Source organism: Streptococcus sp. 1643 (genome assembly GCF_006228325.1).
GTDB lineage: Bacteria > Bacillota > Bacilli > Lactobacillales > Streptococcaceae > Streptococcus.
In genome coordinates this window covers 1,288,430-1,344,566 of sequence record NZ_CP040231.1, presented here as the reverse complement: position 1 = coordinate 1,344,566, position 56,137 = coordinate 1,288,430, and the positions used below count along the sequence as shown (strand labels likewise).

Genomic DNA, 56,137 nt, shown 5'->3' with positions numbered 1-56,137 from the left:
ATTCCTCGCAGGAGTCCTTGATTCAGGGATTCAGTATGGCAGATATCACTCTCTACATCATCATGAGTTTTGTGACCAATCTGTTGACCAAGTCAGATTCTTCCTTCATGATTGGGGAGGAGGTCAAGGATGGTTCCATTATCATGCGCTTGTTGCGACCAGTGCATTTTGCGACCTCTTATCTCTTCACCGAGCTTGGTTCCAAGTGGTTGATTTTTGTCAGTGTCGGACTTCCTTTCTTGAGTGTTATTGTCTTGATGAAAATCCTTTCTGGGCAAGGCATTGTAGAAGTGCTGGGCTTAACTGTCCTTTATCTCTTTAGCTTAGCCCTAGCCTACCTGATTAACTTTTTCTTTAATATCTGCTTTGGATTTTCAGCCTTTGTCTTTAAAAATCTATGGGGTTCCAATCTACTCAAGACTTCCATAGTAGCCTTTATGTCTGGAAGTTTAATTCCCTTGGCTTTCTTTCCAAAGATTGTTTCTGATATTCTGTCCTTCTTGCCTTTTTCATCTTTAATTTATACTCCAGTTATGATCATTGTTGGGAAATACGATGCCAGTCAGATTCTTCAGGCATTCGCTTTGCAGTTTTTCTGGCTCTTAGTGATGGTGGGCTTGTCTCAGCTGATTTGGAAACGAGTCCAGTCCTTCATCACCATTCAAGGAGGTTAGTATGAAAAAATATCAACGCATGCATTTGATTTTTATCAGACAATACATCAAGCAAATCATGGAATACAAGGTTGATTTTGTGGTTGGTGTTTTAGGTGTCTTTCTGACCCAAGGTTTGAATCTCTTGTTTCTCAATGTCATCTTTCAACACATCCCATCCCTTGAAGGCTGGACCTTTCAAGAAATAGCCTTTATCTATGGTTTTTCCTTGATTCCCAAGGGACTGGACCATCTCTTTTTTGATAATCTCTGGGCATTGGGACAACGCTTGGTGAGAAAAGGTGAGTTTGACAAGTATCTAACTCGTCCTATCAATCCGCTCTTTCACATCCTAGTTGAGACCTTTCAGATTGATGCCTTGGGCGAACTTTTGGTCGGAGGTATTTTGCTAGCGACAACGGTATCTAGTATTGCTTGGACTCTTCCCAAATTCCTGCTTTTCTTAGTCTGTATCCCCTTTGCGACCTTGATTTATACTTCCTTGAAAATCGCGACAGCCAGCATCGCTTTTTGGACCAAGCAGTCAGGTGCTATGATTTACATTTTCTATATGTTCAATGATTTTGCCAAGTATCCGATTTCCATATACAATTCTCTTCTTCGTTGGTTGATTAGCTTTATCATCCCCTTTGCCTTTACAGCCTACTATCCTGCCAGCTATTTCTTGCAGGACAAGGATGTCTTCTTTAATATCGGTGGTTTGATTCTGATTTCCCTTATCTTCTTTGCAATTTCTTTGAAGCTATGGGACAGGGGCTTAGATGCCTACGAAAGTGCGGGTTCGTAAAAGGAAGAATCTCAAAGCCTCGTCTCAGGACAGGCTTTTTCTAATGGAGATGAAAATTTCTTGACATCTATTCTCAGAGTGCTATACTAAAAGGGTAATCGCCGATTTAGCTCAGTTGGTAGAGCAACGCACTCGTAACGCGTAGGTCACAGGTTCAAGCCCTGCAATCGGCAGAATTAAGAAGTCCAAACGGGCTTCTTTTTTTGTAACTATAGGAAAGGTGGAACGTTTGAGATAGGTTCTATTTAACGTCTGTGCCTCCTGCTTATAAATAAAAACTAAAATTTATATTTTGTGGTATAATATATTTTAATAAGCGCTTGTTTTCGTTCCTTTATAGTGGACTATAGGCTGTTAATCATTCTAGAATTTTTTGCATAGATTTTCTAAAAATTATAAAAATCCGTGGATAATAACGAATGAAGTCTCGCAAGCTTGGCTGAATATAAATCAAAAAGGAGAAAATTATGAATAAGAAAGAATGGGTAAAACAATTTGAGGAGGCGAATGGTCGCAAGCCGACTGCATCAGAATTAGCAGAGGCGCAGTCAACGAAAAAGTTTGCGAGAGGAGCTAGAAATATCAAAATCTATATTGGGTTAGTCCTCGCTATTTTGGTTGCAACAATCCTAGTAAGTGTTTTCTCGCATTCTCTGATTGGAAAGAAAGAGTCAAATCAAGCAACGTCTGCTGTTTCAACTACAGAGTCAACAAGTCAAGCGTCTACAAGCCAAGGAAAAACAGATGAGACTGATAAGGATAAACAAGAGGAAATTCAGAAACTCAAGGATCAACTGACTGCTTTAGATACCAAAATTACTGAAGCAGAAGCACTTGTTAGCAAGTTAAAGAAAGAAACTACCGTTCCAAAATTAGATATTGAAGCAATTAAGAACAATGATTTGTCTAGTTTAGAAGGTACTTGGCGTAGTCAATCTGGTAATGAATACATTATTAATGATTCTGGAGAAGTACGTGCGACTTGGTTTACAAATGATCAAAAGTACGAATCTGTAGTTGGATTAAAGGTATCAAAAGGACAAGATAGTCGTAACCCTGAGACAGCGTCTATTAGTGCATGGGTAAAAGATTCTATTGCTGGAGGATTCGTAGTAGTAGCTGTGCCAAGTGGAGTTGTTATGCAACCTGCTGATGACGGAAAGATTACGGATAAAAGCAATCATGCTGAGGAAAGACTACTTTCAGGACAAGATTATGGGTCTATGTTAATGAAACCAGAAAATGTTTATTATCGTGTGAAACCAGATACCAGTAAACTTGAGGAAGCAGAAAAGAACTTAGCTCAACTGCAAGCTGATCGTGAAGCAATCAAATCTTCTCTAGAGTCAAAGGAAAAGAAAAACTAGATGGTATTCGTTCAAAAATACTGTTACAATCGGCAGAATCAAGAAGCCCATTAGGGCTTCTTTTTCTTTTGTTACAAATACTCAACCACTTAGGCAGAGATATTGACCAGATAGGCAAAAGGGCTTGTTCTTGAAAAATTCCTCTGCTATAATGATTCATGTAAGGGACGTGAGGGGTCAGTATCAGACAACTCAAGAACCTAAAAAAGAAAATGGAGACAAAAAAATGAAAAAATTATTAGGACTTGTATTTTTAGTAGCAGCAGCGCTAGTATTGTATTTCGGATCTGTTGGCTGGCCAAGTTTGGATGTCAACCTCTGGTCACTCATTCCGGTAGGATTGTTCCTTTATTTCACGCTAGAAAACTTTTTGAAAAAAGATTACAAGGCTAGTCTGATGTGCTTGATCATTGCCTTTATCATTGCAAATGCTATTTTTGATCTCTTGCCAATTTCAAGTGGTTTGGTGATTGGTGCTGGTGTGCTAGCTTGTGTAGGACTTGGCTACCTCTTTCCTGATAAGGATAAAAAAGAAGATAAATAAAAAAGTCTCGAGATTTCTCGAGACTTTTTTACTGACCAGCGTAATATTTTTGGATCCCTTTCACGATGCCTGAGACCAGTTTATCTTGGTAGCGGCTATCTCTGATTTGTTGGCTTTCAGTGAAATTATCCATATAACCAAGTTCAAGGAGGACGGCTGGTTTTGCTGTTTCACGTAGGACGGCAAAACTTCTTTCTAACTGACCAGCATCCTTAGCCCCTGTTTCGGCTAAGAGAGAGGAGTGGATAGCAGCAGCGAGGCGCTTACTTTCACTAATGCGATCAGGATGGTTGTGCCAGTTTTTATTAATCTTACTTGGATAATCAGGTTCATCGCTATAGGAGTAGGTTTGAATACCGCTCGCTTTTGAATATGCGCTTCCAGTTGCATTGAAGTGGATACTGATAAAAATATCAGAGTTGGTCTTATTAACCATACGAGAACGTTCCGTGATAAAGTCGACATAGACATCACTGTCTCGAGAAGTTAGAACCTTGTAGCCCAGTTCTTCTAGCTTAGCGCGAAGTTTGCGATAGATTTGCATATTGAGATCTTTTTCAGCGACATTGTAGTAAAAGGCACCGGAATCTCGACCACCATGCCCAGGATCTAGGAAGATGGTATTGCTATATTGACCTTTTGTAAAACCAACGTCTTCTGAGATTTCAGAAACCCATTGGCCGTATTTTTGAAACAAATGTTTCTTACCATTTATCTGGTATGTTCCTGAAACATAATGTCCATTATCATCTAGGTAGTAATATGCTTTGTAAGTGTTATCGTAAATCCACTCGCTCTTCGCCATGTAACCACCTGATTTGAGGTAAAAAGCCCCCATCCATTCTCGATTTGCATAACGGCCATCTGCTTTTAGATAGAACCAGCTCTTGTAGGCTTTATCGAAGATCCACTCTTTCTCCGCCATGGCTCCACTGGTTTTGAGGTAGTAGTTTCCTTTCCATTTGTCTGCTAGCATCCCACCATTCTGGTCAAAAGAGTACCATGAACCCTGAATCTTTTGCCAGTTGTCTTGGATATATCTCCCTGACCCGTTTGCATAGAACCAAGTATCCTTGATTTTGACCCAGTTGTTTTCGGCCATAGCTCCACTCTGGTTGAAGAGGTAGCCCTTGAAAGTTGTCGCACTTAGCATTTCACCGTCTTTGTCAAAGTAGTACCAAGAACCGTTGACTTTCTCCCATTTATCCTGCGAGATTTTTCCAGAAGAAGCGACATAGTACCAAATTTGGTTTAATTTAGTCCATCCCTTTTCTGCTATAGCTCCACCTTTTGTGAGCAAGTAGCCATCAACGGTAGTGTTGCTGAGCATGCTTCCAGTTTGGTCAAAATAGTACCAGGAGCCGTTAATTTTTTTCCAGGTGTTCTGAGCAAGTCGTCCAGAGGAATCAGCATAATACCATTGATTATCCACTTTGGTCCAGCTATTTTCTATCATGACACCATCTTGGTTAAAGGCATAGCCTTTGTAGATAGTAGAATGAATACGATTTCCATCTTGATCGAAGTAGTACCATTTGCCTTGGATTTGTTTCCAGTTCAAAGCAGGCTTATCATCTTGGTAAAAGCGCCAGTTTTGATTTTCTTGGTACCACCCTTCTTTTTTTGGACGTTCTTCTTTAATTTTTTCTGTAGTTTTTTCTTTTGGGAATGTTTCTGATTCAGCTTTCTCTTTAACGATAGAATCTTTCTTTGATTCTTTAGTGGTTGATTCCTTGATAGCAGATGTGGATTGAGATGTATTTTCTTCTGCTGATATTGATGCTTGTGCCAATCCTGTGATAGAGAGTGCGATGGCACTTACTAATATTAACTTTTTCAACATTTTTCTCCAATTTTTATTTTCTAAAACATATTATAAAATATGTTTTAGAGTTTTTCAACTATCGAATTGAACTTCTTCTAGTAAGTATTCGATAAAGCGTTCGCCCATCTTAGACAGGCTAGTTTTTTCATGCTGGATATAGACTAGTTCAATCGGGTCGTCAATGTCCAGTGGAATGGAAACGATATTGTCTCCGTTGAGGTTACTGTTCAAAATCCCTGTTGCAATGGTGTAACCATCCAAACCAATCAAAAGATTAAAGAGGGTGGCGCGGTCACTTACAACAATGGATTTCTTATGGTGCTCTTGTGAAAGAATCTCCTCTGAAAAGTAGAAGGAGTTATGCGTCCCCTGGTCGTAGCTGAGGTAAGGGAAGTCTTCCAAATCAGCCAGTTTGACCTTGTCTTTTTTAGCTAGAGGGTTGGTCTTGCTGACAAAGATATGCGGTTGCGCAGTAAAGAGGTGGTGGGCTAAGAGGTGGTTGTCATCTAGCATTTTCGTTAAAACATCGCGGTTGTAGCTGTTTAAAAAGAGGACACCAACTTCGCTACGGAAGTTCTTGACGTCATCGATAATCTCCCAGGTCCGAGTTTCACGAAGGAAGAGTTCGTATTTTTCCATATCACTTTTCTTTAGCAAAGAGACAAAGGCATTAACTACAAAAGCATAGTGCTGAGAGGAAACGCTGAAAAGTTCGCGGTGGGCGATAGGATTTTTATAACGTTCCTCCAGAAGCTGGGTTTGCTCGACAACTTGACGAGCGTAGGAGAGAAACTCCATCCCATCACGGGTTAAGGTAATGCCCTTGGGATTGCGGATAAAGATTTCAATACCCATTTCATTTTCCAAGTCTCGAACAGCATTAGAGAGACTGGGTTGGGTGATAAAGAGCTGCTTGGCTGCCTCATTCATAGAGCCAGTTTCGACAATTTTGATAATATAGTGTAGTTGTTGAATTCTCATGTTTTTATTGTACCACACTTGCGGAAGAATGGGCAATGAAGACGAAGAAAATAGGGGGAAAGAGCTGATCCAGTATTGAAAAAAAGTCTAGAATCTGCTAAAATGGAAGCTATGAAAACATTCTATGATGTGCAGCAATTTCTCAAACAGTTTGGCATTATTGTTTACATGGGGAAGCGCTTGTATGATATTGAACTGATGAAGCTCGAACTCTCTCGGATTTATGATGCAGGTCTGATGGACAAGCTAGACTATCTAGAGGCGGAAGCTGTTCTTCGTAGAGAGCACAAGATAGAATTAGACTACATAGAGAAAAATGGAGATAAGAACTTATGACAATTTGGATTTTGTGGGGAATCGTACTAGCGATGGCGGCATGGATGGGATATAACTACCTTCGTATTCGTCGTGCGGCTAAGATTGTGGATAATGCAGAATTTGAAGCCTTGATTCGGAAAGGGCAATTGATTGATGTCCGTGAACCAGCAGAATTTCACAGAAAGCATATCCTCGGAGCTCGCAATATTCCTTCAAATCAGTTGAAGTCAAGCCTTGCAGCCCTTCGCAAGGATAAACCTGTCCTTCTCTACGAAAACCAACGCGGACAACGAGTGACCAATGCCGCACTTTATCTGAAAAAACAAGGTTTCTCTGAGATTTATATCCTTTCTTATGGATTGGATTCTTGGAACGGGAAGGTCAAGACGAGCTAAGATCAAGGAAAAAGATGATAAAGTCGGTCTCCTATACTAAATTAATAAACATTTTAAGGAATTTTTAGAAAATGCAAGAAAAGAATAAAACCTCACGTAATATAGGTATCCTATCAATCGTAGGTAGTCTTTGGCTTCCATTACCAGGCATTATTTCAGGAACTCTTGCTATAATAGAAGCTAACACACGTCAAAAAGAATCTGGACTTGATTATAAAACAGAAAGAATTATAGCTATTGTAGGTATTGTTCTTTCTGCTCTTAACTGGATTATTGGAATTATCTTACATAAGAGTTAAAGAAGATTAAAAAAGCTTTAAATTTAAAGCTTTTTTATTTTATCGACTCATCTCTAAGTAGTTTTTAATGATTTCCAATTCCTCTGGATTCAAGGGACGGTATTGCCCTTCTGCTAGTTCTGGGTCTAATGTAAAATCACCGAACTGGACTCGTTTTAGGGCAGTCACCTTGACACCAACTGAGAGGAACATTTTTTTAACCTGATGAAATTTTCCTTCTGAGATGGTAATAGAGGCATGGCTCTCTGTTGGGCTTGCGTACAGAATTTCGAGCTGAGCTGGTTTACAAGTGGTCCCATCTAAAAAGACAATCCCATCTTTGAATTTTTGGATATGGTCTGACGTGAGCGTTCCGTTTACTACCACTTGATAAGATTTATCGACATGGTACTGGGGATGAAGGAGTTGAAAACCAAGAGGTCCATTGTCTGTCAAAAGGAGCAGTCCCGTCGTATCGCGGTCTAGTCTGCCGATAGCATAGAGCTGGTCAGACTGGATGTCAGGTGGAAGGAGGTCCATGACGGTTGGAAGTTTCTTATCCTTGCTAGCTGTAACGACTCCGTATGGCTTATGAAGCATGAGGTAGTTGTGCTCGTAGCCTTGGATTTGTCGTCCTTGAAAGACTAATTTCTGCAACCCAGTGTCGACATTTTGAGCGAGTGAGCTGGCTGGACAATCATCTACTAGGATTTCTTTTTTTAATAGAGCCTGTTTCATAGCCTTGCGACTGACCTTTTCTTGGGCTAATAATCTATCTAAACGCATACCACCTTATCTTATCATAAGTCTCTGACTTTGAAAAGAGTTGACTTGACTAGAAAAGCAGAGTGAAAACATTTACACTTAGCTGAACTGTGATTTTTGAATGAGACTGTGGTATAATTGTTCAGTTAGAAATAAAAATTTAATTATTAGAGGAAATCATGACAAAATTAAGAGAAGATATCCGTAACATTGCGATTATCGCCCACGTTGACCACGGTAAAACAACCCTCGTTGACGAATTATTGAAGCAGTCTGAAACTCTTGATGCACGTACTGAATTGGCAGAGCGCGCTATGGACTCAAATGATATCGAGAAAGAGCGTGGAATTACCATCCTTGCGAAAAATACAGCCGTTGCTTACAACGGAACTCGTATCAATATCATGGACACACCAGGACACGCGGACTTCGGTGGAGAAGTTGAGCGTATCATGAAAATGGTTGACGGTGTTGTCTTGGTCGTAGATGCCTACGAAGGAACAATGCCACAGACTCGTTTCGTATTGAAAAAAGCCTTGGAACAAGACCTTGTCCCAATCGTGGTTGTTAATAAAATCGACAAACCATCAGCTCGTCCAGCAGAAGTAGTAGACGAAGTATTGGAGCTCTTCATTGAGCTTGGTGCAGACGATGACCAGCTTGATTTCCCAGTGGTGTATGCTTCAGCTATCAACGGAACTTCTTCATTGTCAGACGATCCAGCTGATCAAGAAAAAACAATGGCACCAATCTTTGATACCATTATCGACCATATCCCTGCTCCAGTGGACAACTCAGATGAGCCTTTGCAGTTCCAAGTCTCACTCTTGGACTACAATGACTTCGTAGGACGTATCGGTATTGGTCGTGTCTTCCGTGGTAGTGTGAAAGTTGGGGACCAAGTTACCCTTTCTAAACTAGATGGTACAACGAAGAACTTCCGTGTTACAAAACTCTTTGGTTTCTTTGGTTTGGAACGTCGTGAAATCCAAGAAGCAAAAGCAGGTGACTTGATTGCCGTTTCAGGTATGGAAGATATCTTTGTTGGTGAAACCATCACACCGACAGATGCAGTTGAACCTCTTCCAATCCTTCACATCGATGAGCCAACTCTTCAAATGACCTTCTTGGTCAACAACTCACCATTTGCTGGTAAAGAAGGTAAATGGGTGACTTCTCGTAAGGTAGAAGAACGCTTGCAAGCAGAATTGCAAACAGACGTTTCCCTTCGTGTTGACCCAACGGATTCACCAGATAAATGGACGGTTTCAGGGCGTGGAGAATTGCACTTGTCAATCCTGATCGAAACCATGCGACGTGAGGGTTATGAACTTCAAGTATCTCGTCCAGAGGTTATCGTAAAAGAAATCGACGGTGTTAAATGTGAGCCATTTGAACGCGTGCAAATCGATACTCCTGAAGAATACCAAGGATCTGTTATCCAAAGCCTTTCTGAACGTAAGGGTGAAATGTTGGATATGATTTCAACTGGTAATGGTCAAACTCGTTTGGTCTTCCTTGTTCCAGCGCGTGGTTTGATCGGATACTCAACTGAGTTCTTGTCAATGACTCGTGGTTACGGTATCATGAACCATACCTTCGACCAATACTTGCCATTGATTCCGGGTGAAATTGGTGGACGTCACCGTGGTGCCCTCGTTTCCATCGATGCTGGTAAGGCAACGACTTACTCAATCATGTCTATCGAAGAACGTGGAACCATCTTTGTCAACCCAGGTACTGAGGTTTACGAAGGAATGATCATTGGTGAAAACTCTCGTGAAAACGACTTGACAGTTAACATCACTAAGGCCAAACAAATGACCAACGTCCGTTCAGCTACTAAGGACCAAACAGCGGTTATCAAGACACCTCGTATCTTGACACTTGAAGAGTCTCTTGAGTTCCTGAACGACGATGAGTACATGGAAGTAACGCCTGAGTCAATCCGTTTGCGTAAACAAATCCTCAACAAGGCAGAGCGCGAGAAAGCCAACAAAAAGAAAAAATCAGCTGAATAAGAGCTAGAAAGAGATAAAGATGGTCTATTTAATCATAGGGATACTCTTATTACTACTCTATGTATTTGCGACACCCCAAAGTATCAAAGGAACAGTCAACATCGTTATCTTGGTCTTTGTAGTTGTTGCACTCTTGATTTTGCTGATGTTGTCCATCTTGCAAATATTCCAATTACCGACAGAATTCTTTGTCACAATAGCCATGCTGGCTCTAGCCTACTTTAGCTTGAGAGACATTACGCTCATGCCAGTAAAAAAGAGCAGAAGAAGATAAATAAAAAGAGAGCTACGGCTCTCTTTTTCAATTTAAAATAAGATTTTTAAGACTTTCCTTAGGTGATTACGGGCGGTAGCGACTTTCTTCGAAATTCCATACCTAAACTTTGAGCCTATAGTCTCAAAGTTTCCGAATGCCTGAAATCTATTGTTTTCAGGCATTTTTATCACAACGGAAAGTCTAAGATTCCGTTTCTTGCAAAAAGGAATAAACCTAAAAATATTTTGTTCAAGTGAGTTTTTTTCCACATTTTAAGAGCTCTATATTGTTATAGAAGTTTAAAAAGTTAGTCCAAAAAAATATAATTATATTTTGCTAAAATCTATTGACAATTTATCATAATGGTGATATATTTGCGATAAATAGAAACCGATTTCATACTCTGAAATCTTACCTCCTGAAATCAATTTTCACCACAAGGAGTCTACTATGAAGAAACTATTTATTTGCTTGTCTACTATTTTTCTCAGTTGCTTCTTCATTTGGATTATTATCTTACGTGCCCCTCAGTATCTCTATACTAGTTATGACTCCGTTACCCTGCTAAGTGTTAAAAAGGGGGCACAAGAGCCGACTCGTGAGGAGTTTGAGCGAGAGTTGGAGAATTTTGTAAACTCAGAGCAGAGTTTGATTGCCAGACGGATAGTAGAGCCGAGTAAGGATGGAAGGACCAACTTCACCTATGCGACTTATGGTCAGGGAGGCTTGCCAAAAGAGTTTCAAGCGGCTAGCCAAGAAAGCCGAGAACGGAGCGATCCTCTCAATAGTTACCTTCTCTTATCTGGTTCATTGACCAAGGAAAAATTAGCTGCAAAATTAGATGATTTAGGTTATAAAGCGATTGCAGACCGCAAAACTCCTCCGTATCGTCTAGCTTTTTGGATTGCTTTAAATCCGTTGTTGTTGATTAGTTTAGCTATATTTGGATTAGCTTTCTTTGCCATGGTGATTATCACTCGGATTAAGGAGATGCGGGCTGCAGGGATCCAGCTCTTTTCAGGACAGACCCTCTTGTCCATCATAGGAAGTGCCTTATACGATGATGTCAAGTGGCTTTGCTTAGCTGGGGCGGGATCCCTTATAGTGGGAGGTGCTGTCCTCCTCGGACAAGGGCTCTTTTATCCCGTTCTTTTAGCAGCCTTTAGTATCGGAGTGGGGCTTTATCTTCTCTTTTTATTGGGAATTTCGCTAGTACTGAGCCTGCTCTACTTGATGAGCTTGAGCTACAAGGCTTTAGTTCCTGTGTTAAAAGGACGTTTGCCCCTCAAACGCTTGATGACCTTGACCTTGTTATGTCAGTTGGTTGCTGTCTTTACAGTAGGTTATGCAGTCAAGACTGGCTTGACTTCTTACCAGCGTTTACAGGAACTCCAACTATCCAAGCAAGCTTGGGAAGACCGAGCAGATTATTATCAAATTTCTTTTGGCTTAGGTGATAGAGTAGAAGATACAGAAAATCAGAGCAAGTGGTATGCCTTTGCCAAGGAAGCAATCGAAGAAGAACAAGCTCTTTATGTAAAGGATAATCTGCTCCATTTTGCCAATCCAAAAGGAAAAAATGAACAGGGAGAGACACTGGATACCTATAGTCCAGATGCTAATACGCTCTATGTTAGTCCTAGTTATTTGGAGAAGGAAAAGGTCGTGGTAGATGCTGAGACCAAACAGAAGTTAGCCCATCTCCAAGAAGGTGAGTTTGTCCTCTTGCTCCCAGAACATTTGCGCTCTCAAGAAGCAGAACTAAAAAAAATCTTTGAAGAAAGCATGAGTTATTATGGAAAATCTGGTGAGGAGGCAAGTGCTCCTTTGGATTATGAGATGAAAGCGCACGTTAGTTATCTTTCAATGGGAGAAAAGCGATTTGTTTATAATAACGGTGAGAACCCCGTATCCACTCAGTATTTGACGGATCCGATTTTAGTGGTATTCACGCCGACTTCTACAGGTGATAGTTTTACATCCTTATCTAGTTGGTCTATCAATGCTGGTAAGAATATCTTTGTCAAAGGATATGAAGATGGGATTAAACTCTTGAAAAATGCAGGAATTTATGATCAAGTATCCTACCTCAAGGAGGGACGAAGTGTTTACCTCGCACGTTACTATGAGGTTCAAACACAAACTCTAACCCTTATTTTAGGAGCTATTATTGGAATCGCGAGTTCTTTGCTTCTCTTTTATTCTGTGAATCTTCTTTATTTTGAACAATTCCGTCGTGAGATTTTGATTAAACGAATTTCTGGTTTGCGATTTTTTGAAACGCACGCTCAGTATATGATTAGTCAATTTGCTAGTTTTGTATTCGGTGCGAGTCTCTTTATTTGGCGTAGTCGAGATGTGGTGATTGGATTGGTAACTTTATCGATCTTCCTCGTTAGTGCTATACTGACTCTATACCGTCAAGCACAGAAAGAATCTCGTGTTTCTATGACCATTATGAAAGGAAAATAGGATGATTGAACTAAAGAATATATCTAAAAAATTTGGAAGCCGTCAGCTATTTTCAGATACTAATCTTCAATTTGAAGGTGGGAAAATTTATGCCTTAATCGGTACAAGTGGCTGTGGTAAGACAACCCTCTTGAATATGATTGGACGATTAGAGCCGTATGACAATGGAGAAATTATCTATGATGGCACTTCTCTTAAGGACATCAAGCCTTCTGTTTTCTTTAGAGATTACTTAGGATACTTATTTCAAGATTTTGGCTTAATTGAAAGTCAAACCGTCAAAGAGAATCTCAATCTGGGTTTAGTTGGTAATAAGTTGAAAGAAAAAGAGAAAATCTCTTTGATGAAACAAGCTCTAAACCGTGTTAACCTCTCTTATTTAGATTTAAAGCAACCTATCTTTGAATTATCAGGAGGAGAAGCACAACGTGTTGCACTAGCGAAGATAATTTTAAAGGATCCACCTTTGATTCTCGCAGATGAGCCAACCGCTTCCTTAGACCCCAAAAACTCTGAGGAATTACTTTCTATCCTAGAATCTTTAAAAAATCCGAAACGAACTATTATTATTGCGACCCACAATCCTCTGATTTGGGAACAAGTGGACCAAGTTATTCGAGTTACCGATTTATCACATAGATGATAAAAGAATATTAAGTTAGAAGAAAGAGCCACAAATACACTTTGTGGCTTTTTTATTTCCATAAAAATGGTAAAATAGTAGGAGTAGAAATGGAGTTTGAGACATGAAAGTAATCGATCAATTTAAAAATAAGAAAGTACTTGTTTTAGGTTTGGCTAAGTCTGGTGAGTCTGCAGCCCGTTTGTTGGACAAACTAGGTGCTATTGTCACTGTTAATGATGGCAAACCTTTTGAGGAAAATCCAGCTGCGCAAAGCTTGCTAGAAGAGGGAATCAAGGTTGTCACTGGTGGGCATCCTTTGGAATTATTGGATGAAGATTTTGCTCTGATGGTGAAAAATCCAGGTATCCCGTATAGAAATCCCATGATTGAAAAGGCATTGGCAAAGGGGATTCCAGTCTTGACTGAGGTGGAATTGGCTTATTTGATCTCAGAAGCGCCAATTATCGGTATTACTGGTTCAAATGGGAAAACAACCACAACGACGATGATTGGGGAAGTTTTGACTGCTGCTGGTCAACGCGGTCTCTTGTCAGGGAACATCGGCTATCCTGCTAGTCAAGTGGCTCAAACTGCAACAGCCAAGGACACGCTCGTCATGGAACTTTCTTCTTTCCAACTGATGGGTGTTCAAGAATTCCATCCTGAGATTGCGGTTATTACCAACCTCATGCCAACTCATATCGACTATCATGGTTCTTTTGAGGAGTATGTGGCAGCTAAGTGGAATATCCAGAACAAGATGACAGCAGCTGATTTCCTTGTCTTGAACTTTAACCAAGACTTGGCAAAAGAATTGGCTACCAAAACACAAGCTACTGTTGTACCATTTTCAACACAGGAAAAGGTTGATGGAGCTTATCTGGAAGATGATCAACTCTACTTCCGTGGAGAAGTGGTCATGGCAGCGAGTGAAATCGGTGTTCCAGGTAGCCACAATGTAGAAAATGCCCTTGCGACTATTGCTGTAGCCAAGCTCCGTGGTGTGGATAACCAAACCATCAAGGAAACTCTTTCAGCCTTTGGTGGTGTCAAACACCGTCTCCAATTTGTGGATGAAATTCAGGGTGTTAAGTTCTATAACGATAGTAAGTCAACCAATATCTTGGCTACTCAAAAAGCCTTGTCAGGATTTGACAACAGTAAGGTTATCTTAATTGCAGGTGGTTTAGACCGAGGCAATGAGTTTGACGAATTGGTGCCAGATATTACAGGGCTCAAGAAGATGGTCATCCTCGGTCAGTCTGCAGAACGTGTCAAACGGGCAGCGGAGAAGGCTGGTGTGGCTTATGTAGATGCGACAGATATTGCTGATGCGACCCGCAAGGCCTATGAGCTTGCGACTCAAGGAGACGTGGTTCTTCTCAGTCCTGCCAATGCTAGCTGGGATATGTATGCTAACTTTGAAGTACGTGGAGATCTTTTCATCGACACAGTAGCGGAGTTAAAGGAATAATATGAAAAAAATAGTTTTTACAGGTGGGGGGACGGTTGGACATGTCACCCTCAACCTCTTATTAATGCCCAAGTTCATCGAAGACGACTGGGAAGTTCACTATATTGGTGACAAGCATGGAATTGAACACCAAGAAATCCTCAAGTCAGGCTTGAATGTGACCTTCCACTCTATTGCGACTGGGAAGTTGCGTCGCTATTTCTCTTGGCAAAATATGCTGGACGTCTTTAAAGTTGGTTGGGGAATTGTTCAATCCCTCTTTATCATGTTACGACTGCGTCCACAGGCTCTTTTTTCTAAGGGAGGATTTGTCTCTGTACCGCCGGTTATAGCTGCGCGTGTGTCAGGAGTGCCTGTCTTTATTCACGAATCGGACCTGTCTATGGGCTTGGCCAATAAAATTGCCTATAAATTTGCGACCAAGATGTATTCAACCTTTGAGCAAGCTGCTGGTCTCGCAAAAGTCGAGCATGTGGGTGCTGTGACCAAGGTTTCAGACCAAAAAACTCCTGAACCAGATGAATTGGTGGATATCCAAACCCACTTTAATCCCAAATTACCAACGGTATTATTTGTTGGTGGTTCTGCAGGAGCTCGTGTCTTTAACCAATTGGTGACAGATCATAAGCAAGAACTGACAGAGCGCTACAATATTATCAATCTCACTGGAGATTCTAGCCTCAATGAGTTGAGTCAAAATCTCTTTCGTGTTGATTATGTGACGGATCTCTATCAACCCTTGATGGAGATGGCAGATGTGGTGGTGACCCGTGGTGGTGCCAATACGATTTTCGAACTCTTGGCCATGGCAAAACTCCATCTCATCGTACCATTGGGTCGTGAAGCAAGTCGAGGAGACCAGATTGAAAATGCAGCCTATTTTGTTAAGAAAGGCTATGCAGAAGAACTTCAAGAAAGTGACTTGACCTTGGAAAGTTTGGAGGAGAAACTCAGTCACTTGCTTAGTCACAAAGATCAATACCAAGCTAGCATGAAGGCTTCGACTGAATTGAAATCTCTTGCAGATTTTTACGATCTATTAAGAAAAGACCTAGCATAAGGAATATCAATGTCAAAGGATAAGAAAAAAGAATCAAACAAGAAGCAAGAATTGTCTGAATGGCAGAAACGAAACCAGGAATACCTGAAGAAGAAGGCTGAGGAAGAAGCTGCCCTAGCTGAAGAGAAGGAAAAGGAAAAACAAGCTCGTAAGGAAGCCAACTCGAAACTACTGGAGGAATCCAAGAAATCATCGAGTGAGTCAGTTGAGGAAGCCTCAAGTCCAAGCAAGGAACCATCCGAAAAAGAAGAAAAATCTCAAAAGGATGCCCCTAAAGTCAAAGAGGAAAAAGAGAAGAAGAAAAAAGAAAAACCCAAAAAACCAGAGAAACCAGCCAAGCCTAAAATTGCGCCTGTTCATATTTGGCGAGCTGTGAGTATCTTGGTACCCAGTGTCCTGGTCCTTCTTCTTTCAGTCTATCTATTGACTCCACTTTCGACCATCAAAAATATCGAGGTTAAGGGAAATAGTAACACGCAGGCGGATGACATCAAACAGGCTTCTGGGATTCAAGATAGCGACTATACTTTAGCTCTATTGTTGGATAAGGAAACATACGCTGAGCGAATCAAGTCCAATCATTGGATAGAATCAGCGAAGATTGACTATCAATTTCCGACTAACTTTACGATTGAGGTCAAGGAATTCGATATTGTCGGTTATTATGTGTCTGGTGAAGAACATTATCCTATTCTGTCTAGTGGTACAGTAGAGTCAACTCCTGTTGATCGCTTAAACTTGCCTGAGACTTATCTGACAGTTACCTTTAACGATGAGCAGCAGGTGAAAAAGCTGATAACAGGATTGTCTACCATCAGTGAGGATATCAAGAGTCAAATCCAGAAAATCGAATTAGCGCCGAGCAAGGCAACAGCAGATCTTTTAAAAATTACCATGCTGGATACAGATGAGATTTTGGTTCCTTTATCAGAATTGAGCAAGAAATTGCCTTATTACAGCAAAATCAAGCCACAATTGTCAGAACCGAGTGTAGTCGATATGGAAGCTGGAGTATACAGCTATACGATAGCGGATAAATTGATAGAAGAGGCTGAGGAAAAAGCCAAACAAGAGGCCAAGGAAGCTGAGAAGAAAAAACAGGAAGAAGAAAAGAAAAAACAAGAAGAACAAGGAAATCAAAGCCAAACGAGCCAGCAATCACAGAGTCGTTAGACTAACTTTTCCTCTTGATTTTGAATGGTATAGAAGTCCAGTTTCGAGTTTTTGCTTGACAAGTCCTACTATAAATAATAGAATAGAAAAAAACCTTTAAAGCAGTCCAGAGAGGCAGCTAAGGTTAGACGGTGAAAGGGTGAACTCTACCCATTTTTCGTGGAACCTTGCTGTTGGCAGGTTCCTTTTTTCATGCTCTCTAGCTTACAAAGGTAAAAGGAGAAAGGTATGCGTGAACATCGTCCAGTTATTGCTCTTGATTTTCCTAGTTTTGAGGCAGTCAAGGAATTTTTATCTCTTTTCCCAGCAGAAGAAAGTCTTTATCTAAAAGTAGGGATGGAGCTTTATTATGCGGAAGGTCCAGAAGTTGTCCGTTATTTGAAGTCACTGGGGCATAGTGTCTTTTTGGATCTCAAGCTACATGACATTCCAAATACAGTAAAATCTGCCATGAAGGTCTTATCTCAGCTTGGTGTAGACATGACCAACGTTCATGCTACAGGTGGTGTGGAGATGATGAAGGCTGCGCGTGAAGGTCTTGGAAAAGAAGCAAAATTGATTGCTGTCACTCAATTGACTTCAACTTCTGAAGAACAAATGAGAGACTTTCAAAATATCCAAACCACTCTGCAAGAGTCTGTGATTCACTATGCCAAGAAGACAGCTGAAGCGGGCTTGGACGGTGTGGTTTGTTCAGCTCAGGAAGTGCAACTCATCAAGCAGGCCACCAATTCAGATTTTATCTGTCTGACACCGGGAATTCGTCCGGCGGGAACTGCCGTAGGAGACCAAAAACGTGTCATGACGCCAGCGGAAGCCTATCAAATCGGTAGTGACTATATCGTAGTGGGACGTCCCATTACCCAAGCTGAGGATCCTGTTGCAGCTTATCATACCATCAAGGATGAATGGAACCAAGACTGAAATGAAAGAAATAGATTATAAAAACAAAAGGAGAATACTATGACACTTGCTAAAGATATCGCTAGCCACCTCTTGAAAATCCAAGCAGTTTACCTCAAACCAGAGGAGCCTTTCACTTGGGCATCTGGTATCAAATCGCCGATTTATACTGACAACCGAGTGACGCTTGCCTATCCAGAAACTCGTAGCTTGATTGAAAATGGTTTTGTGGAAGCTATTAAAGCAGAATTTCCAGAAGTAGAAGTGATTGCAGGAACAGCGACAGCAGGGATTCCGCACGGAGCCATCATCGCTGATAAGATGAATCTGCCTTTTGCCTATATCCGTAGCAAACCAAAAGACCACGGAGCTGGTAATCAAATCGAAGGTCGTGTAGCTCAGGGACAAAAGATGGTTGTTGTTGAAGATCTCATTTCAACGGGTGGGTCTGTTCTTGAAGCCGTAGCAGCTGCTAAACGCGAAGGAGCAGATGTGCTTGGAGTTGTAGCGATTTTCAGTTATCAATTGCCGAAAGCCGATAAGAATTTTGCGGATGCTGATGTGAAATTGGTGACACTTTCTAACTACAGCGAACTCATCCACCTAGCCCAAGAAGAAGGTTACATTACGCCAGAAGGACTCGACCTCCTAAAACGCTTTAAAGAAGACCAAGAAAATTGGCAAAATGCTTAAAACATAGAAAATCAGGTAGTCACAAGGATTACCTGATTTCTGTTTATTTTCGAAGAGTTTTAGTCGACTTTTCCACCTTCAACAACTAGATCATCTGCTTTAGCAGCGTCACCGTAGGTTGGGTGAAGTGTTTTTTCATAAGCTTTGTGGAAGAAGTTTTCTTTACCAAGTTTTTCGATTTCTTGGTTGATGTAGTCAAGAAGTTCTTGATTCCCCTTTTGAACTGCTGGTGCGATGGTATCTGGGTCACCGAGGGAAGAAATTCCGACTTCAAATCCTTTATTCTCAAGAGCCCATGCTAGGACTTCAGTATTGTCAGTAGAGAAGGCATCTCCACGTCCGTCAAGAAGGGCTTGGTAAGCATCACTATATTGGTCGTATTTTTGGAGTTTCACTTCTGGGTGATTTTTCTCAAAATAAGTTTCAGCAGTCGTTCCTTTTGTAACAATCAAGGTTTTGCCTTCTAATTCTTTAACGTCTTTGATGACTTTATCTTTTGGTGACACAACTCCGAGAGAAACTTTCATGTAAGGAAGGGCAAAGTCAACTTGTTTCTTACGTTCGTCAGTTACTGTGAAGTTGGCAAGGGTGATATCAACCTTGTTTGAAATCAAGTATTCAGCACGGTTGGCAGCATCGACAGAGACGTATTTAACCTTTACACCCAAGTCTTGAGCTAATTGGTTACCCAATTCGATATCGTAGCCTTGGTAGGAACCATCGTTGTCAACATAACCAAAAGGTTTTTTGTCTCCAAATACGGCGATTCGTAGCTCACCGCTTTTTTTGATTTCGTCGATAGTGCGGGCTTTGGCGGTTGTTTTTCCTGATGAAGCATCAGAGCTTCCACCTGAGCTACAAGCTGTGACAAAGATAAGCGCAAAGGCTAGAGCAAAAACAGTTAGAATTGGTTTGAGTAGTTTCATAAAAATCTCCTTTATAGATATGAGCCGAACTGGCTAAAGTCAAATACGTTTAAAAATTCTTGTGCTCGTTTGGTTTGTGGATTGGTGAAAAATTCCTGAGCCGTTCCTTCTTCAGCGATTCTCCCTTGGTCGAGAAAGATAATGCGGTCTGCAATAGCTTGGGCAAACTGCATTTCGTGGGTTACCAGAATCATGGTGCGCCCTTCTTGAGCCAAGTCATTGATGAGTTCCAGAACTTCACGTACCATTTCTGGATCCAGTGAGGCCGTCACTTCGTCAAAAAGGATAATTTCTGGATGCATGAGAAGGGCACGGACAATCGCCACTCGTTGTTTCTGTCCACCAGATAATTGGCGAGCAAAACTGTCTTTTTTATCAAGCAAACCCACACGTTCCAGTAGTTGCAAAGCTTCCGCCGTTACTTCTTTCTTGTCTCGTCCTTGTGCTTTGATAGGGCCTAGGATGAGGTTTTGAAGGACATCTAGGTGAGGAAAGAGTTCATAACTTTGAAAGACCATGCCAATCTTTTGACGAACCAGGTGAAAGTTTTTCTGATTGCCAACAATAGACTGGCCATCCAGAAGAATATCCCCACCTTGAATGGTTTCTAAGCCATTAAGGCAGCGTAGAAGGGTACTTTTTCCGCAACCAGATGGCCCTAGAATAACCACAACTTCCCCCTTTTTGATATCTAGAGAAAGGCCTTGGAGGATGGGATTGTCTCCAAAGAATTTTTTTAGGTCCTTGATTTCTAAGATAGTTTCAGACATTTAGTTCCTCCAATGTTTTTCTAAGTGAGTGGATAGTTTGGAAATAGGAAAACAGACTGCGAAATACAGGACCAGAATGGTTCCATAAATCCAAAAGGAAGCGGTTGGGATTGTCAAGCGATTGCTGTCAATGATTTGTTGTCCAACTTTGGTAACTTCCACAACCCCAATCAAGACAACTAAGGAAGTCGTTTTGATCATACGAGTGACAAGATTGATGGCTTGTGGTAGTAGTCTTCTCAAGACCTGTGGAATGATAATGTGATAGTAAAGTTGGAAGTTGGTCAAGCCCAGAGCCTGTCCGCTTTCAAACTGATGTTTAGGGAGAGAAGTGATGGCTCCACGTACCAAGTCCCCCATTTCAGCTGTACCCCAGAGGGTAAAAACAATAATAGCCGAAGTCTCGCCTGAGATATTGATATTAAAGTTTCGAGCTAAGCCGAAATAAACGATGAAAAGTAGTACCAGCTGGGGCATGATACGGATAAATTCCAGATAAAAGCGTGTTAAAAAACGAATAACTCTAGAATGGTAGGTCATGATGATTCCCATGACTGTTCCGAAAATCATTGATAGAAGGACGGAGAGAATGGAAATTCCAATCGTGACACCCAATCCCTGTAGAATACGCAGGAGATTATTTCCCTGAAAGAGTACTTGCATTCCCGAATCCTGCATGGCGGAGCCTCCTTTCTATCCAGCTAAAGACTAGAGAGATGGGTAGAAGCATGATCAGGTAAGCAACTACCAACATGGCTAGTGCAATGTCTGTCTCATAATAGAGTCCAATCAAGTCCTTGGCGACGTACATGAGATCGGCTAAGGCTACCGCAGAGAAGACAGAGGTTTCTTTGATGAGAAAAATGACATTGGCACTAAAGGACGGTAGAGCAACCGCAGTCGCTTGCGGAAGAACCACATAGCGAAAGACCTGTACAGGCGTTAGACCGATGGCTAGACCAATCTCGTGCTGGGTTTGACTAACTGCTTCCAGTCCGCTTCTGAAAGATTCAGCCATGTAGGAGCCACCTAAAAAGATGAGCCCAACTGTTGCACAGACTTCTGAAGAAAGAACAATCCCTATTCGGGGAAGCCCGAAGTAGAGGAAGAAGAGTTGAATCAAAAGGGGCGTGTTTCGTGACAATTCGATGTAGGCTGTTGCTAGCTGTGAAAAGATAGGAACGCGATAATGCCGAATGACACTAACGATTAGACCAACAAGAAAAGAACCCAGAATTCCCCAAACTGCGATATGTAAGGTCAGAAAGAATGCCTTTTGATAGAGCGGTAAATATTGTTCAACAATGGACCAATCCAAAATAGAACCTCCCATCTAGGAATAATATAGCTATTGTAGCACTAAAGGGCATGTTTGGATAATATGAATTTTTTATCACAATGATAGAAAATATTTATCATGTCTGTGATTTGAAATTCCCAGACAAAATTTTTGAAAGGATTCTGAAAAAGAGGTAAGATAGTTTATGTAAGAAAAAGTAAACGCTTACTTAATAAGGAGGACACTTTATGTCATATAAAACAAGTAATGCAGAAGGACCTGTAGATTTTATTAACACTTATGATTTGGAGCCAATGGCGCAACAAGTCATTCCTAAAGCTGCCTTTGGTTATATCGCTAGTGGAGCAGAGGATACTTTCACTCTACGCGAGAACATCCGTGCCTTTAACCACAAACTTATTGTTCCTCATACGCTTTGTGATGTTGAAAATCCAAGTACAGAGATTGAATTTGCAGGTGAAAAATTATCTTCACCAATTATTATGGCGCCTGTTGCGGCTCATAAATTGGCAAATGAGCAGGGGGAAGTGGCGACTGCGCGTGGTGTACATGAGTTCGGTTCTCTCTATACAACTAGTTCCTACTCTACTGTTGATCTTCCGGAAATAACAGAAGCCCTTCAAGGGACGCCTCACTGGTTCCAATTTTACTTTAGTAAGGATGATGGTATCAACCGCCACATCATGGACCGTGTGAAGGCTGAAGGCTACAAAGCGATTGTCTTGACGGCAGATGCAACTGTAGGGGGCAATCGTGAGGTCGACAAGCGCAATGGATTCGTCTTCCCAGTTGGCATGCCGATTGTTGAGGAATACCTGCCAGAAGGTGCTGGTAAATCAATGGACTTTGTTTACAAATCAGCCAAACAACGCTTGTCTCCTCGCGATGTAGAATTTATCGCTGTTTACTCAGGTCTTCCTGTTTATGTCAAGGGGCCACAATGCCGTGAGGACGTTGAACGCTCTCTTGCTGCAGGTGCTTCTGGTATCTGGGTAACCAACCACGGTGGTCGCCAAATCGACGGTGGACCAGCATCATTTGACTCGCTTCAAGAAGTGGCTGAAGCAGTTGCTAAACGTGTGCCAATCGTCTTTGACTCTGGTGTTCGTCGCGGTCAGCACGTCTTTAAAGCCTTGGCTTCAGGAGCAGACTTGGTAGCTATTGGTCGCCCAGTCATCTATGGCTTGGCTCTGGGTGGTAGTGTGGGTGTACGTCAAGTCTTTGAACACTTGAATGCAGAATTAAAGACAGTTATGCAGTTATCTGGAACTCAGACTATTGAAGATGTTAAACGCTTCAAACTGCGTCACAATCCATACAATCCATCCTTCCCAGTTGATTCACGTGATTTGAAGTTGTATTGAGAAAGTAGAAAGTCTCCATTTGATGTGGAGGCTTTTCTTCGTGTATAGAAAGATTAAATCGCTATCAGAAACTATATAAATATATTTTCCAGTCAAATATCTTGCTAGAGCTTTCATTTTTTGCTATACTGGTCCAGTAATAAAATAATAAAGACATTTGGGGTGCTTTAGGCTGAGATGATACCCATTGAACCTGATACAGTTAATACTGGCGAAGGGAAATGTGAAAAGGTTTTTTTCGTATGTCGAAAAGAACTGTCTAATCTTGTAAGCTAAACTCTAATTCTCGTTTGTAATTGGAGTTTTTTTGTTTATCAAAAGAGGATAGGCTTGTTTAGGTAGCTTTCTGCAAATGCCCTCGATGTTCTTTAAAAGTATCAAGTGGAATTACGATTTTGCTTGGTATCTCTTGGTGTTTTATTGATTACTAAGGAGTAAAGAAAGGAAAAATAAATATGGAAACACAAGACTATGCATTTCAGCCAGGTTTGATCGTTGGAGAATTATTAAAAAGCAGTCAGAAGGATTGGCAGGCTGCAATCAATCATCGTTTTATTAAGGAACTTTTTGCGGGGACAATTGAGAATAAGGTCTTAAAAGACTACCTGATTCAAGATTATCATTTCTTTGATGCTTTCTTATCCATGCTGGGTGCTTGTGTAGCTCACGCAGACCAGCTTGAATCCAAACTTCGTTTTGCCAAGCAACTAGGCTTTCTTGAAGCAGATGAAGATGGTTATTTCCAAAAGGCTTTCAAAGAGTTAAATGTAGCAGAGCATGACTATCTAGAAGTGAACTTGCACCCTGTAACAAAAGCGTTTCAGGATTTAATGTATTCTGCTGTGGCTTCATCAGACTATGCTCATCTTTTGGTCATGCTGGTCATTGCAGAAGGTCTCTATTTAGACTGGGGTTCTAAAGATTTGGCTCTACCTGAAGCCTATATTCATTTAGAATGGGTCAATCTCCACAGAGGTCCTTTCTTTACAGAGTGGGTTCAATTTCTAGTTGATGAACTTAATCGTGTCGGGAAAAATCGAGAAGATTTGACAGAGCTTCAGGAACGCTGGAATCAAGCAGTTGCTTTGGAATTAGCTTTTTTTGATATCGGTTATGAATTATAGGACAGATTCAATACTTTTATGTAGATTAAAAGAATGAACAAACAAACTATATAAATATATTTTCCGGTCAAATATCTTGCTAGGGCTTTCAAATTCTGTTATACTGGTCCAGTAATTAAATAATAAAGACATTTGGGGTGCTTTAGGCTGAGATGATACCCATTGAACCTGATACAGTTAATACTGGCGAAGGGAAATGTGAAAAGGTTTTTTTCGTATGTCGAAAAGAACTGTCTAATCTTGTAAGCTAAACTCTAATTCTCGTTTGTAATTGGAGTTTTTTTGTTTATCAAAAGAGGATAGGCTTGACGGCAAGCCTTTTGGTAGCTCTCCTTGAATGCCCCACTTTTCTTTAAAAAAGGAGTTTTTTATGTTGAAAAAATGGCAGTTAAAAGATGTTATCTTGCTTGCTTTCTTGTCTATCTTTTTTGGTGGCGTTTTTGTGGGTTCGGGCTATCTGTTTGATATTCTCACCCTGATCTTGGCCCCTCTTGGTTTGCAGGCCTTTGCCAATGAAATCCTCTTTGGTCTCTGGTGTATGGCTGCGCCCATTGCGGCTATCTTTGTTCCAAGAGTCGGAAGTGCAACGATTGGAGAAGTGCTCGCTGCGCTTGCTGAAGTCCTTTATGGTAGCCAATTCGGTCTAGGCGCTCTTTTGTCTGGCTTGGTTCAAGGTTTGGGAAGTGAACTTGGTTTTATCGTAACCAAGAATCGCTATGAAAGTTGGTTCTCTCTAACTGCTAATAGTATTGGGATTACCCTTTTTAGCTTTGTCTATGAATACATTAAGTTAGGTTACTACGCCTTCTCCCTTCCTTTTGTCCTTTCCTTGCTGGTGGTGCGCTTTATTTCTGTCTTTTTCTTCTGTACCATCTTGGTTCGTGCCATTGTCAAACTTTATCATCAGTTTGCAGCTGGGGGCAAGGCATAGATGGGGCTGGAACTACGAGCGATTCAGTCCCCAATCTTTTCGGAACCGATTGATTTTACTTTTCATGCGCAAGCCTTCACCTTGTTAGTTGGGAGCAGTGGTTCAGGAAAATCCAGCCTCTTTCAAATGATTGCCCAAGTCAGTTCTCTTCCCTATAGTGGTCAAGTCCTGATAGATGGGAGCGAGGTCAGTCAGCTTTCTATCGTCGAACGTGTCCAGACAGTTGACATTCTCTTTCAAAATCCCAATCATCAATTTACCATGGAGAACTTGTTTGAGGAGCTGATTTTTACCTTGGAGAATATCGGCCATCCCGTTCAAGAAATTGATTCTAAAATAGCAGAGGTGGTCCAGCAATTTCGCTGTAAGGCAATTTTGCACCGTCCCATTCATCACTTATCAGGTGGGGAAAAGCAAAAGGCTGCGCTAGCTGTTCTCTTTGCTATGAATCCTAGGGTCTATCTCTTGGATGAGCCCTTTGCTTCCATTGACCGCAAGAGCAGAATCGAGATATTGGAGATTCTAAAAGAGTTGGCTCTTGATGGGAAGACAGTCATCCTGTGTGACCATGATTTATCAGACTATGAAGCCTATATCGATCATATGGTGGAGCTGAGAGACGGCCAGTTAAGGGAGGTGTTTCAAATCCCTACCTCTGAGATGACACAGGTTTCTTCAAAGGAAGTTGCTTCTAGTCCAGAACTATTCCATTTGGACTGTGTGACTTGTGAGCTGGGTAATCGTCCCCTCTTTTCAATTGCGGATTTTACATTCTACCAAGGAATCTCCTGTATCTTGGGTGATAATGGTGTTGGGAAATCAACCCTCTTTCGCTCTATTCTTCAATTTCAAAAGTATAAAGGGCTCATTACTTGGAAGGGGAAAGTCCTAAAAAAGAAAAAGAGTCTGTATCGTGATCTGACGGGTGTTGTTCAGGAAGCTGAGAAGCAATTTATCCGAGTCAGTCTGCGAGAAGAGCTTCAATTAGATGGACATGATTCTGAAAGAAATCAGCGGATTGTCCAAGCTTTACGATATTTTGATCTGGAGCAGGCGCTTGATAAGAGTCCCTATCAATTAAGTGGTGGCCAGCAAAAGATTCTTCAGCTCTTGACCATCTTGACTAGTAAGGCCTCTGTGATCTTGTTAGATGAACCTTTTGCAGGTTTGGATGATAGAGCTTGCCATTATTTTTGTCAGTGGATATTGGAGGAGAGCAATCAGGGAAGAAGTTTTTTGATCATTAGCCATCGTTTAGATCCCTTGATCTCTGTGGTTGATTATTGGATTGAGATGACTAGTCAGGGGCTCAGTCATCTCAAAGACGTGACCATCAGCAAACCTCTCCCATCTCTGAACAATGATACTCTAGGGGAGGTGAGGTAGTATGATCAAAGTAGCAACCCAGACACCGATTATCAGTCTCTTCTTGCTAATTTTATCCTTGGAAACATCCTTCATTCCTTCGATTGCTCTTAATCTTTCGGTAGCTACATTTTGCATACTCTTTATGCTCTATTATCGTCGATTTAAAATGTTGGCTTGGATGCTCTTGCTCGCCATTTTACCATCTTTGGCCAACTACTGGGCAGTTCAGTTACACGGAGATGCTTCGCAGGCAGTGATGCTTGGAACGAGGGCATTTGTGACCGTTTGTATTGGTCTTGTCTTTGTTTCCTCTATTTCCCTAAAAGAGCTTCTCTTGTACTTGGCTCAAAAGGGGTTATCACGGTCTTGGGCCTATGCCTTAATTGTGGTATTCAATGCCTTTCCCCTCATTCAACAAGAAATCAAGTCCCTCAAGGAAGCTTGCTTATTGCGTGGTCAAAAATTGCATGTTTGGTCTCCCCTGATTTACAGTAAGGTTCTGATGACAGTCTTTAGGTGGCGCCATCTTTACCTGAGAGCTCTATCTGCGCATGGATATGACGAGCATGCACAGTTGGAGAATAGTTATCGGACTTTTTATATTTCTCAGAGGACAAAATTGATCTACCTACTTTTCTTTTTATTGCTTCAAACCAGCCTATTTCTATAAAGGAGTTATTATGGAATTTACAGATATTGCGATGGAATTATCCAAGGAAGCTTGGCAGGCTTCCTTTCATCACCCCTTTGTTTTACAGTTACAAGAGGGGAATTTAGAACCTTCTATTTTCCGCTATTACCTGATTCAGGATGCCTACTACCTGAAGTCTTTTTCAGAAGCCTATCACCTCTTGGCTGATAAGACTTCAAACCAAGAGATGAAAAGACTCTTGAAACAAAATGCCCAGAGTCTAGTGGAGGGTGAGTTGTTTATCCGCCAACAATTTTTCATGGAATTAGGAATCAGCGACCAGGAAATGGAGCAACATCCAATCGCTCCAACCTGTTATCATTACATTTCTCATATTTATCGACAATTTGCAGAGCCAAACTTGGGCATTGCTTTTGCTAGTTTGCTCCCATGTCCTTGGTTATACCATGATTTGGGCAAGGCACTTAATCGCAAACCATCCCCGAATCCTCTTTATCAACAGTGGATTGAGACCTATATCACCGATGAGTTAGAACAGCAGATTAAAGAGGAAGAAGCCCTGGTCAATCAGCTCTATCGAGAAAGCAACGAGACGGACAAACAAAAAATGCTAGAGGCCTTCCATCGAAGTGTCCATATGGAAGCCAAGTTTTGGGAGATGGCTTACCAACATCAAACCTGGACAAGTGATTTGCAGTCCTTAGAAACAGAGAAGAAATAGAAAATGAGAAACCACCAACTACAAGTTCACAAATTAACCATTTTATCCATGATGATTGCTCTTGACGTAGTTCTTACACCCATCTTTCGAATTGAAGGAATGGCACCAATGTCCAGTGTAGTCAACATTCTTGCGGGAATCTTGATGGGGCCTGTTTATGCCTTGGTCATGGCAACAGTTACAGCCTTTATCCGTATGTCTACTCAAGGCATTCCGCCCTTGGCCCTCACTGGAGCTACCTTTGGAGCCCTCCTTGCAGGTCTCTTTTATAAGTACGGTCGAAAATTTCACTTCTCTGCCCTAGGAGAAATCTTGGGAACAGGGATTATCGGTTCTATTGTTTCCTATCCTGTCATGGTTCTCTTTACGGGATCTGCTGCCAAGCTCAGCTGGTTTATCTACACTCCTCGATTTTTCGGAGCAACCTTGATCGGTACAGCCATAGCTTTTCTTGCCTTTCGATTTTTAATCAAGCAGGAATTCTTTAAAAAAGTACAAGGATATTTCTTTGGTGAAAGGATAGACTGATGCAGGAATTTACAAATCCCTTTCCTCTAACCTCCAGCTCCTTAATTCACTGCATCACCAATGAGATTTCCTGTGAGATGCTGGCCAATGGGATTTTGGCTCTGGGATCTAAACCGGTCATGGCAGATGATTCCCGTGAGGTCCTTGATTTTACCAAACAAAGCCAAGCTCTCTTCATCAATTTGGGGCATTTGTCAGCTGAGAAGGAGAAAGCAATCCGCATGGCAGCTACTTATGCAGCTCAAGCTTGTCTCCCAATGGTAGTAGATGCAGTTGGCGTTGCGGCTTCCCCCATTCGTAAGGATCTAGTCACAGATCTTTTAGAATACAAGCCCACGGTCCTTAAAGGAAATATGTCTGAAATCCGAAGTCTTGTTGGCTTAAAACACCATGGAGTTGGAGTTGATGCGAGTGCTAAAGATCAAGAAACGGAGGATTTGCTTCAAGTTTTGAAAGACTGGTGTCAGACCTATTCTGGTATGTCATTCTTAGTCACTGGCCCCGAGGACCTCATCGTTTCGGAGAATCAGGTTGCTGTATTGAGGAATGGCTGTGACGAATTAGACTGGATAACAGGGACAGGAGACTTGGTTGGAGCCTTGACAGCCGTTTTTCTTAGCCAAGGAAAGACTGCCTTTGAAGCTTCTTGTCTAGCGGTCTCTTATCTCAATATCTCTGCTGAGAGAATTCTTGTCCAAGGAATGGGATTGGAAGATTTTCGTTACCAAGTTCTCAATCAACTCTCTCTCCTAAAAAGAGACGAAAATTGGCTAGAAGCCATCAAAGGAGACTTTTATGAATAGAGAAGCACTTAAACTGTATCTAGTAACCAATCGCTACCAAGATTCCTTGGAAAACTTTCTTGAAAAAGTCGAAACGGCCTGCCGTTCAGGTGTTACCATCATCCAACTACGAGAAAAAAACCTCACTACCAATCAATACTATCAACTGGCAAAACAAGTCAAGGAAATAACAGATGCCTACCAGGTGCCCTTGATCATTGATGATCGGTTGGATGTCTGTCTTGCAGTCGATGCAGCAGGTCTGCATATCGGCGACGATGAACTACCAGTTTCGGTTGCCCGCAAAGTCTTGGGTCCCGAAAAAATCCTCGGTGTCACTGCTAAAACAGTTAATAGAGCTCTCGAAGCAGAAACATTGGGTGCGGATTACTTGGGAACAGGAGCCATTTTCCCGACTACGACCAAAGAAAATGCACCCATTACCCTGATTTCAACCTTGAAAACAATTTGCCAAACGGTCGCCATTCCAGTAGTTGCTATCGGAGGCTTGACGTCAGAGAATATTGACCAACTTATCGGCACGGGTATAGCTGGAGTAGCTGTCGTACGTGATCTGATGCAGGCAGAAGATATTGAGGCAAAAACGCAAGCCTTTTTAACAAAGCTGGATGACATGATTTCCTAATCAAAAACTCTCTAATTCCCTTAAAGTAGGAACTAGAGAGTTTTTTCTTAATCTTTAAAAGTTGTATGGTTGACTGGGCCAGAACCATGTCCGAGTTGAGGAGCGTCTTGGATGGCTTTTGTGATAAAGGCCTTGGCCTTATCAACTGCCTGGTAAAGACTTCTGCCCTTGGCTAGTTCAGCCGTAATCACAGCAGCAAAGGTACATCCAGTACCATGGGTGTGACAAGTTTGAATTCTTGGACTTTCCCAGACAAATTGTTCATCCTTGGTAAAAAGGAAATCCTTGGCACCACCTTCCAGATGGCCACCTTTGATAACAACGGACTGGGGACCAAATTCTTTTATAATTAGGCGACCAGCACGCTGCATGTCTTCTGGATCATGAATCGAAAAACCAACAATCTCTTCTGCCTCAGGAAGATTCGGAGTGATAATGGTTGCAAGGGGAAGCAGATTTGTCTTTAGGTAGTCTCTGGCACTAGAATCAATCAGGGTGTCCCCACTCGTAGCGACCATAACAGGATCAAGCACATAGGGACAGTCTAGCTTTTTAAGGTAGGGTTGGATGATCTCCATAATCTCAGTAGTTGCCAACATCCCTGTTTTTACAGCCTGAGGCTTGATATCCGAAAAGACGCTCTCCAATTGAGCTTCCAGCATTTGGTTGGAGACGTGCTCGATTAATTGAACGCCTCTGGTATTTTGAGCGACAAGACTGGTCACAACGGCCATTCCATAGACATCTCTAGCTTGGAATGACTTTAAATCAGCCATAATGCCAGCACCGCCACTAGGGTCAGTCCCTGCAATGGTTAGAGCAACGGGTAAATAAGTCATCTAAAACCTCCCAACCAACTGAAGTTTGTATTCTTAAGAACAAGCTAGTCTGTTTGAGGAAAGCAATAGAAGACAAGTAGTCCTCATTATCATTTCCACTTCCATCAGCTAGCATTACCTAGATTGAGTCAAAGGGATCTAACAGTTGTTAATCTCAGCTTTACGCACCCCTAGTGGTTGTTTTCTTTTTTCTTCAGTATAGCATATTTTTATAGTTTATATAGTAAAATTTGACTGCAAATCTCTCGTTACATGATTAAAATTCTATTTTTCGAAAAAATAATAAAAATTATAGTTGACAAATGTAGATTTTCGGAGTATACTAATAACTGTAATCTACAAATGTAGATTTAGGAGGTGTGATTATGCAGATTTCAGATGCAGAATGGCAGGTTATGAAGATTATTTGGATGCAGGGGGAGCAGACCAGTACGGATTTGATCAGGGTTCTGGCAGAGCGGTTTGACTGGTCCAAGTCCACGGTTCAGACCCTTTTGGCTCGTTTGGTTGAGAAAGAGTGTTTGACTAGAAAAAAAGAGGGCAAGTCCTTTGTTTATTCAGCCCTTTTAACTCTAGACCAAAGCCGAGACTTGCTTGTCCAAGATATCAAGGACAAGGTTTGTTCTCGTAGGATTAAGAACTTGTTGGCTGATTTGATTGCTGAATGTGATTTTACTCAGGTTGACTTGGAAGACTTGGAAGCTGTGATTTCTGAGAAGAAATCAAGCGCTGTAACAGAAGTAAAATGTAATTGTATGTAAAGGAGACGTCATGTTAAATAGCATTGTAACCATTATTTGTATTGCCCTTATCGTGTTTATCTTGTTTTGGTTTTTCAAAAAGCCTGAAAAATCTGAACAAAAGGCCCAGCAAAAAAAGGGCTACCAAGAGATTCGAGTGGAAGTCAAAGGGGGCTATACGCCTGAGTTGATTATTCTTAAGAAATCAGTGCCAGCCCGTATCGTCTTTGACCGTAAGGACCCTTCACCCTGCCTAGATCAGATTGTTTTCCCAGATTTTGGGGTGCATGCGGACTTGCCTATGGGTGAAGAGTATGTAGTGGAAATCACACCTGAACAGGCTGGAGAGTATGGTTTCTCTTGTGGCATGAATATGATGCACGGTAAGATGATTGTAGAATAGGAGAATGATATGACTGAAATTGTAAAAGCAAGTCTTGAAAATGGTGTTCAAAAAATCCGTATCACGGCAGACAAAGGCTACCATCCAGCCCACATCCAGCTTCAAAAAGGAATTCCCGCTGAAATTACCTTTCATCGTACAACTCCTTCAAACTGTTATAAGGAAATTCTGTTTGAAGAAGAAGGCATCTTGGAACCAATCGGCGTGGATGAAGAGAAGACAATTCGTTTTACACCCCAAGAGTTGGGGCAACATGAATTTTCATGTGGTATGAAGATGCAAAAGGGAAGCTACACCGTAGTTGAGAAGACTCGAAAATCTCTATCCCTCCTACAGCGTTTTTGGATTACCAGTATCTTTACCCTGCCTCTTGTGATTATCATGATTGGGATGTCGACAGGAGGAATTAGTCACCAAGTCATGCGTTGGGGCACCTTTTTAGCTACAACACCTATCATGCTAGTAGCAGGTGGTCCATATATCCAAAGTGCTTGGGCCAGCTTTAAAAAGCACAATGCCAACATGGATACCTTGGTTGCTCTGGGAACTCTAGTGGCCTATTTCTATAGCTTAGTTGCCCTCTTCGCTGGTCTCCCCGTTTACTTTGAAAGTGCTGCATTTATCTTCTTCTTCGTTCTTTTGGGAGCCGTTTTTGAGGAAAAAATGCGAAAAAATACTTCCCAAGCTGTGGAGAAATTACTTGACTTGCAGGCTAAAACTGCAGAAGTCTTGCGTGATGATAGCTATGTTCAAATCCCCTTGGAGCAAGTCAAGGTAGGTGACCTGATTCGAGTGCGTCCCGGTGAAAAGATTGCGGTTGATGGGGTTGTAGTCGAAGGTGTGTCCAGTATTGATGAGTCTATGGTGACAGGTGAGAGCCTGCCGGTAGACAAAACAGTTGGAGATACCGTCATTGGCTCAACCATCAATAATAGCGGAACGCTTGTTTTTAAAGCAGAAAAAGTTGGTTCAGAGACTGTCTTGGCACAGATTGTGGACTTTGTGAAGAAAGCCCAGACCAGCCGAGCACCAATTCAGGATTTGACGGATAAGGTTTCAGGGATTTTTGTACCAGCGGTTGTCATTTTAGGGATTGTGACCTTTTGGGTTTGGTTCGTCTTGCTCAGGGATAGTGTAGTCGTGCTTGGAGCGAGTTTTGTCTCTTCTCTTCTCTATGGAGTGGCTGTTTTGATTATCGCCTGCCCTTGTGCCTTGGGTCTTGCAACACCGACAGCTCTTATGGTGGGGACAGGTCGCAGTGCCAAGATGGGGGTTCTCCTCAAAAATGGAACGGTTCTACAGGAAATCCAGAAAGTTCAAACTATTGTCTTTGATAAGACCGGGACTTTGACGGAAGGGAAACCTGTGGTAACAGATATCATCGGCGACGAAGTAGAAGTGCTTGGATTGGCAGCCTCCTTGGAAGAAGCTTCCCAACACCCACTGGCTGAGGCCATTGTCAAGCGAGCGAGTGAAGCTGGACTTGAGATTCAAACTGTGGAAAATTTCCAAGCCTTGCACGGAAAAGGTGTCTCAGGGCAAATCAATGGAAAACAAGTTCTGCTTGGAAATGCTAAAATGCTGGATGGCATGAACATTTCTAGCACTTATCAAGAAAAACTAGAAGAACTAGAAAAAGAAGCTAAGACAGTTGTCTACTTGGCTGTTGACAATGAAATTAAAGGCTTGCTTGCCCTGCAAGATATTCCCAAGGAAAATGCCAAGCTAGCCATCAGTCAGCTGAAAAAACGTGGACTTAAAACAGTCATGCTGACAGGGGATAATGCTGGAGTGGCGCGTGCTATTGCAGATCAGATCGGAATCGAAGAGGTCATTGCAGGTGTCTTGCCAGAAGAAAAAGCCCATGAAATCCATAAACTACAATCAGCTGGAAAAGTAGCCTTTGTTGGTGATGGTATCAATGACGCTCCTGCCCTCAGCGTAGCAGATGTGGGGATTGCTATGGGAGCTGGAACAGATATTGCCATCGAGTCAGCAGATTTGGTGTTGACAACTAATAACCTCTTAGGAGTGGTTCGTGCCTTTGACATGAGCAAGAAAACCTTCAATCGAATTCTGCTCAATCTTTTCTGGGCCTTTATCTACAATGTCGCCGGAATTCCGATTGCAGCAGGAGTCTTTTCAGGAATTGGTCTCGTTCTCAATCCAGAACTGGCTGGTCTAGCCATGGCCTTTAGTTCTGTATCTGTATTAACCAGTTCACTCATGCTAAACTTTAGTAAAATAGACTAAAAGCGAGCTTGCTCGCTTTTTATTATAAAACAGTTACATAAAACGTTTTCAAACTGTACTGTAATAGAGAATAAAAACTTCTGAGCACATTCTTAGGAGACCCAAAACAAATGTGGTAAAGTAGTAGAGTAAAAATTTGCTGAAACGTTTCCAATTAGTATATGAAAACGGATTTATCAAGTTTTAAAAATATTTGAAGGAGAGTTATCATTATGACTCAAGGGAAAATTACTGCATCTGCAGCAATGCTCAACGTATTGAAAACATGGGGCGTAGACACAATCTACGGTATCCCATCAGGAACACTCAGCTCATTGATGGATGCTTTGGCTGAAGACAAAGATATCCGCTTCTTGCAAGTTCGCCACGAAGAAACAGGTGCTCTTGCAGCGGTCATGCAAGCTAAATTCGGTGGCTCAATCGGGGTTGCAGTAGGTTCAGGTGGTCCAGGTGCGACTCACTTGATCAACGGTGTTTACGATGCAGCTATGGATAACACTCCATTCCTTGCTATCCTTGGATCACGTCCAGTTAACGAATTGAACATGGATGCCTTCCAAGAATTGAACCAAAACCCAATGTACAACGGTATCGCTGTCTACAACAAACGTGTAGCTTACGCTGAGCAATTGCCAAAAGTAATCGATGAAGCTTGCCGTGCTGCAGTTTCTAAAAAAGGTCCAGCTGTTGTTGAAATCCCAGTAAACTTCGGTTTCCAAGAAATCGACGAAAACTCATACTACGGTTCAGGTTCATACGAACGTTCATTCATCGCTCCTGCCTTGAACGAAGTTGAAATCGACAAAGCTGTTGAAATCTTGAACAATGCTGAACGCCCAGTTATCTACGCTGGTTACGGTGGTGTTAAAGCAGGTGAAGTGATTACTGAATTGTCACGTAAAATCAAAGCACCAATCATCACAACTGGTAAAAACTTTGAAGCCTTTGAATGGAACTACGAAGGTTTGACAGGTTCTGCTTACCGTGTTGGTTGGAAACCAGCCAACGAAGTAGTCTTTGAAGCAGACACAGTTCTTTTCCTTGGTTCAAACTTCCCATTTGCTGAAGTTTACGAAGCCTTCAAGAACACTGAAAAATTCATCCAAGTCGATATCGACCCTTACAAACTTGGTAAACGTCATGCCCTTGACGCTTCTATCCTTGGTGACGCAGGTCAAGCAGCGAAAGCTATCCTTGATAAAGTAAACCCAGTTGAGTCTACTCCATGGTGGCGTGCAAACGTGAAGAACAACCAAAACTGGCGTGATTACATGAACAAACTCGAAGGTAAAACCGAGGGTGAATTGCAATTGTATCAAGTTTACAATGCAATCAACAAACATGCTGACCAAGACGCTATCTACTCAATCGACGTAGGTGACACTACTCAAACATCTACTCGTCACCTTCACATGACACCTAAGAACATGTGGCGTACATCTCCACTCTTTGCGACAATGGGTATTGCCCTTCCTGGTGGTATCGCTGCTAAGAAAGACAATCCAGATCGCCAAGTATGGAACATCATGGGTGACGGTGCATTCAACATGTGCTACCCAGACGTTATCACAAACGTTCAATACGACCTTCCAGTTATCAATGTTGTCTTCTCAAATGGTAAATATGCCTTCATCAAGGACAAATACGAAGACACAAACAAACACTTGTTTGGTTGTGACTTCCCTAATGCTGACTATGCGAAAATCGCTGAAGCGCAAGGTGCTGTAGGATTTACAGTTGATCGTATCGAAGATATCGATGCAGTTGTTGCTGAAGCTGTTAAATTGAACAAAGAAGGTAAAACTGTTGTGATCGATGCTCGCATCTCTCAACATCGTCCACTTCCAGTAGAAGTACTTGAATTGGATCCAAAACAACACTCAGAAGAAGCAATCAAAGCCTTCAAGGAAAAATACGAAGCAGAAGAACTCGTACCATTCCGCCTCTTCTTGGAAGAAGAAGGATTGCAATCACGCGCAATCAAATAATTTCTCTCATCGAAAATCAAATGTAAACTTTGTAGATTTTATTCTTTGATTTTCTAGAGTCGAACTTGAAAAGATCGGAGCAATCCGGTCTTTTTCTGGAGGATAGTAAATGAATTTAAATCAATTAGATATTATTGTTTCAGATGTCCCTCAAGTCTGTGCTGACTTGGAGAGTATTTTGGATAAAAAGGCAGACTATGTTGATGACGGTTTTGCTCAGTTTACGATTGGCAGTCATTGTCTCATGTTGTCTCAAAATCATTTGGTTCCTTTGGAAAACTTTCAGTCAGGAATCATTCTTCATATCGAGGTTGAGGATGTAGACCAGAACTACCAACGGTTGAAAGAGCTTGGTGTCGAGATTTTACACGGACCAGCTGTAACCGATTGGGGAACGGAATCGCTACTAGTTAAAGGCCCTGCTGGTTTAGTGATTGATTTTTATCGTATGAAATAGGGCGCGTAGTCATTTGACGTTAACCTTAGCTATTTTTAAAACAGAAATTGAGAATGCGAATTATTAAAAGATCGGAGCAATCCGGTCTTTTTATAACGGTTTTTAGCACACAAATGATTGACAGCGCTTTCTTGTTGCGCTATAATGAACATAAATATAGGTGGAGTGAGTGCTTTAAATAAATTAGGAAGGAGGAAATAATGCGTTTTTAAAGCATTTATCTTATTAGAGTCTTAATTGGTATTGATTAGTGAGTAGGGAGGGGAGGTGATTTCCCCTCTTTTTTCGTATAAAAGGAGTCATCTATGTATGGTTTATTAAAAAAAATATTAGCATGTTCTTCCTTTATCTTGATAACCCTTGTCGGTCTTCTCTTTGTTTACCACTATAAGAGTGAATTGTTGGGAGGTTATAGTCAGAAAGTTGATGTTGTGAGTTCGACTAGTTCCATTGCTACAGATTTACAGAAAATTGCAGAAGATACTGGAACTGTTCTGGCGAGGAGAATAGTAGATGTTAAAGAAAATGAGAGAGGTGAGGTGGAAAACACTTACATTCCTATTGGAGGAGAACTACCAAAAGATTTACCCTTACAAGAAAACCAAGGACTTATTCAAAATGCTTCATATAATACTCTTTATATTATTGTCAAAGGAAATCTAAGCGCTCAAGATTTGGCAGGCAGATTGATTGAAAAGGGACATCAAGCGAATGCTGTGGAAGCAAATTCTGGACTCACCCTCTTAAAATTTCTCTTAGTCTATCCACAAGCTATCATGATAGCCTTTGTTTTTCTAATTTCTTTTCTTACACTCCTGGTTGCGGACTATATTGTTAATATTCGATCGGTCAGTATCAAGAGAATATCAGGATTAGGTAAGTATCAGATTGCCCTTAGGGGAATTTGGAAAGAGAGTCTTTTTTTAGTAGGGAGTGCTAGCATTGTATTTGTACTAGCTATTCTTATACTTATTTTACAAAGAAATGCTACATTACTTGCTATAGAATTGATTGGATTTCCCTTACTAGCTTGGTTAGTCATTCTACTTTTTCTAAACTTTTTTGCCTCCAATCTGTTTTATCATATCTTACAGAGACAACCGATGAACCTATCCCTTAAGGGGAAAGCTCCCTTGCATTTGATTTTTGTTTTGGTTATTGTAACACAGATTTTTTCACTCCTAACGGTTATGTACAGCATTTATGGGGTGGTGGATATGACTAGAAAAGTGAGAACTTTGGAAGAAGGGAAGCAAGCGTGGACACAATATCCTAGCTATTTTGCGACTCATGGTCTTGATACAGGAGAGGAGAAAGTTGATAAAGAAAGAGTACAGGCATTTTACGGTGACTTAGTCTCAAAAACTGAGCCACTATACATTGGAACTACTTTAGATTATATTGCTATGTCTAGTAATTCTCAGAAAAACTCTGATTATCCAACTTCTGAAAATATTTCAAATCAACTAAAAGTTAATCGAAAGTTCATTAAGCAAAGTGGTCTTCAACTAAACACAGAAGGACAAGCTTTCTTTGAACAAATGGGAGACTTTGATCGTTTGATTTTAATTCCAAAGAGTAAGGAAAATAAGATTGAGGATTTGAAAAAGGTTTGGTCTCGGTTTGTTCAAAAGGGATTTGCACCCGATAATGCACCAATTAGGAAAAATCATCCGGATGAAAGAGTGGAAGTTGCGACTTATGAGGGAGGAGAAAACCTCTTTATCTATCCGATTTTTACTTCTGTACATTACTTAGTTAATCGAGATAGTTTTGTTCACGATCCGATTATTATCGTGTATGGATCTGCTTATGAAAGACAAGAAGTTGCAGGGTTTGATATATCAAACTATGTTTTTGACCATCCTGAGCAAGTCAGGGAAATTATAAAACAGTATAAAATGACAGCACATATCGGAAGCTTTACTAATGGTCTTTATTCTTTTGAGTCAAAAATCCAACAGGTGACAGTGGAAAGATTGTTACTCTTGATTGCGTCGTGCATTAGTCTAGCTACTTCCATCTTGTTGATGATTTTGTTAAATACACTTTATTTTTATCAAGGGCGTAAGACTTATTTTATTGAACGTTTAGCAGGAAAATCTCTTATTGTGATTCATCATTTTTACTTGCTTACCTTGATGTGTGGTTACTTTTTATTAGCAGGTTTGGCTACTTTCTTACATCTCCCAATCTTGGTTACGTTATTTCCTATTTTTATGGCTGTTGGTTTTCTTGCACTCTTTTTCTTTCAATTAAGACAACACCAAACAAGTAGTATCTTGTATCTGAAAGGAGGGTAATATGATTGAGTTAAGAGATATTCAAAAGACATTTGATGGACATGTTGTTCTTCGTGATTATTCTTATCAGTTTTGTGAAGGGAAATCTTATGCCTTGATAGGAGAATCAGGTGCTGGTAAGACAACTTTGTTAAATATCATTGGAAAGCTAGAAACAGCTCAAAATGGTACAGTAGAAATAAATGGCATTGACCTTAGAAAGATAAAGGAAAAAACTTATTTTAAAGATTTTGTTAGCTATCTTTTTCAAAATTATGGATTAATTGAAAACAGGAGTATTAAAGATAATTTGGAGTTGGCTTTTATTGGCAAGAAACTTTCCAGAAAAGATAAAGAGGAACAAATGTGTGAAGCATTAAAAAAGGTTCATCTCCAGCTTGATTTGAATCGGAAAATTTATTCTCTATCTGGTGGGGAAGCCCAACGTGTTGCCATAGCTAAAGTCATGCTAAAGGATTCTCCAATTGTACTTGCGGATGAACCTACGGCTTCGTTGGATGAAAAAAATAGCCGAGAGATTATTGATTTGATTCTTGGGTTACAAAATGAAAAACGTATTATTATCATTGCAACTCATGATAAAAGCGTTTATGAGCGTTTAGATGAAGTGATAGTGGTAAGAAAGGAGCAGAAATGAAAAATCGATTTAGTTTGACGCTTATCTTTTTTCAGGTAATGATAGCGGGCTCCTCTCTTTTTGTTATCCTAACTCAGTTTGGTTTACTTCGTCAACCTGTAAAAATCATCATACAGATGATCTGTCTTTTTAGTTTTTTATCTGTATGTATTACTATCTACAATTATGTTCGTGAAGAAAAGGATTAAAAGATACTGTTTTTATGAATGACTGTATGATAGTTTTAATGTTCAACCTGATTGGGGGACAGAATCCTTGCTTGTAAAAGGTCCAGCTAGTTTAGTGATTGATTTTTATCGTATGAAATAGGGCGCGTAGTCATTTGACGTTAACCTTAGCTATTTTTAAAACAGAAATTGAGAATGTGAATTGTTAAAAGATCGGAGCAATCCGGTCTTTTTCTGTTTTCTCTTTCTTATCACAAGATTGTGATAGTTTACATCTTCATAACAAAAGCTTCAAAGTCTTGATTATTTTGAAAAAAGATTATAAAATATGATTCATAAAAAATGAAAGAGGTTCTGGAAATGTCTGAAAAACAAATGAAAATTTTGGGTTGGGTAGCGACCTTTATGTCCGTTATGATGTATGTCTCTTACTTCCCACAAATCATGAACAACCTGGCTGGTCAAAAAGGAAACTTCATCCAACCCTTGGTCGCAGCCATCAACTGTAGTCTTTGGGTTTACTACGGTCTTTTCAAAAAGGAAAGAGATATTCCACTTGCAGCTGCCAATGCACCGGGTATCGTTTTTGGTCTAGTAACGGCTATTACGGCATTGATTTAAAAAGAAGACTGGTTTCAGTCTTTTTTGTACATAAAAATAGATTCTCAAGTAAAGGAAGTTTAATGAGAGCTGAGGAGAATAGCCGTTGACAGCGAGCTTTCTGAGTGCTGCTTTAGGGGTTCCTCCATCAAGTATAAGATTGTTTCGTTACTATTTTTACAAAATCTTCTCCCTACTTTATAAGATAGGAAAAAGAGTTCAATTCGAACTCTTTTTTTGCTATAATGAGGGGAGAAAAATCAGACAGGAGATCGACATGTCAGAACCATTATTTTTACAATCAGTTATGCAAGAAAAAATCTGGGGTGGTACCAAGCTACGTGATGAGTTTGGTTACGACATTCCAAGTGAAAAAATCGGGGAATACTGGGCTATCTCTGCTCACCCAAATGGAGTTTCTAAGGTCGCTAATGGGCGTTTTGAGGGAACAGACCTCGCTACTTTGTATGCGGAACACCGTGAATTGTTTGGTAACCGTCCAGAACCTGTGTTTCCACTATTGACAAAAATCCTCGATGCCAACGACTGGCTCAGTGTCCAAGTGCACCCAGACGATGCTTATGGACTAGAACACGAAGGCGAGCTTGGAAAAACCGAGTGCTGGTACATTATCGCTGCGGAGGAAGGTTCAGAGATTATCTATGGCCATAATGCCAAATCAAAAGAAGAACTCCGTCAGCAAATTGAGGACAAGAACTGGGATGCCTTGCTAACAAAAGTGCCAGTTAAGGCTGGAGATTTCTTCTATGTACCAAGTGGAACTATGCACGCTATCGGCGCAGGTATCTTGATTCTTGAAACCCAGCAGTCTAGCGATACCACCTACCGTGTCTATGACTTTGACCGCAAGGACGACAAGGGCAACTTGCGTGAACTTCACCTTGAAAAATCCATCGATGTTCTAAATATTGGTGAGCCTGCTAATAGCCGTCCTGTAACTATCAAAGCAGATGATCTACGTTCCACTCTCCTTGTATCCAATGATTTCTTCGCAGTTTACAAGTGGGAAATCACTGGCAAAGTTGACTTCGAAAAGACAGTTGACTACAGCTTATTTAGTGTCTTGGCTGGTCAGGGTCAACTCACTGTTGACGGAAAAAATTATCCAATCCAAAAAGGCAACCACTATATTCTACCAAGTGATGTTGAAGCTTGGATCTTGGAAGGGCAAGGTTTGGAATTGATTGTTAGCCATCCATAAAAAAAGAAAGGGCCTGAGTTTACTACTCAAGTCCTTTTTGATTACATAAATTGGGTGATAAAAACCACAATGATGATAATAGGAATGATGAAACGAAGGAGGAAAAGCCAGACTTGGAAAAGTCCTTGTTTCCATGCTCTTTCATCAAGATGGAGTTCCTCCTTAGCATGAGCCTTCTTAAAGATGTAGCCTGTAAAAAGTGACAGGCAGAGAGCTCCAAATGGCATGAGGAGATTGGAAACCAAGAAATCCATAGCATCAAAGAAGGTCTTACCAAAGATGTGAACATCCGCCATGACCCCATAGGATAGAGCTGAAGGAATTCCAAAGACAAAGGTCAAGATTCCTAAAATAGCACTCCATTTAGCACGCTTGCGATTGTCCTGATTGGTGATATTGCCCACATTGATTTCCAGCATAACGACAGAGGAAGTGACCGTCGCAAAGAGGAAAAGCAAGAGGAAAAGGATGTAGAAAATGGTTCCAAAAGGCATCTTGTCAAAGAGTTGAGGCAAGACGATAAAGAGCAGGCTTGGTCCCCCTTCCGACTGGATATTGAAAGCTGACATGGCTGGGAAAATGGCTAGTCCCGCCATGATGGAAACCGAGATGTTCATGGCTACGATGGAAATCCCTGACTGGACCAGATTGGTTTTCTTGTCCAAGTAGGAAGCATAGGTCAGCATGGCTGTAACCCCTAGTGAGAGGGCAAAGAAAGATTGTCCCAGAGCATAGAGGAGACCAGCGCTGGTCAGTTTTGAGAAGTCTGGTTTGAGGAAGTAGAGAACGCCTTCCATAGCATTTGGCAAGCTGAGAGAGCGCCCAATGATCACGACAAAGATGATAAAGAGCAGGGGCATCATGACTTTCGAAGCTCTTTCGATCCCTTTTTGAACCCCACGTGATACAATAAAGATATTCAATAAGATAAAGGCTGCTTGAGCTCCTAGGGCAATGGCTGGATTTGAAATGATTGAAGTAAATAACTGAGCATAATCACCCGTTCCACCAAGCTGGAATAATTTCCCAAACTCAATACCCAGATATACTAGAATCCATCCTCCGATAACACTGTAAAAGGAGAGAAGGATAAAGAGGGCAAAGGCACCAATCCAACCGATAAAGTTGTACTTGTTATTGTTGCCCAGTTTTCCAAAGGTTTTGATAGCGGAAACGCCAGCACTACGACCAAGGGCAAATTCAGCCAGCAGGAGAGGGAAACCGATTAAAATAGTGGAAATGAGAAAGACCAGTAAAAAGCCTCCACCGCCATTTGCAGCAGTCATATAGGGAAATTTCCAAACGGCACCAAGTCCGATGGCTGAACCAGCAGATGCTAGAATAAAGCCTAGTTTTGAACCCCATTGTGATTTTTCTGACATAGTTGAAACTCCGATCTCCTTTTTTAAAATAAGAAAAGGCTACTTGAGTTGTCAAATAGCCTTCTCTCAATGGCTCTTCATGAGCCTTCTGTTTGATTGATAGACTTGACTATCCTATCATGTTTTCAAAGGTCTGTCAAGAAAACCATTTTCAAGTTTTCACACCTTTCTCAAAAAGTTAAAAATTTTTCGCAAAAACGCTTGACTCTGACCTAAGGGGAGGGGTTATACTATCAATGTAATACTCTTCGAAAATCAAATTCAAACCACGTCAGCGTCGCCTTACCGTACTCAAGTACAGCTTGCGGCTAGCTTCCTAGTTTGCTCTTTGATTTTCATTGAGTATAAGGAGGGAATCATGTACCATATAAAAGAAGCTGCGCAGCTTTCAGGTGTTTCTGTCAAGACCCTGCATCACTACGATAAGATAGGGCTCTTGGTTCCCTTAAAGTCGGAAAACGGCTATCGAACCTATAGTCAAGAGGATTTGGAACGACTTCAGGTCATTCTTTATTACAAATATCTAGGCTTTTCTTTAGAAAAAATAGCAGAGCTATTAAAGGAAGAAAGGACAGATTTATTGCCCCATTTGACCAGACAGTTGGACTATTTGACTCGAGAAAGGCAACATCTGGATACCCTGATTTCCACCTTGCAAAAAACCATTCAAGAACAAAAAGGAGAAAGAAAAATGACGATTGAGGAAAAATTCACTGGATTTAGCTATCAAGACAATCAAAAATACCACCAAGAAGCGGTAGAGAAGTATGGACAAGAAGTCATGGATCAGGCTCTCGAACGCCAAAAAGGTCGCGAAGAAGAGGCCACAGCCGCCTTCAACCAAGTTTTTCAAGCCTTGGCACAAAACCTTCAAAATGGACTAACTGCAACAGCGGTCGAAAACCAAGAAGAAGCAGCCAACCTCTTGCAAGCTATTCGTACTTATGGATTTGACTGCTCTATTGAGGTATTCGGTCATATCGGCAAAGGCTACGTCTACAACCCAGAGTTTAAGGAAAACATTGACAAATTTGGACCTGGAACAGCCAAGTACACATCAGATGTCATTGCTGCTTACGTTCAGACAAATGCAGAATAAATAGGCTAGGAATTTCCTAGCCTATTTTTTACTTCAAATCATAAAGCCAATCTTCGCCGTCTTTATAGTAGAAGAATTCACTCAGATCCTCCTCTAAAAATACACGAAGCATATCAGACATATCATTAGTAGCAAGTTTTAGATGAGACAGATTGTCAAAATCCTCCCACCAAACCTTCCCTTCGTCTGAAGACTGGAGTTCACCAGTAAAGTGTTCTGTCTTGTAAAAAAGGACGACATAACGATAATCCTTGTCATCGTACCAGTTTTTGATACCACAGAGTTGGGGTTTGGAAATGGTCAGACCAGTTTCTTCTTTCACTTCACGAATGACAGCATCGACAAAGGATTCGCCACGTTCAACATGACCACCAGGAAAAGTAATGCCAGGCCAGTCGGGACTAACTCGGTCTTGGACCAGGACCTTGTCTCCATTTTGAATCATACACATATTGACAAATTCGACTGTTTCTCTTCTATTCATTCTTTATAACCTTTGATTTTTAATCATAATGTAGACTTCCTGCCACCCAGCCGGTGCAGAGGGCAGAAGTGATGTTAAAGCCACCCGTGTGGGCATTGATATCCAGTACCTCACCAGCAAAGTGGAGTCCAGGAACGAGCTTGCTTTCGAGGGTTTTGGGATTGATTTCCTTAAGACTGACACCGCCTTTGGTGACAAAGGATTTGGCAAGGGACATTTTTCCGGTCACAGGGATTTTGAGGGCCTTGATGGACTGGAGAAGTTGTTCGCGTTCCTTTTCAGTCAGTTGTTTGACTTTTTCAGGATAGCCTTGCACAAGAAATTCTGCCAAGCGTTCTGGAAGCAAAGTTTTTAAAGCATTTTTCAAAGATTTTTCCCGATTTTCTTCTAGAAATGCAGTCAAGTCCTTCTCAGAAAGTTGAGGCAAAACATCTAGCGAGAGAACCTCTCCACCCTTGACAAAACTAGACATGCGCAGAGCAGCAGGTCCTGACAAACCAAAGTGGGTAAAGAGCAAATCATGAGTGATAACATGTTTGCCATAGCTTAAGGTCACATCATCCAGTGAAATTCCCTGCAAGGCCTTATGTGGAAAATCTGTCAATAAAGGACTTTCAGCGGCTTCAAGTTCTGTAATGGTGTGTTTAAAATGACGGGCGATCTCATGTCCAAAACCAGTCGAACCTGTAGAAGGATAGGATTTTCCACCAGTTGTGACAATGAGTTTATCACAAGTGAAGCTTTGGTCTGCGGACTTGAGGACGAACTGGTCGTCTATCTTTTTAACCGAAACAACCTCCGTTTGAGTAGCAACGTGACCACCGAGTTCAGTGATTTTCTTTTCTAAGGCTTCAATAATGGTCCGAGACTTGTCACTAGCAGGAAAGACGCGTCCGTGGTCTTCGACCTTAAGTTTAACACCATTTTCCGTAAAAAAGTTGATGATATCGTGGTTATCAAACTGGGAGAAGACACTGTATAGAAAACGCCCGTTACCAGGGATGCCAGCTAGTAGGTCATCTAAAGTTCCATTGTTGGTTACATTACAACGACCACCGCCTGTTCCAGCTAATTTTTTCCCAAGTTTGCGATTTTTTTCGATGAGAAGAGTTTTCTGACCATAAAAGCTACTGGAAATCGTAGCCATCATGCCAGCAGGTCCCCCACCAATGACAATAGTATCAAAATGTTTCATAGCTCTATTGTACCACAAAAAATAAGAGATGCTTGGCATCTCTTGTTGCTAATAATCTTAGTTAATTTCATATCCCATCAACAAACCGCCATCTTCTGCATAGAAACTGCAGAGACCAGACGTAGGGATGATTTTGATATCCGCTTGCGGGAAGGTTTCCAGCAAGCGTTCTGACAATTGCTGACAGAATTTATCATTGCTGCGATGAGCCATGACGATACGGCCACCAGCGTAGCCAGCCTTGATGAGTTCTTCATAGGCTGCTTGAAGGGATTTTTTGGGTCCACGCGCTTTTTGGAGTAGTTCTAAGGTTCCAGTTTCACTTGCTTCCCCAACCATACGGATGTTGAGGAGGCCAACGACTGTACCGATAAGCTTACTCAAACGGCCATTTTTTACCAAGTTATCGACCTTAGCAAGGACAAAAAGCAACTTCGTTTTTTCTTGGTAGGCTGTAATAGCTTCAACAATTTCCTCATAAGAAAGTCCTTGATCAATCAAGCTATTGATTTTCTCGACAATCAAGTCAACCTCACCACCTGCAGACAATGTATCGATCACATGAATCTGAGTGTCAGGGTGTTCTTCAAGATAGATATTCTTAGCGAGCTGTGCACTATTATGACTACCTGAAAGAGTTCCAGTGATGGTAACGACAAAGATATGCTTAGCACCTTCAAATGCACGCAGGTAATCATCAGGGCTAGGACAGGCTGATTTTGAAGCCTCAGAAGTCGCATACATGGTTTCCATCATGTGGTCAATGTCAAGATTGGCATCATCGATAAAGACCTGATCAGCTACTTGAATGGTTAAAGGAACACTCACAAATTCAGTATCAATAGCAGGAGTTGCTAGTTGACGATAATCACAACCAGAGTCAGCTACAATCTTCCAAGTCATAGAAATTCTCCATCTTTGTCACTTATACATTGACAAAGGTTCTGTCTTTTTTTACAATTATATCATGAAAGCCCTTGAAACAAAAGTACCACCTCTCTGTTGTCACAAGTAGAAAGAAATTGTTATGTCTGAACGTAAAATATCTGAAAAATCTCTTGAAAATCTCAGAAAATCAAATCAAGAATCCAATTTTTTAACCAGAGAAGCAATCGAGACGGCTCTTTTGCAACTTCTAGAGAAAAAAGACTTGACCAAGATCAGCATTTCGGAGCTGGTCAAACGGGCGGGCGTCTCTCGTGCTGCCTTCTATCGTAACTATGATTCCAAAGAAGAGATTTTGGAAAGTGTTTTTAAACGCAGTGTCCATAACATTATGGAACAGCTCAGTCATTACGATGTCAAAACCGACCTTTATCTAGTCTGGGTTCACCTTTTCCGCGCAGCCAAGAAAGAAGCCAAGGTTATTCAACTTGCTCTGGACTACCACTTGGAAAAGATTTTCGTCCAAGCCATGCAGGAATTTTTGGAAAAATACCACGGAAAATCAAAAGGGGTCAGTAGCTACCTTCATTCCTTTTGGAGTTCTGCCATCGTATCGGTTCTGCTCAAATGGATCAAGGATGGCATGAAGGTTCCAGCTGAAAAGATTGCCGATTTACGCTTGCCATTTTTCAAAAAATAGAGGAAAAGGAGAAGACTTATGACAGAAAAAAGACTGGCTTGGGATGAGTACTTTGCAGCCCAGGCTTTACTGATTGCCAATCGTTCGACCTGCAAACGTGCCAAGGTGGGAGCTATCCTCGTTAAGGACAATAAAGTCATTTCAACAGGCTACAATGGTTCTGTATCGGGAACGGAGCACTGTATCGACCACGAATGTCTAGTCATTGAAGGACACTGTGTCCGAACCCTTCACGCCGAGGTTAATGCCATCTTGCAAGGAGCTGAACGAGGGGTTCCAAGAGGATTTACAGCCTATGTGACCCATTTCCCTTGTCTGAACTGCACCAAACAACTGCTACAAGTTGGTTGTAAGCGCGTGGTTTATATCAACCAGTACCGAATGGATGACTATGCCCAGTACCTTTATCAAGAAAAAGGCACCGAGTTGACCCATTTACCATTAGAGACTGTTCAGACAGCTCTTCAAGAGGCAGATTTGATTTAAAAATTAATTAAAATAAATGGTTTAGACAGCTTTTTAAACCGTTTTTTGATATAATAAGAAGAATAAATTGAAAGAAGGAACTCAGAAAATGGGAAAAATTGAAGTCATTAATCATCCACTCATTCAACACAAATTGTCAATCTTGCGTCGTACAGACACTTCTACAAAAGCTTTTCGTGAACTAGTAGACGAGATTGCAATGTTGATGGGATATGAAGTACTTCGTGATCTTCCACTTGAAGACGTGGAAATCGAAACACCTATCACAAAGACCGTTCAAAAACAATTGGCTGGGAAAAAATTGGCGATTGTCCCAATCTTGCGCGCAGGTATCGGGATGGTAGATGGCCTCTTGAGCTTGGTTCCAGCAGCCAAAGTTGGTCATATCGGTATGTACCGTGATGAAGAAACCCTTCAACCAGTTGAATACTTGGTGAAATTGCCTGAGGACATTGACCGACGTCAAATCTTTGTAGTGGACCCAATGTTGGCAACAGGTGGCTCAGCAATCTTGGCAGTAGATTCCCTTAAAAAACGTGGCGCTTCAAATATCAAGTTTGTCTGCCTAGTATCTGCTCCAGAAGGAGTGAAAGCTCTTCAAGAAGCACACCCAGATGTAGAAATCTTTACAGCAGCCTTAGATGAACACTTGAACGAACACGGTTATATCGTTCCAGGTCTTGGAGATGCTGGAGACCGCTTGTTCGGTACTAAATAAAATCCCAAAGTAAATAGTGAAACTAGAAGTTCGTTTTTGACTTGAAAGGAGGTTGAGTTTTTGTTTCTGTTTAGAGAATAGAGCAAAAATTTGACCTTTTTTGACCAAAAAGATATAATAGTTCTGTATTGAGTCGTAAGACTAAGAAAATTCAACATAAAACATAAAAGGAGAAATGAATGATTCCTGTAGTTATTGAACAAACAAGCCGTGGAGAACGTTCCTATGATATTTACTCTCGTCTTCTGAAAGACCGCATCATCATGCTAACAGGTCCAGTTGAAGACAACATGGCCAACTCTGTTATCGCCCAATTACTTTTCTTGGATGCCCAAGACAGCACAAAAGATATTTACCTTTATGTCAATACACCTGGGGGCTCTGTTTCAGCTGGTTTGGCAATCGTTGATACCATGAACTTTATCAAAGCGGATGTCCAAACTATCGTTATGGGGATGGCTGCATCCATGGGGACTGTCATTGCATCAAGTGGCGCAAAAGGCAAACGTTTCATGCTTCCAAATGCAGAGTACATGATTCACCAACCAATGGGTGGTACAGGTGGCGGTACCCAACAAACCGATATGGCAATCGCTGCAGAGCACTTGCTTAAAACTCGTAAGACTTTGGAGCAAATCCTTGCAGATAACTCTGGTAAATCAGTCGAGCAAATTCATGCAGATGCGGAACGTGATTACTGGATGAGTGCCCAAGAAACACTTGAATATGGCTTTATCGATGAAATCATGGCCAACAATTCTTTAAGCTAAGCAACCTAGAAAGCAAACTCGACGGAGTTTGCTTTTTTTGGTATAATAGGGGAAGATTTCTTAGAAAGAGGATCCCTCATGTTTGAAAAAACAAATCGATCAGGATTAATCATCTATCTCTACTATAATCGAGACGCAAAAAAACTTCAGGAATACGGTGATATCTGTTACCATTCCAAAAAACATCGTTACTTACAGCTCTATGTTCCAACTGAGGAGCTAGATGACTTAGTTGAGAGATTAGGTAAGGAAAGATATATCAAGAAAATTAGACGTTGCCATATTCAAGAGCTAGAAACTCCTTTCGTTGGCAATCTCTATCGTAACGAAGAAAACGTTATCATTTAAAAAATTAAATAAATGTATTGACAATTTTCTGATAATTCGGTATATTCTTAACATACTATTTTTTGGAACAACTATAAGGAGATTAAAAATGAAGAAAAAATTTGCCCTATCTTTTGTGGCTCTTGCTAGTGTGGCTCTTCTTGCTGCCTGTGGAGAGGTCAAGTCAGGAGCGTCAAACACAACTGGAAATCCAGTAGACGAAAAAACAATTAAAATCGGTTTTAACTTTGAAGAGACAGGTGCTGTGGCAGCTTATGGTACAGCTGAACAAAAAGGTGCCCAACTTGCTGTAGACGAAATCAACGCTGCAGGTGGAATTGATGGAAAACAAATCGAAGTTGTAGACAAAGACAACAAGTCAGAAACTGCTGAAGCAGCTTCTGTTACAACAAACCTTGTTACCCAATCAAAAGTAGCAGCTATTGTAGGACCTGCGACATCTGGTGCAACTGCTGCAGCTGTAGCTAACGCTACTAAAGCTGGAGTGCCATTGATTTCACCAAGTGCTACTCAAGACGGTTTGACTAAAGGTCAAGATTACCTATTTATCGGAACATTCCAAGATAGCTTCCAAGGGAAGATTATTTCTAATTATGTAACAAACAAATTGAATGCTAAGAAGGTTGTTCTTTATACTGACAACGCTAGTGACTATGCAAAAGGTATTGCTAAATCTTTCCGCGAAGCTTACAAGGGTGAGATTGTAGCAGATGAAACGTTTGTAGCAGGCGATACTGACTTCCAAGCAGCCCTTACTAAAATGAAAGACAAAGAGTTTGACGCTATCGTTGTTCCAGGTTACTACACAGAAGCAGGTAAAATTGTAAACCAAGCTCGTGGTATGGGAATTGATAAACCAATCATTGGTGGTGATGGATTTAACGGTGAAGAATTTGTTCAACAAGCAACTGCTGAAAGAGCATCAAACATTTACTTCATCTCAGGATTCTCAACTACTGTTGATGTTTCTGCAAAAGCTAAAACTTTCCTTGAAGCATACCGTGCTAAATACAATGAAGAGCCTTCAACATTCTCAGCTTTAGCCTATGACTCAGTTTACCTAGTAGCAAATGCTGCAAAAGGTGCTAAAAACTCAGGTGAAATCAAGGACAACCTTGCTAAAACCAAAGATTTTGAAGGTGTAACTGGTCAAACAAGCTTTGATGCTGACCACAATACAGTGAAAACTGCTTACATGATGACCATGAACAATGGTAAAGTTGAAGAAGCAGAAGTTGTAAAACCATAACATTAGAATAGTAATTGAAATGGGGAATGAGCCTTTGACTCACTCCCTGTTTCGGTGTTTATGAACTTGTGAAAATAATGAAATTTTCTAAAAAATAACGATAGAAAAGAGTGAATGCTATGCTCCAACAACTTGTGAATGGTCTAATTCTGGGTAGTGTTTATGCACTTTTAGCTCTGGGTTATACCATGGTTTATGGAATTATCAAACTCATCAACTTCGCCCATGGCGATATTTACATGATGGGTGCCTTTATTGGTTACTTTTTGATTAATTCTTTCCAAATGGATTTCTTTTTAGCTTTAATTATTTCAATGGCTGGAACTGCACTACTTGGTGTTGTGATTGAATTTCTTGCTTACCGTCCTTTGCGACACTCTACACGTATTGCTGTATTAATTACTGCCATCGGAGTCTCTTTCCTACTGGAATACGGAATGGTTTATCTAGTAGGTGCCAATACTCGTGCCTTCCCTCAAGCAATTGAAACAGTCCGCTTTGACTTGGGACCAATTAGTTTGACTAATGTTCAATTGATGATTTTAGCAGTTTCTATATTCTTGATGGTTTTATTGCAATTGATCGTCCAAAAAACAAAAATGGGGAAAGCCATGCGTGCGGTATCAGTTGATAGTGACGCAGCTCAATTGATGGGAATTAATGTAAATCGTACAATCAGCTTTACCTTTGCTTTGGGTTCAGCCCTTGCTGGTGCAGCAGGTGTCCTCATTGCCCTTTACTACAACTCTCTTGAACCTTTGATGGGTGTGACTCCGGGTTTGAAATCATTCGTTGCGGCCGTACTGGGTGGTATCGGGATTATTCCTGGTGCAGCTCTAGGGGGATTTGTGATTGGCTTGTTGGAAACATTTGCTACTGCCTTCGGTATGTCTGATTTCCGTGATGCTATCGTGTATGGAATCTTGCTTTTGATTCTGATTGTTCGACCTGCGGGTATCCTTGGTAAGAATGTGAAAGAGAAGGTGTAAACAATGAAGACAAATCTTAAAGTAAATATTCTCTGGTTATTCCTTCTGTTAGCGGGTTATGGATTGATTAGCGTACTGGTTTCTGCTGGTGTTCTCAATCTATTCCATGTCCAAATTTTAGAACAAATTGGGATTAATATCATCCTTGCAGTAGGTTTGAACTTAATCGTTGGTTTTTCAGGACAATTCTCACTTGGTCATGCAGGTTTTATGGCAATTGGGGCTTATGCAGCAGCGATTATTGGTTCAAAATCACCAACCTATGGTGCCTTCTTTGGAGCAATGGTCTTGGGCGCTTTGATTTCTGGTGCAGTTGCTTTGCTCGTTGGGATTCCGACACTTCGTTTGAAGGGTGACTACCTGGCTGTTGCGACACTAGGTGTTTCAGAAATCATTCGTATCTTTATCATTAATGGTGGTAGTTTGACCAACGGTGCTGCTGGTATCTTGGGTATACCAAACTTTACCAACTGGCAAATGGTTTATCTTTTTGTAGTGATCACAACTATTGCAACTCTAAACTTCTTACGTAGTCCAATTGGACGCTCTACTCTATCTGTTCGTGAGGATGAGATTGCTGCTGAATCCGTTGGGGTAAACACTACAAAGATCAAGATTATCGCTTTTGTCTTTGGTGCCATTACAGCAAGTATTGCTGGTTCACTTCAGGCCGGTTTTATCGGTTCTGTTGTCCCAAAAGATTACACTTTTATTAATTCCATCAACGTGCTGATTATCGTTGTATTTGGTGGACTTGGATCTATTACTGGTACCATCGTTTCAGCGATTGTTTTAGGAATTTTAAATATGCTCCTTCAAGATGTAGCTAGCGTACGTATGATCATCTACGCCTTGGCTCTTGTATTGGTGATGATTTTCAGACCAGGTGGACTTCTTGGGACATGGGAATTGAGTCTATCACGTTTCTTTAAAAAATCGAAGAAGGAGGGACAAAACTAATGGCACTACTTGAAGTTAAACAGTTAACCAAACATTTTGGCGGTCTAACAGCTGTTGGAGATGTCACTCTTGAATTGAACGAGGGAGAATTGGTTGGTTTGATCGGACCAAACGGGGCTGGTAAAACAACCCTTTTCAATCTCTTGACTGGTGTTTATGAACCAAGCGAAGGTACTGTGACACTAGATGGTCATCTCCTAAATGGGAAAACTCCCTATAAGATTGCTTCACTTGGACTCAGTCGTACTTTCCAAAATATTCGTCTGTTTAAGGACTTAACAGTTTTGGAAAATGTTTTGATTGCATTTAGCAATCATCATAAACAACATGTCCTTGCGAGCTTTCTACGTCTACCAGCTTTTTATAAGAATGAGGAAGAATTAAAAAGCAAAGCTTTGGACTTGCTGAAGATTTTTGATTTGGATGGTGACGCAGATACTCTTGCGAAGAATCTGGCCTATGGCCAACAACGTCGATTAGAAATCGTTCGTGCTCTGGCAACTGAACCTAAAATCCTCTTTCTGGATGAACCTGCAGCTGGGATGAATCCACAAGAAACAGCTGAATTGACAGAATTGATCCGTCGTATCAAAGATGAATTTAAAATTACCATCATGCTCATCGAACACGACATGAATTTGGTTATGGAAGTCACTGAGCGTATCTATGTTCTTGAATATGGTCGGTTAATCGCTCATGGGACTCCGGATGAGATCAAGAACGACAAACGCGTTATCGAAGCTTATCTAGGAGGTGAAGCCTAATGTCTATGTTAAAAGTTGAAAACCTCTCTGTGCATTACGGTATGATCCAAGCAGTTCGTGATGTAAGTTTCGAGGTTAATGAAGGTGAAGTTGTTTCCTTGATTGGTGCCAATGGTGCTGGTAAAACAACCATTCTTCGTACCCTTTCAGGTTTGGTTCGTCCAAGTGCTGGTAAAATTCAGTTTTTAGGAAAAGAAATTCAAAAGTTGCCTGCACAAAAAATCGTGGCAGGTGGTCTTTCACAAGTTCCTGAGGGACGCCATGTTTTTCCAGGCTTGACTGTTATGGAAAACTTAGAAATGGGAGCCTTTTTAAAGAAAAATCGTGAAGAAAATCAAGCCAACTTGAAAAAAGTTTTCTCACGCTTCCCTCGTTTGGAAGAGCGTAAAAACCAAGATGCGGCAACTCTTTCAGGTGGTGAACAGCAGATGCTGGCTATGGGACGCGCTCTCATGTCTACACCTAAGCTTCTTCTCTTGGATGAGCCGTCAATGGGACTTGCCCCGATCTTTATCCAAGAAATTTTTGATATCATTCAAGATATTCAGAAGCAAGGAACAACGGTTCTCCTAATTGAACAGAACGCTAACAAGGCTCTTGCTATCTCTGACCGTGGTTATGTACTTGAAACAGGAAAGATTGTCCTATCAGGAACAGGAAAAGAACTCGCAGCATCCGATGAAGTCAGAAAAGCATATCTAGGTGGCTAAAAAGGTCTGGAGGACCTTTTTAGTCGCCAGATAAGGATTGCGCAAGCAATTCTCCTCTGGTTTGGGAGACTAGTTGAGGTTGTTGATGAAGATTGCGCACGTAATCCTCAAATCCAGTGGCTTGTTTTAGTCGGAGGATAAGAATTGTGTAGCTATTCTCCTTTAGTCTGGTAGACTAGTTCAGGTTGTGGATGGAGATGATAATAGGTTTTCAATACTAGTTGCTAGTATCCTTAACAACTGAAAGAAATATAAATAATGTTTGCTAACTTGCACATATAGAGCTCTAGATTAGAGCTCTTTTTTGTAAAAGACTCAGATTATTCAAAATCTTGAAAAAGAGATGAAAGCGTTTGATAGATTTTCTAAGAAAGTGTATAATAAAAGTAGCAATATAGAAGGAGAAGTCTCATGGCAGTTAAAGATTTCATGACCCGTAAGGTAGTTTATATCAGTCCAGATACGACTGTAGCACACGCAGCAGATTTGATGCGCGAGCAAGGTTTGCACCGTTTACCTGTTATCGAAAACGATCAATTAGTCGGATTGGTAACAGAAGGAACCATTGCGGAAGCCAGCCCATCTAAAGCAACCAGTCTCTCTATCTATGAGATGAATTATCTTCTGAATAAAACCAAAGTAAAAGATGTAATGATTCGAGATGTCGTGACGGTTTCTGGCTATGCTAGTCTAGAAGATGCGACCTACCTGATGCTGAAAAATAAAATTGGGATATTACCAGTCGTAGACAATCATCAGGTCTACGGTGTCATTACAGATCGCGATGTTTTTCAGGCTTTCTTGGAAATCGCCGGATACGGAGAAGAGGGGATTCGTGTTCGTTTCATTACAGAAAATGAAGTAGGAGTACTGGGAAAGATTGTAGCTCTAATTGTAGAAGAGGATTTAAATATTTCCCATACTGTTAACATTCCACGTAAGGATGGCAAGGTTGTTATCGAAGTTCAAATTGATGGAAAAATCGATTTGACTGCATTAAAGGATAAGTTTGAAAAAGAAGGAATTCAAGTGGAGGAGATCACTCATACCTCTGCCAAAGTCCTTTAAACAAGAGGCTTTAGAGCCTCTTTTCTTCTGCCATCAAAAGCGGTGAAAAGCAAAATATGGAAAGAAATGAGAGATTATGGTATAATAAAACGATATGAAAAGGAGTATCTATGGACATTTCAGAAATTCGTCAAAAAATTGACGCAAATCGTGAAAAATTAGCTTCTTTTAGGGGGTCTCTTTGACCTCGAAGGCTTAGAGGAAGAGATTGCCATCTTGGAAAATAAGATGACAGAACCTGATTTTTGGAACGATAATATCGCGGCCCAAAAAACGTCGCAAGAATTAAATGAATTAAAAAACACCTATAACACCTTCCGTAAAATGGAAGAGTTGCAGGATGAAGTTGAGATTTTATTGGACTTTTTAGCAGAAGACGAGTCAGTCCATGATGAACTGGTCGAACAGTTGACAGAACTGGATAAGATGATGACCAGCTACGAGATGACCCTTCTCTTGTCAGAACCTTATGACCATAATAATGCAATCTTGGAAATCCATCCAGGATCTGGTGGTACTGAGGCACAGGACTGGGGCGATATGTTGCTTCGTATGTATACTCGTTATGGAAATGCCAAAGGCTTTAAAGTAGAAGTCTTGGATTACCAAGCTGGTGATGAAGCAGGTATCAAGTCTGTGACCTTGTCTTTTGAAGGACCCAATGCTTATGGCCTACTTAAATCAGAAATGGGTGTTCACCGTTTAGTCCGTATTTCGCCATTTGACTCTGCCAAACGTCGCCATACTTCATTTACATCCGTAGAGGTTATGCCTGAGTTGGATGATACCATCGAAGTGGAGATTCGTGAAGATGATATCAAAATGGATACCTTCCGTTCAGGTGGCGCTGGTGGACAAAACGTCAATAAGGTTTCAACAGGTGTGCGTTTGACACACATTCCTACGGGAACTGTCGTCCAATCAACGGTCGATCGTACCCAGTATGGAAATAGAGATCGTGCCATGAAGATGTTGCAGGCTAAGCTCTATCAAATGGA

General features: G+C 41.0%; 59 protein-coding genes, 1 tRNA gene, 1 pseudogene and 3 riboswitches (2 of these 64 cut by a window edge). Of the genes and pseudogenes, 49 read left to right on the top strand and 12 right to left on the bottom strand.

Features of this window, described 5'->3' with window-relative positions; all coding sequences use genetic code 11:
- From FD735_RS07115 to FD735_RS07095, 5 genes are all read left to right on the top strand, one after another.
- A protein-coding gene (locus FD735_RS07115; protein WP_125417886.1) for an ABC-2 family transporter protein crosses the window boundary here: on the top strand, nt 1-674 show its 3' portion. It extends 145 nt beyond the left edge of the window; only the last 674 of its 819 coding nucleotides appear in the window; its start codon lies off the left edge, out of view; its stop codon occupies nt 672-674.
- 1 nt (nt 675) lies between these two features.
- Nucleotides 676-1,461, top strand: coding sequence for an ABC transporter permease (locus tag FD735_RS07110; RefSeq protein WP_125391134.1), 786 nt, complete (start codon nt 676-678; stop codon nt 1,459-1,461).
- A gap of 100 nt (nt 1,462-1,561) precedes the next feature.
- Nucleotides 1,562-1,634, top strand: a tRNA-Thr gene (locus tag FD735_RS07105).
- Between the two features lie 294 nt (nt 1,635-1,928).
- Nucleotides 1,929-2,828 (top strand): DUF6287 domain-containing protein, encoded by a 900-nt coding sequence (locus FD735_RS07100; RefSeq protein ID WP_139658830.1) that lies wholly within the window; start codon nt 1,929-1,931, stop codon nt 2,826-2,828.
- 226 nt (nt 2,829-3,054) lie between these two features.
- The gene (locus FD735_RS07095; protein WP_049520932.1) at nt 3,055-3,372 is read left to right on the top strand and encodes a hypothetical protein; all 318 of its coding nucleotides are present in this window, start codon (nt 3,055-3,057) and stop codon (nt 3,370-3,372) included.
- 28 nt (nt 3,373-3,400) lie between these two features.
- Here the strand turns inward: FD735_RS07095 and FD735_RS07090 are convergent, their stop codons facing one another.
- Nucleotides 3,401-5,212 carry an N-acetylmuramoyl-L-alanine amidase gene (locus FD735_RS07090; RefSeq protein WP_139658829.1) on the bottom strand — a complete coding sequence of 604 codons (1,812 nt, stop codon included), beginning with the start codon at nt 5,210-5,212 and terminating at the stop codon, nt 3,401-3,403.
- A gap of 57 nt (nt 5,213-5,269) precedes the next feature.
- Nucleotides 5,270-6,178, bottom strand: a complete 909-nt coding sequence (locus FD735_RS07085) for a LysR family transcriptional regulator (RefSeq protein WP_033629413.1) — start codon at nt 6,176-6,178, stop codon at nt 5,270-5,272.
- A gap of 102 nt (nt 6,179-6,280) precedes the next feature.
- Between FD735_RS07085 and FD735_RS07080 the strand changes: the two genes are divergently transcribed.
- The 3 genes from FD735_RS07080 (at nt 6,281) to FD735_RS07070 (ending at nt 7,190) form a co-directional block, all read left to right on the top strand.
- Entirely contained in the window at nt 6,281-6,514 is a 234-nt protein-coding gene (locus FD735_RS07080) for a YqgQ family protein (RefSeq protein WP_044135604.1), read from the top strand.
- Complete coding sequence (locus tag FD735_RS07075) at nt 6,511-6,891, top strand: rhodanese-like domain-containing protein (RefSeq protein ID WP_061417295.1); 381 nt, start codon at nt 6,511-6,513, stop codon at nt 6,889-6,891. The genes FD735_RS07080 and FD735_RS07075 overlap by 4 nt, the downstream gene beginning before the upstream one ends.
- 71 nt (nt 6,892-6,962) lie before the next feature.
- Nucleotides 6,963-7,190, top strand: coding sequence for a DUF4190 domain-containing protein (locus FD735_RS07070; protein WP_139658828.1), 228 nt, complete (start codon nt 6,963-6,965; stop codon nt 7,188-7,190).
- Between the two features lie 39 nt (nt 7,191-7,229).
- On the opposite strand, the gene FD735_RS07065 is transcribed toward FD735_RS07070, so the two are convergent.
- Nucleotides 7,230-7,955, bottom strand: coding sequence for a 16S rRNA pseudouridine(516) synthase (locus tag FD735_RS07065; RefSeq protein ID WP_139658827.1), 726 nt, complete (start codon nt 7,953-7,955; stop codon nt 7,230-7,232).
- Between the two features lie 158 nt (nt 7,956-8,113).
- On the opposite strand from FD735_RS07065, the gene typA reads away from it, so the two are divergent.
- From typA to pyrE, 9 genes are all read left to right on the top strand, one after another.
- A complete protein-coding gene (gene typA, locus FD735_RS07060) occupies nt 8,114-9,955 on the top strand; it encodes a translational GTPase TypA (protein WP_000164119.1) in 1,842 nt (613 codons plus the stop codon).
- Nucleotides 9,956-9,974: 19 nt separating this feature from the next.
- The gene (locus FD735_RS07055; protein WP_000262661.1) at nt 9,975-10,229 is read left to right on the top strand and encodes a DUF3165 family protein; all 255 of its coding nucleotides are present in this window, start codon (nt 9,975-9,977) and stop codon (nt 10,227-10,229) included.
- A gap of 432 nt (nt 10,230-10,661) precedes the next feature.
- Nucleotides 10,662-12,683, top strand: coding sequence for a bacteriocin-associated integral membrane family protein (locus tag FD735_RS07050; protein WP_139658826.1), 2,022 nt, complete (start codon nt 10,662-10,664; stop codon nt 12,681-12,683).
- Between the two features lies 1 nt (nt 12,684).
- Complete coding sequence (locus tag FD735_RS07045; protein WP_042902548.1) at nt 12,685-13,326, top strand: ABC transporter ATP-binding protein; 642 nt, start codon at nt 12,685-12,687, stop codon at nt 13,324-13,326.
- A 103-nt stretch (nt 13,327-13,429) separates the two neighbouring features.
- Nucleotides 13,430-14,782 (top strand): UDP-N-acetylmuramoyl-L-alanine--D-glutamate ligase, encoded by a 1,353-nt coding sequence (gene murD, locus FD735_RS07040; RefSeq protein WP_139658825.1) that lies wholly within the window; start codon nt 13,430-13,432, stop codon nt 14,780-14,782.
- 1 nt (nt 14,783) lies between these two features.
- Nucleotides 14,784-15,842, top strand: a complete 1,059-nt coding sequence (locus FD735_RS07035) for a UDP-N-acetylglucosamine--N-acetylmuramyl-(pentapeptide) pyrophosphoryl-undecaprenol N-acetylglucosamine transferase (RefSeq protein ID WP_139658824.1) — start codon at nt 14,784-14,786, stop codon at nt 15,840-15,842.
- 9 nt (nt 15,843-15,851) lie between these two features.
- Nucleotides 15,852-17,015 carry a cell division protein FtsQ/DivIB gene (locus tag FD735_RS07030; RefSeq protein ID WP_076984425.1) on the top strand — a complete coding sequence of 388 codons (1,164 nt, stop codon included), beginning with the start codon at nt 15,852-15,854 and terminating at the stop codon, nt 17,013-17,015.
- Nucleotides 17,016-17,243: 228 nt separating this feature from the next.
- Nucleotides 17,244-17,939: an orotidine-5'-phosphate decarboxylase gene (gene pyrF, locus FD735_RS07025; RefSeq protein ID WP_139658823.1), complete on the top strand. Its 696-nt coding sequence runs from the start codon at nt 17,244-17,246 to the stop codon at nt 17,937-17,939.
- Between the two features lie 39 nt (nt 17,940-17,978).
- Entirely contained in the window at nt 17,979-18,611 is a 633-nt protein-coding gene (gene pyrE, locus FD735_RS07020; protein ID WP_000170887.1) for an orotate phosphoribosyltransferase, read from the top strand.
- Nucleotides 18,612-18,670: 59 nt separating this feature from the next.
- Here the strand turns inward: pyrE and FD735_RS07015 are convergent, their stop codons facing one another.
- The 4 genes from FD735_RS07015 to FD735_RS07000 are packed head-to-tail and all read right to left on the bottom strand — an operon-like array spanning nt 18,671 to nt 21,625.
- A complete protein-coding gene (locus FD735_RS07015; RefSeq protein WP_049485378.1) occupies nt 18,671-19,537 on the bottom strand; it encodes a cysteine ABC transporter substrate-binding protein in 867 nt (288 codons plus the stop codon).
- Nucleotides 19,538-19,548: 11 nt separating this feature from the next.
- Nucleotides 19,549-20,307 carry an amino acid ABC transporter ATP-binding protein gene (locus FD735_RS07010; protein ID WP_139658822.1) on the bottom strand — a complete coding sequence of 253 codons (759 nt, stop codon included), beginning with the start codon at nt 20,305-20,307 and terminating at the stop codon, nt 19,549-19,551.
- The gene (locus FD735_RS07005; protein WP_002893103.1) at nt 20,308-20,985 is read right to left on the bottom strand and encodes an amino acid ABC transporter permease; all 678 of its coding nucleotides are present in this window, start codon (nt 20,983-20,985) and stop codon (nt 20,308-20,310) included.
- Nucleotides 20,945-21,625 carry an amino acid ABC transporter permease gene (locus tag FD735_RS07000; RefSeq protein WP_000384102.1) on the bottom strand — a complete coding sequence of 227 codons (681 nt, stop codon included), beginning with the start codon at nt 21,623-21,625 and terminating at the stop codon, nt 20,945-20,947. Before FD735_RS07000 ends, FD735_RS07005 begins: the two co-directional genes overlap by 41 nt.
- 209 nt (nt 21,626-21,834) lie before the next feature.
- Between FD735_RS07000 and lctO the strand changes: the two genes are divergently transcribed.
- From lctO to thiE, 9 genes are all read left to right on the top strand, one after another.
- Nucleotides 21,835-22,971: an L-lactate oxidase gene (lctO, locus tag FD735_RS06995; RefSeq protein WP_139658821.1), complete on the top strand. Its 1,137-nt coding sequence runs from the start codon at nt 21,835-21,837 to the stop codon at nt 22,969-22,971.
- Nucleotides 22,972-23,119: 148 nt separating this feature from the next.
- Nucleotides 23,120-23,208, top strand: a riboswitch (TPP riboswitch).
- A gap of 218 nt (nt 23,209-23,426) precedes the next feature.
- Entirely contained in the window at nt 23,427-24,095 is a 669-nt protein-coding gene (locus FD735_RS06990; RefSeq protein WP_139658820.1) for a TenA family protein, read from the top strand.
- 123 nt (nt 24,096-24,218) lie between these two features.
- Nucleotides 24,219-24,307, top strand: a riboswitch (TPP riboswitch).
- Nucleotides 24,308-24,465: 158 nt separating this feature from the next.
- Nucleotides 24,466-25,026, top strand: coding sequence for an ECF transporter S component (locus tag FD735_RS06985; RefSeq protein ID WP_164978742.1), 561 nt, complete (start codon nt 24,466-24,468; stop codon nt 25,024-25,026).
- Nucleotides 25,027-26,412 carry an ATP-binding cassette domain-containing protein gene (locus FD735_RS06980; protein ID WP_139658819.1) on the top strand — a complete coding sequence of 462 codons (1,386 nt, stop codon included), beginning with the start codon at nt 25,027-25,029 and terminating at the stop codon, nt 26,410-26,412.
- 1 nt (nt 26,413) lies between these two features.
- Nucleotides 26,414-27,064 carry an energy-coupling factor transporter transmembrane component T gene (locus FD735_RS06975; RefSeq protein ID WP_139658818.1) on the top strand — a complete coding sequence of 217 codons (651 nt, stop codon included), beginning with the start codon at nt 26,414-26,416 and terminating at the stop codon, nt 27,062-27,064.
- A gap of 10 nt (nt 27,065-27,074) precedes the next feature.
- Nucleotides 27,075-27,767, top strand: coding sequence for a thiaminase II (gene tenA, locus FD735_RS06970; protein WP_139658817.1), 693 nt, complete (start codon nt 27,075-27,077; stop codon nt 27,765-27,767).
- 3 nt (nt 27,768-27,770) lie between these two features.
- A complete protein-coding gene (gene thiW, locus FD735_RS06965; protein WP_049504917.1) occupies nt 27,771-28,295 on the top strand; it encodes an energy coupling factor transporter S component ThiW in 525 nt (174 codons plus the stop codon).
- On the top strand, nt 28,295-29,098 hold the full coding sequence (locus tag FD735_RS06960) for a hydroxyethylthiazole kinase (protein WP_139658816.1): 804 nt from the start codon (nt 28,295-28,297) through the stop codon (nt 29,096-29,098). Before thiW ends, FD735_RS06960 begins: the two co-directional genes overlap by 1 nt.
- Nucleotides 29,091-29,723, top strand: a complete 633-nt coding sequence (thiE, locus tag FD735_RS06955; RefSeq protein ID WP_049504920.1) for a thiamine phosphate synthase — start codon at nt 29,091-29,093, stop codon at nt 29,721-29,723. The genes FD735_RS06960 and thiE overlap by 8 nt, the downstream gene beginning before the upstream one ends.
- A 47-nt stretch (nt 29,724-29,770) precedes the next feature.
- Here thiE and thiD read toward each other — a convergent pair whose 3' ends face one another.
- The gene (gene thiD, locus FD735_RS06950) at nt 29,771-30,562 is read right to left on the bottom strand and encodes a bifunctional hydroxymethylpyrimidine kinase/phosphomethylpyrimidine kinase (protein WP_049504922.1); all 792 of its coding nucleotides are present in this window, start codon (nt 30,560-30,562) and stop codon (nt 29,771-29,773) included.
- An 83-nt stretch (nt 30,563-30,645) separates the two neighbouring features.
- Nucleotides 30,646-30,744, bottom strand: a riboswitch (TPP riboswitch).
- Between the two features lie 183 nt (nt 30,745-30,927).
- On the opposite strand from thiD, the gene FD735_RS06945 reads away from it, so the two are divergent.
- From FD735_RS06945 to manA, 10 genes and pseudogenes are all read left to right on the top strand, one after another.
- Complete coding sequence (locus tag FD735_RS06945) at nt 30,928-31,323, top strand: CopY/TcrY family copper transport repressor (protein WP_001167214.1); 396 nt, start codon at nt 30,928-30,930, stop codon at nt 31,321-31,323.
- A gap of 10 nt (nt 31,324-31,333) precedes the next feature.
- Complete coding sequence (locus FD735_RS06940) at nt 31,334-31,705, top strand: cupredoxin domain-containing protein (RefSeq protein ID WP_000935070.1); 372 nt, start codon at nt 31,334-31,336, stop codon at nt 31,703-31,705.
- Nucleotides 31,706-31,714: 9 nt separating this feature from the next.
- The gene (locus FD735_RS06935; RefSeq protein WP_000136333.1) at nt 31,715-33,958 is read left to right on the top strand and encodes a heavy metal translocating P-type ATPase; all 2,244 of its coding nucleotides are present in this window, start codon (nt 31,715-31,717) and stop codon (nt 33,956-33,958) included.
- A 212-nt stretch (nt 33,959-34,170) separates the two neighbouring features.
- A complete protein-coding gene (gene spxB / locus FD735_RS06930; RefSeq protein ID WP_007520383.1) occupies nt 34,171-35,946 on the top strand; it encodes a pyruvate oxidase in 1,776 nt (591 codons plus the stop codon).
- 109 nt (nt 35,947-36,055) lie between these two features.
- On the top strand, nt 36,056-36,403 hold the full coding sequence (locus FD735_RS06925; RefSeq protein ID WP_071851385.1) for a VOC family protein: 348 nt from the start codon (nt 36,056-36,058) through the stop codon (nt 36,401-36,403).
- 305 nt (nt 36,404-36,708) lie between these two features.
- A complete protein-coding gene (locus FD735_RS06920; protein WP_139658815.1) occupies nt 36,709-38,706 on the top strand; it encodes a DUF1430 domain-containing protein in 1,998 nt (665 codons plus the stop codon).
- Between the two features lies 1 nt (nt 38,707).
- Nucleotides 38,708-39,343, top strand: a complete 636-nt coding sequence (locus FD735_RS06915) for a putative bacteriocin export ABC transporter (protein WP_071851381.1) — start codon at nt 38,708-38,710, stop codon at nt 39,341-39,343.
- 231 nt (nt 39,344-39,574) lie between these two features.
- A pseudogene (locus tag FD735_RS06905) lies at nt 39,575-39,652 on the top strand (VOC family protein); the annotation flags it as partial.
- 218 nt (nt 39,653-39,870) lie between these two features.
- Nucleotides 39,871-40,131 carry a SemiSWEET family transporter gene (locus tag FD735_RS06900; RefSeq protein ID WP_001291473.1) on the top strand — a complete coding sequence of 87 codons (261 nt, stop codon included), beginning with the start codon at nt 39,871-39,873 and terminating at the stop codon, nt 40,129-40,131.
- A 256-nt stretch (nt 40,132-40,387) separates the two neighbouring features.
- On the top strand, nt 40,388-41,332 hold the full coding sequence (gene manA, locus FD735_RS06895) for a mannose-6-phosphate isomerase, class I (protein ID WP_139658814.1): 945 nt from the start codon (nt 40,388-40,390) through the stop codon (nt 41,330-41,332).
- 41 nt (nt 41,333-41,373) lie between these two features.
- Here manA and FD735_RS06890 read toward each other — a convergent pair whose 3' ends face one another.
- Nucleotides 41,374-42,714 (bottom strand): sodium-dependent transporter, encoded by a 1,341-nt coding sequence (locus tag FD735_RS06890; protein ID WP_139658813.1) that lies wholly within the window; start codon nt 42,712-42,714, stop codon nt 41,374-41,376.
- A gap of 358 nt (nt 42,715-43,072) precedes the next feature.
- On the opposite strand from FD735_RS06890, the gene FD735_RS06880 reads away from it, so the two are divergent.
- Nucleotides 43,073-43,813, top strand: a complete 741-nt coding sequence (locus tag FD735_RS06880; protein ID WP_139658812.1) for a MerR family transcriptional regulator — start codon at nt 43,073-43,075, stop codon at nt 43,811-43,813.
- A 28-nt stretch (nt 43,814-43,841) separates the two neighbouring features.
- On the opposite strand, the gene FD735_RS06875 is transcribed toward FD735_RS06880, so the two are convergent.
- From FD735_RS06875 to FD735_RS06865, 3 genes are read right to left on the bottom strand one after another with little or no spacing between them, the layout of a single operon-like run.
- Nucleotides 43,842-44,297: an 8-oxo-dGTP diphosphatase gene (locus tag FD735_RS06875; RefSeq protein ID WP_139658811.1), complete on the bottom strand. Its 456-nt coding sequence runs from the start codon at nt 44,295-44,297 to the stop codon at nt 43,842-43,844.
- Nucleotides 44,298-44,316: 19 nt separating this feature from the next.
- On the bottom strand, nt 44,317-45,492 hold the full coding sequence (locus FD735_RS06870) for an NAD(P)/FAD-dependent oxidoreductase (RefSeq protein ID WP_139658810.1): 1,176 nt from the start codon (nt 45,490-45,492) through the stop codon (nt 44,317-44,319).
- 57 nt (nt 45,493-45,549) lie between these two features.
- Entirely contained in the window at nt 45,550-46,395 is an 846-nt protein-coding gene (locus tag FD735_RS06865; protein WP_139658809.1) for a DegV family protein, read from the bottom strand.
- A 124-nt stretch (nt 46,396-46,519) separates the two neighbouring features.
- Here FD735_RS06865 and FD735_RS06860 point away from each other — a divergent pair, with 124 nt between their 5' ends.
- From FD735_RS06860 to prfB, 12 genes are all read left to right on the top strand, one after another.
- Nucleotides 46,520-47,077: a TetR/AcrR family transcriptional regulator gene (locus FD735_RS06860; protein ID WP_129312548.1), complete on the top strand. Its 558-nt coding sequence runs from the start codon at nt 46,520-46,522 to the stop codon at nt 47,075-47,077.
- Nucleotides 47,078-47,095: 18 nt separating this feature from the next.
- Entirely contained in the window at nt 47,096-47,563 is a 468-nt protein-coding gene (locus FD735_RS06855) for a cytidine/deoxycytidylate deaminase family protein (protein WP_129312550.1), read from the top strand.
- Nucleotides 47,564-47,651: 88 nt separating this feature from the next.
- The gene (gene upp, locus FD735_RS06850) at nt 47,652-48,281 is read left to right on the top strand and encodes a uracil phosphoribosyltransferase (RefSeq protein WP_139658808.1); all 630 of its coding nucleotides are present in this window, start codon (nt 47,652-47,654) and stop codon (nt 48,279-48,281) included.
- A 179-nt stretch (nt 48,282-48,460) separates the two neighbouring features.
- Nucleotides 48,461-49,051: an ATP-dependent Clp protease proteolytic subunit ClpP gene (gene clpP, locus FD735_RS06845; protein ID WP_000613467.1), complete on the top strand. Its 591-nt coding sequence runs from the start codon at nt 48,461-48,463 to the stop codon at nt 49,049-49,051.
- A 78-nt stretch (nt 49,052-49,129) separates the two neighbouring features.
- A complete protein-coding gene (locus FD735_RS06835; protein WP_000462108.1) occupies nt 49,130-49,399 on the top strand; it encodes a YlbG family protein in 270 nt (89 codons plus the stop codon).
- Between the two features lie 88 nt (nt 49,400-49,487).
- Complete coding sequence (locus tag FD735_RS06830; protein WP_139658807.1) at nt 49,488-50,648, top strand: ABC transporter substrate-binding protein; 1,161 nt, start codon at nt 49,488-49,490, stop codon at nt 50,646-50,648.
- 119 nt (nt 50,649-50,767) lie between these two features.
- Complete coding sequence (locus FD735_RS06825; RefSeq protein WP_000941410.1) at nt 50,768-51,637, top strand: branched-chain amino acid ABC transporter permease; 870 nt, start codon at nt 50,768-50,770, stop codon at nt 51,635-51,637.
- Between the two features lie 3 nt (nt 51,638-51,640).
- Complete coding sequence (locus FD735_RS06820; RefSeq protein WP_000856262.1) at nt 51,641-52,597, top strand: branched-chain amino acid ABC transporter permease; 957 nt, start codon at nt 51,641-51,643, stop codon at nt 52,595-52,597.
- Nucleotides 52,597-53,361 (top strand): ABC transporter ATP-binding protein, encoded by a 765-nt coding sequence (locus FD735_RS06815; protein WP_001186013.1) that lies wholly within the window; start codon nt 52,597-52,599, stop codon nt 53,359-53,361. The genes FD735_RS06820 and FD735_RS06815 overlap by 1 nt, the downstream gene beginning before the upstream one ends.
- Entirely contained in the window at nt 53,361-54,071 is a 711-nt protein-coding gene (locus tag FD735_RS06810) for an ABC transporter ATP-binding protein (RefSeq protein ID WP_000062207.1), read from the top strand. The genes FD735_RS06815 and FD735_RS06810 overlap by 1 nt, the downstream gene beginning before the upstream one ends.
- Before the next feature lie 411 nt (nt 54,072-54,482).
- The gene (locus FD735_RS06805) at nt 54,483-55,139 is read left to right on the top strand and encodes a CBS domain-containing protein (RefSeq protein WP_000268643.1); all 657 of its coding nucleotides are present in this window, start codon (nt 54,483-54,485) and stop codon (nt 55,137-55,139) included.
- Between the two features lie 110 nt (nt 55,140-55,249).
- Nucleotides 55,250-56,137, top strand: a protein-coding gene (gene prfB, locus FD735_RS06795) for a peptide chain release factor 2 (protein ID WP_096753628.1) whose coding sequence is annotated in 2 segments (ribosomal slippage) — nt 55,250-55,321 and nt 55,323-56,137 — 1,095 coding nt in all (it continues 208 nt past the right edge of the window). Because the reading frame shifts where the segments join, the coding sequence is not laid out codon by codon here.

Bases quoted from the DNA above. Each gene is read 5' to 3' on its own strand.
- FD735_RS07110 (WP_125391134.1), top strand. From the start codon at position 676: ATGAAAAAATATCAACGCATGCATTTGATTTTTATCAGACAATACATC.
- FD735_RS07100 (WP_139658830.1), top strand. From the start codon at position 1,929: ATGAATAAGAAAGAATGGGTAAAACAATTTGAGGAGGCGAATGGTCGC.
- FD735_RS07095 (WP_049520932.1), top strand. From the start codon at position 3,055: ATGAAAAAATTATTAGGACTTGTATTTTTAGTAGCAGCAGCGCTAGTA.
- FD735_RS07085 (WP_033629413.1), bottom strand. From the start codon at position 6,178: ATGAGAATTCAACAACTACACTATATTATCAAAATTGTCGAAACTGGC.
- FD735_RS07080 (WP_044135604.1), top strand. From the start codon at position 6,281: ATGGAAGCTATGAAAACATTCTATGATGTGCAGCAATTTCTCAAACAG.
- FD735_RS07075 (WP_061417295.1), top strand. From the start codon at position 6,511: ATGACAATTTGGATTTTGTGGGGAATCGTACTAGCGATGGCGGCATGG.
- FD735_RS07070 (WP_139658828.1), top strand. From the start codon at position 6,963: ATGCAAGAAAAGAATAAAACCTCACGTAATATAGGTATCCTATCAATC.
- FD735_RS07065 (WP_139658827.1), bottom strand. From the start codon at position 7,955: ATGCGTTTAGATAGATTATTAGCCCAAGAAAAGGTCAGTCGCAAGGCT.
- typA (WP_000164119.1), top strand. From the start codon at position 8,114: ATGACAAAATTAAGAGAAGATATCCGTAACATTGCGATTATCGCCCAC.
- FD735_RS07055 (WP_000262661.1), top strand. From the start codon at position 9,975: ATGGTCTATTTAATCATAGGGATACTCTTATTACTACTCTATGTATTT.
- FD735_RS07050 (WP_139658826.1), top strand. From the start codon at position 10,662: ATGAAGAAACTATTTATTTGCTTGTCTACTATTTTTCTCAGTTGCTTC.
- FD735_RS07045 (WP_042902548.1), top strand. From the start codon at position 12,685: ATGATTGAACTAAAGAATATATCTAAAAAATTTGGAAGCCGTCAGCTA.
- murD (WP_139658825.1), top strand. From the start codon at position 13,430: ATGAAAGTAATCGATCAATTTAAAAATAAGAAAGTACTTGTTTTAGGT.
- FD735_RS07035 (WP_139658824.1), top strand. From the start codon at position 14,784: ATGAAAAAAATAGTTTTTACAGGTGGGGGGACGGTTGGACATGTCACC.
- FD735_RS07030 (WP_076984425.1), top strand. From the start codon at position 15,852: ATGTCAAAGGATAAGAAAAAAGAATCAAACAAGAAGCAAGAATTGTCT.
- pyrF (WP_139658823.1), top strand. From the start codon at position 17,244: ATGCGTGAACATCGTCCAGTTATTGCTCTTGATTTTCCTAGTTTTGAG.
- pyrE (WP_000170887.1), top strand. From the start codon at position 17,979: ATGACACTTGCTAAAGATATCGCTAGCCACCTCTTGAAAATCCAAGCA.
- FD735_RS07015 (WP_049485378.1), bottom strand. From the start codon at position 19,537: ATGAAACTACTCAAACCAATTCTAACTGTTTTTGCTCTAGCCTTTGCG.
- FD735_RS07010 (WP_139658822.1), bottom strand. From the start codon at position 20,307: ATGTCTGAAACTATCTTAGAAATCAAGGACCTAAAAAAATTCTTTGGA.
- FD735_RS07005 (WP_002893103.1), bottom strand. From the start codon at position 20,985: ATGCAGGATTCGGGAATGCAAGTACTCTTTCAGGGAAATAATCTCCTG.
- lctO (WP_139658821.1), top strand. From the start codon at position 21,835: ATGTCATATAAAACAAGTAATGCAGAAGGACCTGTAGATTTTATTAAC.
- FD735_RS06990 (WP_139658820.1), top strand. From the start codon at position 23,427: ATGGAAACACAAGACTATGCATTTCAGCCAGGTTTGATCGTTGGAGAA.
- FD735_RS06985 (WP_164978742.1), top strand. From the start codon at position 24,466: ATGTTGAAAAAATGGCAGTTAAAAGATGTTATCTTGCTTGCTTTCTTG.
- FD735_RS06980 (WP_139658819.1), top strand. From the start codon at position 25,027: ATGGGGCTGGAACTACGAGCGATTCAGTCCCCAATCTTTTCGGAACCG.
- FD735_RS06975 (WP_139658818.1), top strand. From the start codon at position 26,414: ATGATCAAAGTAGCAACCCAGACACCGATTATCAGTCTCTTCTTGCTA.
- tenA (WP_139658817.1), top strand. From the start codon at position 27,075: ATGGAATTTACAGATATTGCGATGGAATTATCCAAGGAAGCTTGGCAG.
- thiW (WP_049504917.1), top strand. From the start codon at position 27,771: ATGAGAAACCACCAACTACAAGTTCACAAATTAACCATTTTATCCATG.
- FD735_RS06960 (WP_139658816.1), top strand. From the start codon at position 28,295: ATGCAGGAATTTACAAATCCCTTTCCTCTAACCTCCAGCTCCTTAATT.
- thiE (WP_049504920.1), top strand. From the start codon at position 29,091: ATGAATAGAGAAGCACTTAAACTGTATCTAGTAACCAATCGCTACCAA.
- thiD (WP_049504922.1), bottom strand. From the start codon at position 30,562: ATGACTTATTTACCCGTTGCTCTAACCATTGCAGGGACTGACCCTAGT.
- FD735_RS06945 (WP_001167214.1), top strand. From the start codon at position 30,928: ATGCAGATTTCAGATGCAGAATGGCAGGTTATGAAGATTATTTGGATG.
- FD735_RS06940 (WP_000935070.1), top strand. From the start codon at position 31,334: ATGTTAAATAGCATTGTAACCATTATTTGTATTGCCCTTATCGTGTTT.
- FD735_RS06935 (WP_000136333.1), top strand. From the start codon at position 31,715: ATGACTGAAATTGTAAAAGCAAGTCTTGAAAATGGTGTTCAAAAAATC.
- spxB (WP_007520383.1), top strand. From the start codon at position 34,171: ATGACTCAAGGGAAAATTACTGCATCTGCAGCAATGCTCAACGTATTG.
- FD735_RS06925 (WP_071851385.1), top strand. From the start codon at position 36,056: ATGAATTTAAATCAATTAGATATTATTGTTTCAGATGTCCCTCAAGTC.
- FD735_RS06920 (WP_139658815.1), top strand. From the start codon at position 36,709: ATGTATGGTTTATTAAAAAAAATATTAGCATGTTCTTCCTTTATCTTG.
- FD735_RS06915 (WP_071851381.1), top strand. From the start codon at position 38,708: ATGATTGAGTTAAGAGATATTCAAAAGACATTTGATGGACATGTTGTT.
- FD735_RS06900 (WP_001291473.1), top strand. From the start codon at position 39,871: ATGTCTGAAAAACAAATGAAAATTTTGGGTTGGGTAGCGACCTTTATG.
- manA (WP_139658814.1), top strand. From the start codon at position 40,388: ATGTCAGAACCATTATTTTTACAATCAGTTATGCAAGAAAAAATCTGG.
- FD735_RS06890 (WP_139658813.1), bottom strand. From the start codon at position 42,714: ATGTCAGAAAAATCACAATGGGGTTCAAAACTAGGCTTTATTCTAGCA.
- FD735_RS06880 (WP_139658812.1), top strand. From the start codon at position 43,073: ATGTACCATATAAAAGAAGCTGCGCAGCTTTCAGGTGTTTCTGTCAAG.
- FD735_RS06875 (WP_139658811.1), bottom strand. From the start codon at position 44,297: ATGAATAGAAGAGAAACAGTCGAATTTGTCAATATGTGTATGATTCAA.
- FD735_RS06870 (WP_139658810.1), bottom strand. From the start codon at position 45,492: ATGAAACATTTTGATACTATTGTCATTGGTGGGGGACCTGCTGGCATG.
- FD735_RS06865 (WP_139658809.1), bottom strand. From the start codon at position 46,395: ATGACTTGGAAGATTGTAGCTGACTCTGGTTGTGATTATCGTCAACTA.
- FD735_RS06860 (WP_129312548.1), top strand. From the start codon at position 46,520: ATGTCTGAACGTAAAATATCTGAAAAATCTCTTGAAAATCTCAGAAAA.
- FD735_RS06855 (WP_129312550.1), top strand. From the start codon at position 47,096: ATGACAGAAAAAAGACTGGCTTGGGATGAGTACTTTGCAGCCCAGGCT.
- upp (WP_139658808.1), top strand. From the start codon at position 47,652: ATGGGAAAAATTGAAGTCATTAATCATCCACTCATTCAACACAAATTG.
- clpP (WP_000613467.1), top strand. From the start codon at position 48,461: ATGATTCCTGTAGTTATTGAACAAACAAGCCGTGGAGAACGTTCCTAT.
- FD735_RS06835 (WP_000462108.1), top strand. From the start codon at position 49,130: ATGTTTGAAAAAACAAATCGATCAGGATTAATCATCTATCTCTACTAT.
- FD735_RS06830 (WP_139658807.1), top strand. From the start codon at position 49,488: ATGAAGAAAAAATTTGCCCTATCTTTTGTGGCTCTTGCTAGTGTGGCT.
- FD735_RS06825 (WP_000941410.1), top strand. From the start codon at position 50,768: ATGCTCCAACAACTTGTGAATGGTCTAATTCTGGGTAGTGTTTATGCA.
- FD735_RS06820 (WP_000856262.1), top strand. From the start codon at position 51,641: ATGAAGACAAATCTTAAAGTAAATATTCTCTGGTTATTCCTTCTGTTA.
- FD735_RS06815 (WP_001186013.1), top strand. From the start codon at position 52,597: ATGGCACTACTTGAAGTTAAACAGTTAACCAAACATTTTGGCGGTCTA.
- FD735_RS06810 (WP_000062207.1), top strand. From the start codon at position 53,361: ATGTCTATGTTAAAAGTTGAAAACCTCTCTGTGCATTACGGTATGATC.
- FD735_RS06805 (WP_000268643.1), top strand. From the start codon at position 54,483: ATGGCAGTTAAAGATTTCATGACCCGTAAGGTAGTTTATATCAGTCCA.